The 57,029-nt window shown below is 62.4% G+C and carries 53 protein-coding genes and 4 pseudogenes (2 of these 57 only partly in view); 9 read left to right on the top strand and 48 right to left on the bottom strand.

Features of this window, described 5'->3' with window-relative positions; translation table 11 throughout:
* The 6 genes from J2X76_RS15200 to J2X76_RS15175 form a co-directional block, all read right to left on the bottom strand.
* A protein-coding gene (locus tag J2X76_RS15200) for an oligopeptide/dipeptide ABC transporter ATP-binding protein (protein ID WP_310217593.1) crosses the window boundary here: on the bottom strand, positions 1-114 show its 5' end (the start). Its footprint begins 903 nt before the window's first position; only the first 114 of its 1,017 coding nucleotides appear in the window; the start codon lies at positions 112-114; its stop codon lies beyond the left edge, outside the window.
* Between the two features lie 8 nt (positions 115-122).
* Positions 123-1,124 (bottom strand): ABC transporter ATP-binding protein, encoded by a 1,002-nt coding sequence (locus J2X76_RS15195; protein WP_310217590.1) that lies wholly within the window; start codon positions 1,122-1,124, stop codon positions 123-125.
* Entirely contained in the window at positions 1,124-2,038 is a 915-nt protein-coding gene (locus tag J2X76_RS15190) for an ABC transporter permease (protein ID WP_310217588.1), read from the bottom strand. The genes J2X76_RS15195 and J2X76_RS15190 overlap by 1 nt, the downstream gene beginning before the upstream one ends.
* Positions 2,038-3,012 (bottom strand): ABC transporter permease, encoded by a 975-nt coding sequence (locus J2X76_RS15185; RefSeq protein WP_310217586.1) that lies wholly within the window; start codon positions 3,010-3,012, stop codon positions 2,038-2,040. The genes J2X76_RS15190 and J2X76_RS15185 overlap by 1 nt, the downstream gene beginning before the upstream one ends.
* Before the next feature lie 61 nt (positions 3,013-3,073).
* On the bottom strand, positions 3,074-4,654 hold the full coding sequence (locus J2X76_RS15180; protein WP_310217584.1) for an ABC transporter substrate-binding protein: 1,581 nt from the start codon (positions 4,652-4,654) through the stop codon (positions 3,074-3,076).
* Between the two features lie 78 nt (positions 4,655-4,732).
* Complete coding sequence (locus tag J2X76_RS15175; RefSeq protein ID WP_310217582.1) at positions 4,733-6,142, bottom strand: MmgE/PrpD family protein; 1,410 nt, start codon at positions 6,140-6,142, stop codon at positions 4,733-4,735.
* Positions 6,143-6,385: 243 nt separating this feature from the next.
* On the opposite strand from J2X76_RS15175, the gene J2X76_RS15170 reads away from it, so the two are divergent.
* Entirely contained in the window at positions 6,386-7,285 is a 900-nt protein-coding gene (locus tag J2X76_RS15170) for a LysR family transcriptional regulator (RefSeq protein WP_310217579.1), read from the top strand.
* A gap of 59 nt (positions 7,286-7,344) precedes the next feature.
* Here the strand turns inward: J2X76_RS15170 and J2X76_RS15165 are convergent, their stop codons facing one another.
* From J2X76_RS15165 to J2X76_RS15130, 8 genes are read right to left on the bottom strand one after another with little or no spacing between them, the layout of a single operon-like run.
* The gene (locus tag J2X76_RS15165) at positions 7,345-9,711 is read right to left on the bottom strand and encodes a penicillin acylase family protein (protein ID WP_310217576.1); all 2,367 of its coding nucleotides are present in this window, start codon (positions 9,709-9,711) and stop codon (positions 7,345-7,347) included.
* 22 nt (positions 9,712-9,733) lie between these two features.
* Entirely contained in the window at positions 9,734-10,711 is a 978-nt protein-coding gene (locus J2X76_RS15160; protein ID WP_310217573.1) for an oligopeptide/dipeptide ABC transporter ATP-binding protein, read from the bottom strand.
* Positions 10,708-11,700 carry an ABC transporter ATP-binding protein gene (locus tag J2X76_RS15155; protein WP_310217571.1) on the bottom strand — a complete coding sequence of 331 codons (993 nt, stop codon included), beginning with the start codon at positions 11,698-11,700 and terminating at the stop codon, positions 10,708-10,710. The genes J2X76_RS15160 and J2X76_RS15155 overlap by 4 nt, the downstream gene beginning before the upstream one ends.
* Before the next feature lie 9 nt (positions 11,701-11,709).
* Positions 11,710-12,492 carry an SDR family NAD(P)-dependent oxidoreductase gene (locus tag J2X76_RS15150; RefSeq protein ID WP_310217569.1) on the bottom strand — a complete coding sequence of 261 codons (783 nt, stop codon included), beginning with the start codon at positions 12,490-12,492 and terminating at the stop codon, positions 11,710-11,712.
* 11 nt (positions 12,493-12,503) lie between these two features.
* A complete protein-coding gene (locus tag J2X76_RS15145) occupies positions 12,504-13,367 on the bottom strand; it encodes an ABC transporter permease (protein ID WP_113127646.1) in 864 nt (287 codons plus the stop codon).
* A 9-nt stretch (positions 13,368-13,376) separates the two neighbouring features.
* Entirely contained in the window at positions 13,377-14,297 is a 921-nt protein-coding gene (locus tag J2X76_RS15140) for an ABC transporter permease (protein ID WP_113283091.1), read from the bottom strand.
* Between the two features lie 18 nt (positions 14,298-14,315).
* Positions 14,316-15,809 (bottom strand): ABC transporter substrate-binding protein, encoded by a 1,494-nt coding sequence (locus J2X76_RS15135; RefSeq protein WP_310217565.1) that lies wholly within the window; start codon positions 15,807-15,809, stop codon positions 14,316-14,318.
* Between the two features lie 44 nt (positions 15,810-15,853).
* The gene (locus J2X76_RS15130; protein ID WP_310217563.1) at positions 15,854-16,789 is read right to left on the bottom strand and encodes a polysaccharide deacetylase; all 936 of its coding nucleotides are present in this window, start codon (positions 16,787-16,789) and stop codon (positions 15,854-15,856) included.
* A gap of 111 nt (positions 16,790-16,900) precedes the next feature.
* Here J2X76_RS15130 and J2X76_RS15125 point away from each other — a divergent pair, with 111 nt between their 5' ends.
* The gene (locus J2X76_RS15125) at positions 16,901-17,659 is read left to right on the top strand and encodes an IclR family transcriptional regulator (RefSeq protein ID WP_310217561.1); all 759 of its coding nucleotides are present in this window, start codon (positions 16,901-16,903) and stop codon (positions 17,657-17,659) included.
* A gap of 319 nt (positions 17,660-17,978) precedes the next feature.
* Positions 17,979-18,638 carry a peroxiredoxin gene (locus J2X76_RS15120; RefSeq protein WP_310217560.1) on the top strand — a complete coding sequence of 220 codons (660 nt, stop codon included), beginning with the start codon at positions 17,979-17,981 and terminating at the stop codon, positions 18,636-18,638.
* Between the two features lie 99 nt (positions 18,639-18,737).
* Here the strand turns inward: J2X76_RS15120 and J2X76_RS15115 are convergent, their stop codons facing one another.
* Complete coding sequence (locus tag J2X76_RS15115; protein ID WP_310217558.1) at positions 18,738-18,929, bottom strand: hypothetical protein; 192 nt, start codon at positions 18,927-18,929, stop codon at positions 18,738-18,740.
* 176 nt (positions 18,930-19,105) lie between these two features.
* Positions 19,106-20,425 (bottom strand): LLM class flavin-dependent oxidoreductase, encoded by a 1,320-nt coding sequence (locus tag J2X76_RS15110; RefSeq protein ID WP_310217555.1) that lies wholly within the window; start codon positions 20,423-20,425, stop codon positions 19,106-19,108.
* Between the two features lie 269 nt (positions 20,426-20,694).
* On the opposite strand from J2X76_RS15110, the gene J2X76_RS15105 reads away from it, so the two are divergent.
* Entirely contained in the window at positions 20,695-21,912 is a 1,218-nt protein-coding gene (locus J2X76_RS15105; RefSeq protein WP_310217553.1) for an SfnB family sulfur acquisition oxidoreductase, read from the top strand.
* Positions 21,913-22,179: 267 nt separating this feature from the next.
* Here J2X76_RS15105 and J2X76_RS15100 read toward each other — a convergent pair whose 3' ends face one another.
* The 9 genes from J2X76_RS15100 to J2X76_RS15060 all read right to left on the bottom strand — a co-directional run bounded on the left by J2X76_RS15100 (position 22,180) and on the right by J2X76_RS15060 (position 33,181).
* On the bottom strand, positions 22,180-22,641 hold the full coding sequence (locus tag J2X76_RS15100) for an Rrf2 family transcriptional regulator (protein WP_310217551.1): 462 nt from the start codon (positions 22,639-22,641) through the stop codon (positions 22,180-22,182).
* Positions 22,642-22,786: 145 nt separating this feature from the next.
* Positions 22,787-23,857: an ABC transporter ATP-binding protein gene (locus tag J2X76_RS15095; protein WP_310217549.1), complete on the bottom strand. Its 1,071-nt coding sequence runs from the start codon at positions 23,855-23,857 to the stop codon at positions 22,787-22,789.
* Complete coding sequence (locus tag J2X76_RS15090) at positions 23,857-25,605, bottom strand: iron ABC transporter permease (RefSeq protein WP_310217547.1); 1,749 nt, start codon at positions 25,603-25,605, stop codon at positions 23,857-23,859. Before J2X76_RS15090 ends, J2X76_RS15095 begins: the two co-directional genes overlap by 1 nt.
* Before the next feature lie 98 nt (positions 25,606-25,703).
* Entirely contained in the window at positions 25,704-26,753 is a 1,050-nt protein-coding gene (locus J2X76_RS15085; protein WP_310217545.1) for an extracellular solute-binding protein, read from the bottom strand.
* A 112-nt stretch (positions 26,754-26,865) separates the two neighbouring features.
* Positions 26,866-27,555, bottom strand: a complete 690-nt coding sequence (locus tag J2X76_RS15080; RefSeq protein ID WP_113283249.1) for a GntR family transcriptional regulator — start codon at positions 27,553-27,555, stop codon at positions 26,866-26,868.
* Between the two features lie 5 nt (positions 27,556-27,560).
* A complete protein-coding gene (locus tag J2X76_RS15075; protein WP_310217542.1) occupies positions 27,561-28,520 on the bottom strand; it encodes an FAD-dependent oxidoreductase in 960 nt (319 codons plus the stop codon).
* A gap of 2 nt (positions 28,521-28,522) precedes the next feature.
* Positions 28,523-30,190, bottom strand: a complete 1,668-nt coding sequence (locus J2X76_RS15070) for a UGSC family (seleno)protein (RefSeq protein ID WP_310217540.1) — start codon at positions 30,188-30,190, stop codon at positions 28,523-28,525.
* An 88-nt stretch (positions 30,191-30,278) separates the two neighbouring features.
* On the bottom strand, positions 30,279-31,808 hold the full coding sequence (locus tag J2X76_RS15065) for a malonyl-CoA synthase (RefSeq protein WP_310217537.1): 1,530 nt from the start codon (positions 31,806-31,808) through the stop codon (positions 30,279-30,281).
* A complete protein-coding gene (locus J2X76_RS15060; RefSeq protein ID WP_310217533.1) occupies positions 31,808-33,181 on the bottom strand; it encodes a malonyl-CoA decarboxylase in 1,374 nt (457 codons plus the stop codon). The genes J2X76_RS15065 and J2X76_RS15060 overlap by 1 nt, the downstream gene beginning before the upstream one ends.
* Before the next feature lie 167 nt (positions 33,182-33,348).
* Between J2X76_RS15060 and kynA the strand changes: the two genes are divergently transcribed.
* The 3 genes from kynA to J2X76_RS15045 all read left to right on the top strand — a co-directional run bounded on the left by kynA (position 33,349) and on the right by J2X76_RS15045 (position 35,682).
* On the top strand, positions 33,349-34,188 hold the full coding sequence (gene kynA / locus J2X76_RS15055) for a tryptophan 2,3-dioxygenase (protein ID WP_310217531.1): 840 nt from the start codon (positions 33,349-33,351) through the stop codon (positions 34,186-34,188).
* Positions 34,189-34,372: 184 nt separating this feature from the next.
* Positions 34,373-35,137 (top strand): AraC family transcriptional regulator, encoded by a 765-nt coding sequence (locus tag J2X76_RS15050; protein ID WP_405030039.1) that lies wholly within the window; start codon positions 34,373-34,375, stop codon positions 35,135-35,137.
* Positions 35,138-35,259: 122 nt separating this feature from the next.
* Positions 35,260-35,682, top strand: a complete 423-nt coding sequence (locus J2X76_RS15045; protein WP_113127627.1) for a VOC family protein — start codon at positions 35,260-35,262, stop codon at positions 35,680-35,682.
* Between the two features lie 20 nt (positions 35,683-35,702).
* Here the strand turns inward: J2X76_RS15045 and J2X76_RS15040 are convergent, their stop codons facing one another.
* The 19 genes and pseudogenes from J2X76_RS15040 to ggt all read right to left on the bottom strand — a co-directional run bounded on the left by J2X76_RS15040 (position 35,703) and on the right by ggt (position 51,983).
* A complete protein-coding gene (locus J2X76_RS15040; RefSeq protein ID WP_310217526.1) occupies positions 35,703-36,026 on the bottom strand; it encodes a hypothetical protein in 324 nt (107 codons plus the stop codon).
* Positions 36,027-36,040: 14 nt separating this feature from the next.
* Positions 36,041-37,000 (bottom strand): 2-hydroxyacid dehydrogenase, encoded by a 960-nt coding sequence (locus J2X76_RS15035; protein WP_310217524.1) that lies wholly within the window; start codon positions 36,998-37,000, stop codon positions 36,041-36,043.
* A gap of 11 nt (positions 37,001-37,011) precedes the next feature.
* A pseudogene (locus J2X76_RS15030) lies at positions 37,012-37,327 on the bottom strand (ATP-binding cassette domain-containing protein); the annotation flags it as partial.
* 123 nt (positions 37,328-37,450) lie between these two features.
* Positions 37,451-38,485: a LacI family DNA-binding transcriptional regulator gene (locus tag J2X76_RS15025; protein WP_310217521.1), complete on the bottom strand. Its 1,035-nt coding sequence runs from the start codon at positions 38,483-38,485 to the stop codon at positions 37,451-37,453.
* 107 nt (positions 38,486-38,592) lie between these two features.
* Complete coding sequence (locus J2X76_RS15020) at positions 38,593-39,417, bottom strand: inositol monophosphatase family protein (protein ID WP_310217519.1); 825 nt, start codon at positions 39,415-39,417, stop codon at positions 38,593-38,595.
* Positions 39,418-40,416 (bottom strand): LacI family DNA-binding transcriptional regulator, encoded by a 999-nt coding sequence (locus J2X76_RS15015; RefSeq protein ID WP_310218055.1) that lies wholly within the window; start codon positions 40,414-40,416, stop codon positions 39,418-39,420. It lies immediately after the preceding gene.
* A 6-nt stretch (positions 40,417-40,422) separates the two neighbouring features.
* A pseudogene (locus J2X76_RS15010) lies at positions 40,423-41,157 on the bottom strand (glycerophosphodiester phosphodiesterase); the annotation flags it as partial.
* An 11-nt stretch (positions 41,158-41,168) separates the two neighbouring features.
* Positions 41,169-42,223, bottom strand: a pseudogene (locus tag J2X76_RS15005) (ABC transporter ATP-binding protein).
* Entirely contained in the window at positions 42,223-43,065 is an 843-nt protein-coding gene (locus tag J2X76_RS15000) for a carbohydrate ABC transporter permease (RefSeq protein ID WP_113127622.1), read from the bottom strand. The pseudogene J2X76_RS15005 and the gene J2X76_RS15000 overlap by 1 nt, the downstream one beginning before the upstream one ends.
* 2 nt (positions 43,066-43,067) lie before the next feature.
* On the bottom strand, positions 43,068-44,369 hold the full coding sequence (locus tag J2X76_RS14995; protein WP_310217517.1) for a sugar ABC transporter permease: 1,302 nt from the start codon (positions 44,367-44,369) through the stop codon (positions 43,068-43,070).
* 125 nt (positions 44,370-44,494) lie between these two features.
* Positions 44,495-45,840: pseudogene (locus J2X76_RS14990) on the bottom strand (extracellular solute-binding protein).
* A 188-nt stretch (positions 45,841-46,028) separates the two neighbouring features.
* Positions 46,029-46,325, bottom strand: a complete 297-nt coding sequence (locus J2X76_RS14985) for an addiction module antidote protein (protein WP_310217514.1) — start codon at positions 46,323-46,325, stop codon at positions 46,029-46,031.
* A 2-nt stretch (positions 46,326-46,327) separates the two neighbouring features.
* Complete coding sequence (locus J2X76_RS14980) at positions 46,328-46,618, bottom strand: type II toxin-antitoxin system RelE/ParE family toxin (protein WP_113127619.1); 291 nt, start codon at positions 46,616-46,618, stop codon at positions 46,328-46,330.
* 41 nt (positions 46,619-46,659) lie between these two features.
* Complete coding sequence (gene modC, locus J2X76_RS14975; RefSeq protein WP_310217511.1) at positions 46,660-47,721, bottom strand: molybdenum ABC transporter ATP-binding protein; 1,062 nt, start codon at positions 47,719-47,721, stop codon at positions 46,660-46,662.
* Entirely contained in the window at positions 47,718-48,419 is a 702-nt protein-coding gene (modB, locus tag J2X76_RS14970; RefSeq protein WP_113127617.1) for a molybdate ABC transporter permease subunit, read from the bottom strand. The genes modC and modB overlap by 4 nt, the downstream gene beginning before the upstream one ends.
* 209 nt (positions 48,420-48,628) lie before the next feature.
* Positions 48,629-48,856, bottom strand: a complete 228-nt coding sequence (locus J2X76_RS14965) for a hypothetical protein (protein ID WP_310217508.1) — start codon at positions 48,854-48,856, stop codon at positions 48,629-48,631.
* 89 nt (positions 48,857-48,945) lie between these two features.
* Positions 48,946-49,188: a hypothetical protein gene (locus J2X76_RS14960; protein WP_310217506.1), complete on the bottom strand. Its 243-nt coding sequence runs from the start codon at positions 49,186-49,188 to the stop codon at positions 48,946-48,948.
* A gap of 295 nt (positions 49,189-49,483) precedes the next feature.
* The gene (gene modA / locus J2X76_RS14955; protein WP_310217504.1) at positions 49,484-50,278 is read right to left on the bottom strand and encodes a molybdate ABC transporter substrate-binding protein; all 795 of its coding nucleotides are present in this window, start codon (positions 50,276-50,278) and stop codon (positions 49,484-49,486) included.
* Between the two features lie 112 nt (positions 50,279-50,390).
* Positions 50,391-51,983, bottom strand: coding sequence for a gamma-glutamyltransferase (ggt, locus tag J2X76_RS14950; protein ID WP_310217502.1), 1,593 nt, complete (start codon positions 51,981-51,983; stop codon positions 50,391-50,393).
* 589 nt (positions 51,984-52,572) lie between these two features.
* Between ggt and J2X76_RS14945 the strand changes: the two genes are divergently transcribed.
* Positions 52,573-53,073 (top strand): MarR family transcriptional regulator, encoded by a 501-nt coding sequence (locus J2X76_RS14945; protein WP_113283063.1) that lies wholly within the window; start codon positions 52,573-52,575, stop codon positions 53,071-53,073.
* Between the two features lie 154 nt (positions 53,074-53,227).
* Here J2X76_RS14945 and J2X76_RS14940 read toward each other — a convergent pair whose 3' ends face one another.
* On the bottom strand, positions 53,228-54,043 hold the full coding sequence (locus J2X76_RS14940) for a xanthine dehydrogenase family protein subunit M (RefSeq protein ID WP_310217498.1): 816 nt from the start codon (positions 54,041-54,043) through the stop codon (positions 53,228-53,230).
* A gap of 17 nt (positions 54,044-54,060) precedes the next feature.
* Positions 54,061-54,552 (bottom strand): 2Fe-2S iron-sulfur cluster-binding protein, encoded by a 492-nt coding sequence (locus J2X76_RS14935; protein ID WP_310217496.1) that lies wholly within the window; start codon positions 54,550-54,552, stop codon positions 54,061-54,063.
* A gap of 285 nt (positions 54,553-54,837) precedes the next feature.
* On the opposite strand from J2X76_RS14935, the gene J2X76_RS14930 reads away from it, so the two are divergent.
* Positions 54,838-55,422, top strand: a complete 585-nt coding sequence (locus tag J2X76_RS14930) for a UbiX family flavin prenyltransferase (protein ID WP_310217494.1) — start codon at positions 54,838-54,840, stop codon at positions 55,420-55,422.
* Between the two features lie 26 nt (positions 55,423-55,448).
* Here J2X76_RS14930 and J2X76_RS14925 read toward each other — a convergent pair whose 3' ends face one another.
* A complete protein-coding gene (locus J2X76_RS14925; protein WP_310217491.1) occupies positions 55,449-55,955 on the bottom strand; it encodes a TIGR02444 family protein in 507 nt (168 codons plus the stop codon).
* 28 nt (positions 55,956-55,983) lie between these two features.
* Positions 55,984-57,029 carry the 3' portion of a 3-carboxy-cis,cis-muconate cycloisomerase gene (locus J2X76_RS14920; protein WP_310217489.1) on the bottom strand. Its footprint extends 37 nt past the window's final position, so the window shows 1,046 of its 1,083 coding nt (coding positions 38-1,083); the start codon falls outside the window, past its right edge; the stop codon is at positions 55,984-55,986.

The following is a 57,029-nucleotide window of genomic DNA, read 5'->3' as shown; positions in this document are numbered from 1 at the left end:
CCCGGCACCAAAGAGGTTGGCGATGTGCCCGGCAACGCCGACCGGCTTGGTGAACGTCTTGGCGAGGGATCGCAGTTCCAGCATCGGCTCCTGCCGGACTTCTTCTGTCGTCATATCCTGTCTCATAGGGCTGGGTTCCAGCAGCGCACCGATCTCCCGCCCGGCAACAAGGTCGGTTCGGGCGCGACCAGGCATTCGGGCGTCGCCTTTTCGCATCGTTCACGAAAGGCGCAGCCCTTGGGCAGGTTGAGCAGCGACGGCGTCATGCCCTTGATCTGGTGAAGTCTGTGGCCCCGCGTGGCATGCGAGGGAACGGAGTCGATCAGGCCTTTTGTGTAGGGATGCAGAGGCCTCTCGATCACGTCTGCCGTTGTACCTGTCTCGACGATGCGGCCGGCATACATGACCGAGATCCGATCAGCGAGACCCGCAACGACCGCGAGATCGTGGGTGATCCAGATGAGCGCGGTGCCTGTCCTGCGGCAAAGCTGCTTCACCTCATAGATGATCTGGCCCTGGATCGACACGTCGAGCGCGGTCGTCGGCTCGTCCGCGATAATGAGCTTCGGTTTGTTGATGAGAGCGATGGCGATGGCGATACGCTGCCGCATGCCGCCGGAAAGTTCGTAAGGATAGGCTTTCAGGCGCTCGTCGGGAGATGGAATCCCGACCTGCACCAGCGCATCCCTCGCCCGCTGACGGGCTTCGGCCGTGCTGACTTCCGCATGAGCCTGGACCGTTTCGATCAGCTGCGTGTCGATGCGCAGGACAGGATTGAGGGTCATCGACGGATCCTGGAAGATCATCGCGATGTCGTTGCCGCGCAGTCGCCGGCGTGCCTCCTCACCCATCGAAACCAGGTCGAGGCCGTCATAATCGATGCTGCCGTCTACGATACGGCCGGGCGGATCGATCAGACCCAGAATGGAGAAGCCGGTGATCGACTTGCCGGAACCGGACTCGCCGACAAGCCCCAGGATCTCGCCGCGACCGAGTTCGATATCGACGCCGTCGACCGCTTTCACAACGCCTGCTCTCGTGGCGAAATGGGTTTTCAAGCCCTTGATCGAGAGCAGTGGCTCCTGTCGCGTCATCGCGGTTGTTTGCATGCTGCTCACGTCCATCACTGGGCGTTCCTCGGGTTGAGAATGTCGCGAAGATGATCGCCCACGAGATTGATGCCGACGATGGCGAGGGCCAGCGCGATCCCCGGGAAGAACGAAATCCAGTACTGACCGGACAGCATGAATTCGAAGCCGTTGGCGATCAGCATGCCGAGCGACGGCTGCGTGACCGGAACGCCGACGCCGAGGAAGGAAAGCGTCGCCTCCAGTGCGATGGCGTTCGCAAGATCGATCGTCGCGATGACGATCAGCGGCGGAAGACAGTTCGGCAGGAGGTGGCGGGCGATGATGCGCCGCCAGCCGAGCGAAAGGCAGCGGGCTGCGAGAACGTATTCGCGATTGCGCTCGACAAGAGCGGTGCCGCGGACGGTCCGGGCAAAATAGGCCCATTGCACGACGATGAGCGCGATGATCACCTTGTCCAGCCCCTGGCCGAGGACCGAAAGCATGACCAGCGCCACCAGGATCGCCGGGAAGGAAAGCTGGATATCGACGATACGCATCAACAGGGCATCCAGCCAGCCGCCGAAATAGGCGGCGCAAAGGCCGACCGTCGCACCGATCAGGAGCGATACGGTTACGGACAGGAAGGCGACCAGCAGGCTCGTTCGCATGCCGTAGAGAACGGCAGAAAGAACGTCGCGGGCTTGGCTGTCGGTGCCGAGCCAGTAGGTGATGCCGCTGACCTCGGCGACGCTGCCGGGCGGCATCTGCGAATCCAGAATGTCGAGCGCGCCGATATCGTAAGGGTTCTGGGGCGCGATCCACGGCGCCGCGACGGCAGGGATCGCAAGCAGGATCATCAGGATCAGTCCGGCCATGGCCAGCCTGTTTTCCCTGAACTGAACCAGGAAGCGGCGGAAGGGCGATTCCTCGACATCCGCAGTGGGTGAAACGGTCACTGGCGTGCTCATCAGTCGCGCACCTTTTCGCGGGCACTCGGGTCGATCGCCATGTAGAGGATGTCGATGACGAGGTTCAGGATCACCAGGAAAAACACCATCATGACGAGGTAGGCGACGACCACGGGACGATCGAGGGTGATGATGGAATCAATCAGCAGCTTTCCCATCCCGGGCCAGGAGAAGACGCTCTCGGTGACCACCGCAAACGCGATGGCCTGGCCGAATTCCAGACCCGCGACGGTAACGATCGGGATCAGGATGTTCTTCAGCAGATGGACGTTGAGAATGCGGGAGGGGCGCAGTCCCTTGGCGCGGGCGAACTTGATGTAATCCATCGGCAGGACCTCGCGGGTGGCCGCCCGCGTGACGCGGATGATCAGCGCGGCCTTGGCAAGGCCGAGCGTCAGCGCCGGCAGCGCCAGATGCTGCCAGCCGTCAAGCGTCAATATGCTGAGCGCGACCGGGCCGACATTGACGGTTTCCCCGCGCGCCGAGGCCGGCAGGACGCCGAGATAGACCGCAAACAGCATGATCAGCATCAGACCGATCCAGAAATTCGGCAGGCTGAAACCGAGGATCGAGCCCGTCATGATCGCCTTGCTGGACGGCGCCTTCGGTCGCAGCCCCGCGAAAATGCCGAGCGGAACGCCGACGACGACCGAAAACGTCATGGCGACGACCACGAGTTCGACGGTTGCGGGCATGCGTTCGACGATCAATTGCAGTGCCGGCTGGCCGGTGAGAAAGCTGCGGCCGAAATCGCCGTGCGCGGCATTGCCGAGAAACGTCAGGTATTGAACCCATATCGATTGATCGAGGCCAAGCGCCTTGCGCAGAGCCTGCCGTTCGATCTCCGTCGCCTCGGGGCTGACCAGCATCGAGGTCGGATCGCCGATCAGGTAAAGGCCGACAAAGACCAGTACCGACATGACGAGGATCACGCCGATCGCCTGAAACAGCCGGTTGATGATGAAAACGGGCACCTGCCTGTCCTTCTTTCGCATGTTCCGGCCTGCTCGTCGCCAAGCAGGCCGGAATTCTGATTTACTTCGCGGACGTGACGTCCTGAGGCAGGGTATACTGATCGGCGCGGGCAGCGTAGCTCAGGCCCTTGCGCAGCGCCCAGACCGGCACTTCGAAATGAACCGGGATGATGCCGTAGTCGGACAGGACCATCTCGTCTGCCTTCTGCAGCAGTTCTTTCCGGGCTTTGTCGTCCATCGTGGCGGATGCCTTGTCGAGAAGCGCGTCGAGCTCCGGATTGGAATAACGCCCGCCGTTCGACGTGCCCGACCCCTTGGACGGCTCGCGGGTTCCGACCAGCGACCGCAGCGTGGTGGACATCTCCCCGGTGGAATTGCCCCATGCCGCGAGATAGGCGCTGTATTCGAAATTGTCGCGGCTCTTGAAGAAGACCGGCGGAGCCGCAGCGGCGACCTCGGCCTTGACGCCGGCTCGCGTCCACATGGCAGCGATCGTCTGCGCCACGCGGGCGTCGTTGACGTAGCGGCCGTTCGGCGTGCCGAGCGTTATCTGGAAGCCGTTGGGATAGCCCGCTTCCGCAAGCAGGGCCTTGGCCTTGGCGGTATCGACCGCCGGTGCGGCCTGTCGTGCCTTGACCGCGCCGAACATCGGCTCGGGCAGCAGGTCTCCGGTGGCGACGGCGACGCCGCCCATCACCCGTTCGGCGATCGCCTTGCGATCGATGGCCAGCGAAAGCGCTTCGCGGACCCGCTTGTCCATCAGCGGGTTCTTGTTGCCCTGGGCGGGAATGCCGGGGCTCGGTTCACCCTTCTGGTCCAGGGCAATATAGACGATGCGCGTGCCGGGGGCTTCCGCCACCGACAGCTTGGGGTTGGTCTTGAACTGCTCCAGGTCCGTCGTCGGCGGGTCTTCCATCATGTCGATGTCGCCGGAGAGGAGCGCGGCAGCGCGGGCCGCCGGATTGGTCATCGGGCGATAGATCACCTTGTCCCATGCCGCCGGCTTGCCCCAGTAATTCGGATTACGCTCCAGAACCAGGTCCGCACCCTTCTGCCAGGACACGAACTTGAACGGACCGGTGCCGACAAGTCCTTCGCCGCGGTTGAACTCGACGGTCGTCTTGCCTTCCGGAGCCGGACCGGATGCTGCCGCCTTCGAGAGGATCGGCAGGTTGGCGATGTCGGTAACCAGCAGGGGATAGGGCTGCTTCGTGGCGATGCGCACCGTGTGCGCATCGACCGCCTCCACCTTGGCGATCTGGCGGGTGAACAGCGTGAAAGCCGTCGGACTGTTCGGAACCTTCGGAATGCGGTCGAACGTGAAAACCACGTCGTCGGCGGTCAGCGGCGAGCCGTCGGAGAATTTTGCGTCCTTCCGCAGCGAAAATTCCCAGACAGTATCGCTGGTCGCCTTCCAGCTCGCGGCCAGCGCCGGCTGCGGCACCAGCTTGGGGTCCATCATCACAAGCGGATCGAACATGGCGAAGGTCACCTGCATGTTCGGCACCAGAACGTGGAACTGCGGATCGAGCGAGGACGGTTCGGATTTGACGCCGATCTTCAGATCCGCCGCGGAAAGAGACAATGCACCCATAAGCAGGAAGGCTGCCGAAGCGGCCAGCCTGGTTTTCACGAAATTCATGGTTCACTCCATTTTCTGTCTTCGTTTTTGTGTTTCTTCGAAGACGTTCCCATTTACCGATTGGCCCTGATGGGCCGGTTATTGGATGCGCAGGGTCCTCTCGATCCCCGCCATGACTTCACCGACGTCGATTGCCGTTCCAAGCGACTCCGCGAGTTCGAAGAGCGGTTCGGCCGCTGCCGCATGGCCGCTCCAGGCGCAGCAGGTCTGGAACTTTGCCAACAGATCGGCGCCGTTCAGCGGGTTCTCCGGCGAACCCTTCGGATGGCTGACCGTCGCCTCCATGATCCCGCCGTCTTTCCGATAGATCCGCGTGGTCGCCTTGAAATTCGCGCCGTCGACCATCAGGGCATTGTCGTAAGCGACCAGACGGATACGAGGCAGCCAGGCGGCAATCCGTTCATCCCGCACACCTTCCGGCGTGAAATGCCCGAGTTCCAGCGCTCCGTCGACCAGCATTCGGGCCAGGCAATAGGTGCCGCTGAACCGCGCCTCCATTTCATCGTCTGGACGGTCGAAGCGCAGGTTCCGTTTTGCCATTTCCGGCAGAAACGTCTCGATCCGTTCGATCGCCTCCGGCAAGAAGCCCGGTTCGTTCCGCAGGATCTCCAGGGCATCGATGCTGCGATGGATCGCCCCACAGCAGGGAAAACGCTTTGCGAGCAATCCGCTCGTCTCGATTTCCAGCGCCTCGCCGAGACGGTCCATCATGACTTCGGCATCGATATTGCCGGCGCCGGTCAGCGCCGCAAAACCCCAGTCGCCGGCAAGCGGGTCGTCGTTGGCTCCGATACCGGCCATAGCGAAGCGGGCCGCAAGAACGGCGTTCTTAGCTGCAAGCCCCGCATGGATCGGCTTCATCATCGAACCGAACTGCAGCTTCGAACCGGCTGCCATGCTGGTTGCCGCGCTCATTGCGGCGAGCACCTGGTCCGGAGTGGCGCCAAGCAGCCGCGCGCAGGCCCCGGCGGTGCCGATAGTGCCGATCGTCGAGGTCGAGTGCCAGCCGCGCTCATAATGAGCGGGCTGCATGAGGCGACCAATGCGCCCCTGAAGCTCCAGCCCGACGATGAATGCGTCAATAAGCGCGGCCCCACCGATCCCGCGGCCGGCCACCAGCGACAAAAGCGCAGGGGCCAGAACAGCCGTCGCATGGGTAAAGGCGGGCGCGAAATTGTCGTCGAAATCAAGCGCGTGGGCCGCGGTTCCGTTGATCAGGGCGGCATAGGGTGCGCTCATCCTGCCAGACGCTCCGAACGCGAAACATTGCCCCGATCCGTCTTCCGCGACGGCGTTGATGACGGAACCGGTCGAAACGTCGTTCATCCCGGCGATCATGCACGCGGTGATATCGGAGAACGCATCTTCACCGCGGCGATAGGCAAGCGGACTGAAATTGCCGGCGCCGGCCGCCCACTCGGACAGTATCCGGAATGGTTTTCGGTGCTTGCCCATTTGACGGGCTCTCTGCGCCGTGACCGTGTTCATCGTCGTTCCCATCCAGCATTGTCGCCGGTTATTGGGGTCGATCTTGGCCAAAGCGACTGGTATCGGCAAGAAACTAAATGGTCGCCTATGATGAATTTTAGTTATAATGATATCGCAGCGCGCACGTCGAAATTTTTACAATCCTGCCCAATCCAACGACGGAGCTGCCTTGCTTCGGGACGAAGTCGACATGAGAAGATCTTTGGATAACCGGAAGTTATTGGATATGCGGCTGGAAAAACGATGGATCTGAGGCAGCTGAGGAATCTGGTCCTGGTGGCGCGTTATGCCAGTTTCGGGGTCGCAGCCGAGAGGCTGAATGTGACGCAGCCGGCACTCAGCAAGAGCATTCGTGCGCTGGAAGAGTCACTGGGCGTTCGCCTTCTGGATCGCGGCCCCTGGGGCGTCAAGCCCACCGACTATGGTCAGCGACTGATCGAATATGGGGAACTCGTGCTCTCCTTGACGGACGAGGCGCGGAACGAGCTGGACGCCATGCGCGGTGCCCGTCGAGGCCGGCTGCGCATCGGTGCGGTCACGACGGCAATGCGGGAAATCGTACCGACCGCCATCAAGCGATTTCTCAAAGCCCAACCGGAAGTCGATGTTTCCCTTAACGAGGAACTGAGCTCGGCGCTTTATGCGTCCCTCCTCAACGGCGCGATCGACATTGCCGTGATGACACGGCCCAAAGAGATTTCCGAAGAGATCGAATTTCTCAATCTGCTTGAAATTCCGGTCGACATCGTCGCCGACAGGAGCAATGAGCTGGTGAGGATGCCGAAGGTCACCCTTGCGGATCTGACGGAATATCGATGGGTGATCCCGGCCCGGCCCGAACCGGACCGCCTCGCGCTCGAGGCCCTGTTCGCCACCGCGCAACTTCCCCGCCCTCTTGCGATCTGCGAAACGACCTCTTCAACCTTCCAGATGTCGATGATCGCAGGCTCGCAATGGCTGAGTTATCTTACCCGCACGAGCGTGTTCATGCAGGGACGCGGCGCGCAATTTGTGGCTCTGAAGCTCGACAGCCGGACGTGGACCCGCAATATAGGCATTGCCTATCGACGCCGGAGCGTCCTGCGGCCCGTGGTGATGGCCTTCGTCAGGGAGCTGGAGGCACTCTGCGCGAAACTGCCGTAACCGGCATGGCAATGGATTCAAGCAGGAAATGCGGCATAGGTCACGTGGCTGGCGGCCGTTCAGGCTGGCAGGAGCGTGATGCGGTGGATGGTTTCCTGGGTGACGCGGACATCGCTGTAGAGGAGCGGCACGTATTCGCCTTTCGACCATGGATCGGCGAGGTCGCCGTAATGGGTTGAGCGCGGATCGCCGGATTGGCCGGGCGCATTGATGCAGACGCTGTTGTCCCAGTCGCCGACATCCATCACGAGGCGCACGGAGGCGCCGGCGTTGACGCCGAAATCACCCATCCGGTAGCCGGCATGCATCGGTGTCGAGCGGCTGCCGCCGAGCGGGAGCGGGCCGACGTTCCAGTCATCGGGGTCGTCCGTCGCCTCTTTCGTCTTGATGTGGCTGGTCGCGTGTTCGAAGAGCGCGCGGTGCATGTCGCCCCAACGCCACGCTGCCGGGTCGGCGCCCAGTCGGTTTTCACAATCGGCAAAGCCGGCGGAAAGCGTCGACAGCAGCATGGCGTCGCGTTCAGAGACATCCCAAAGCGTGCCGGGATCGCCGAGCAGAGCCAGCATGCGATCGACATCGCCGGGCAGCAGCAATTGGCGGACGGTCGGGTTCGGTGCGAACCTTGCCAGCAGCGCCGGCCGCAGATGCTTCATCCACCACACTTCGAAGAGCGCAGCTGCGGCACTTGCCGCTTCCAGCCGATAATCCCAGCCAGCAAACAGCCTCGCCGCACGTTCCCCACGGTCATCCAGTGGTTGACGGCCGGCGACCTCCTGCAGCACGGCGCAAATGGTCGCGGCCGGGCGGGAATGAACATCGGTCTGCAGCGCCATTGACGCCGCCAGCGTGTGTTCGGGATCGGCACGCAGAACCGATTTGATCCGCTGGGCGCGGCTGACCTCCGCCCATTCATGCCCGATCGACGGAGCCTTCGGGTCACGGTCGGCAGGCAGGTTCATCTCGTTGGCGGAAGCCACGAAACCGTCGGCGGGATTGTAGGCACGCGGCAGCTGCTCGGCAGGCAGGAAGCCGTCCCATTCATGACTGCCATGGCCCGGCACCGGCAGCAGCCCTTCCCAGTTGCGGCGCACCGGCGTGAAACCTGCCGTGAACCAGCCGATATTGCCGTCAATATCAGCACTGACATGATTGACCGAAGGCGTCCCCCAGCATCCGAGCGTCTGCGAAAACGCCTGCACCGAACGGCTGCGCATATAGGAGAGGCTGCCGAGATAGGCAGCGGAGCCGGGCGACAGCCAGACGGAACGCATGGCGATGACCTGGCGGATCTTCGGGTTCTCGTGGAGGATCGGCCCATGGCGGGTGAAGGAAAGCGTCAGCGTCTGCTCGGGATGGCCCTTGACCGCGAAACTCTCCTTAATGCGGATGATCTTCTCCCACCCGTCGCCATAACGATAGCATTCCGGATCGCCGTCCTTCGTCTCGTAGACATAAACGTCCTCCTGGTCCGCACCGAAGATGGTGAGGCCGAAGGCGGTGCGATCGTTATGGCCGAGCGAAATCCCGGGCGCCGTCGGTTCGCCGGTTCCGATAGCGTTGAGGCCGGGGGCTTCGAGGTGGACGAGGTACCGTAGTGACGGCACGGCATGCGCCCTGTGCGGGTCGCTGGCGAGGATCGGCCGGCCGGTCTTGGTGCGCGAGCCGTGCACCGCCCAATTGTTGGACCCCTCCTCCGCAATCGCCTGCACGATATCGCCAAGGTCGGTGACTTCGGTCCACGTCCAGACGTCATCGAGACTGGCGGCAAGCCGGGCCTTGTCGAAGGTAACCGCGGCTGTGGCAAGCTTGAACAGGCGCGTCGCCGCGAGCGGAATATCGGCAAGCGAGATCCCCTCCTCCGGTTTCGGCGAGACGGGAGGATCGAGTTCGAACCGCAGCAGATCGGTCTCGGCATCCGCCAGCGCCATGATGTTGGCGCGCAGGATTTCGGAAATGCCGTTGCGGGTCAGTGCGTGGCTGCGGATGCGCACCACATCCGAAGGCTGCCAGCGCGACGGCCTGGTGCCGAAGAGGGCGAATTCGGGGGGAAGACGTTCGGGGTCGGCCTCGCAGAGTGCGACGTAAGCGTTGATGCCCGCAGCAAAGGCGGTGCAGATTGCCTGGGTATCGGGCGCATAGGATACCCATTCCTTCGCCATGTCGCCGCGATAGAGGAAATGCCGGGCGGCATGGTCCTGCGCAAGATAGCCGGGGCCGAAATCGGCGGCAAGCAGACCGAGGCCGCGTTTGCGCCAGAGGTCGAGCTGCCAGAGCCGGTCACGCGCGGCGTTAAACCCCTGGACGAAGAACAGGTCCTTTTCGTTTGCCGTCCTGATATGCGGAATGCCCCAGCGGTCGATGCGGATTTCCGCCTCGGCATCGAGGCCGGCAAGCCGGAGGGTTTCGTGTACCTGGACGTCGGTCATTTCCATCTCTCAGTAACGGCTTTTAGGCATGGTGACAGGCGACGCGGGCGCCATCGGCGCGCGGCGTCAGTTCCGGCCGCTCTTTAGAGCATATTTCGGTCGCCAGCGGACAGCGCGTATGGAAGGCACAGCCGGACGGGATGTTGGCCGGGCTCGGCAGTTCCCCGCCCAGGATCAGCCGCTCCTTCGAGCGCTGCACGACGGGATCGGCTTCCGGCACCGCCGACATCAGCGCCTTCGTATAGGGATGTTTCGGATTGGCGAAGAACGTGTCGCGGTCGGCCATTTCGACGAAACGGCCAAGATACATGACGACGACCCGGTCGCAGATATGCCGGACCACGCCGAGATCGTGGCTGACGAACAGGTAGGAGACGCCGGTGCGCTTCTGCAGCGCCACCAGCAGGTTGAGGATCTGGGCGCGCACCGAAACGTCGAGCGCCGAGACCGGTTCGTCGCAGATGAGCAGATCCGGCTCAAGGGCGAGCGCTCTTGCAATCACCACACGCTGCCGCTGGCCGCCGGAAAACTGGTGCGGATAACGGTCCGCATGCTCCGGCCTCAGGCCGACCTGCTGGAGGAGCGTCGCGACACGTTCTTTGAGCGCCCTGCCCTTTGCGATGCCGCGCACGATCAGCGGTTCGCCGATCGTGGCGCCAACGGTCGAGCGCGGATCGAGCGACAATGCAGGATCCTGGAAAATCATCTGCACGTTGCGGCGGATATCGTTGAGCTTCTTTCGGTCGGCGCCGACCACCTCGTCGCCGCTGATGCGCACGCTTCCCGAAACGGGAGCCTGGAGACCGACGATGGTGTTGGAAAGCGTCGACTTGCCGCAACCGGATTCGCCGACCAGCGCCACCGTCTCGCCGCGGGCGATATCGAGATCGACGCCGTTGACGGCCTTGACCACCGGGCCGGCCTTGCCGAGCAGCCCGCCGCGGCCGCCGAAATGCACCGCGACGTCGCGGATTTCGAGGACATTCTGCTGCTCGCTCATGCCGCTACCCCGCGGATTTCTGCCATGCGGTCGATATGCCAGCAGGCCGAGCGATGCCCTGCGCCGCAATCGAAGAGCGGCGGCTGTTCGGTGCGACACTTGTCGGTCGCAAGCGGACAGCGGTCGACAAAACGGCAGCCGACGCCGAATTCGTTCGGCGTCGGCACCGTCCCCTCGATGGTCGCGAGGTCCGCCTTCGGGGCATCATCGAGCTTGGGAACGCTGGCCAGCAGCAGCGCCGTATAGGGATGTTTCGGCTGCCGGAAGAGATCGTGCACCGGAGCGATTTCGGCGATGCGGCCGGCATACATGACCGCCACCTCGTCGGCGATGTCGGCGACCACGCCCATGTCGTGGGTGATCAGCACGATCGCGGTGCCGCGCTCGGCGACCAGCTTTTTCATCAGGTCGAGGATCTGCGCCTGGATCGTCACGTCGAGCGCCGTGGTCGGCTCGTCGGCGACCAGCACGCGCGGGCCGCAGATCAGCGCGATCGAGATCATGATGCGCTGGCACATGCCGCCGGAGAGTTCGAACGGATACTGGTCCAGCCGCCGTGTCGGGTCGGGGATGCCGACATCGACCAGCATCTGCCGCGCCTTTTCATAGGCCTCCGTCCTGGAGACGCCGTGGTGGACCCGGTAAGCCTCGGCAATCTGCGAACCGACTGTCGTCAGCGGGTCGAGCGATGCGCTCGGTTCCTGGAAGATGATCGAGATGTCTTTTCCGCGCGCCTTGCGGAACTGCCGCTCGGAAAGCGCCGCAAGGTCGGTGTTTTCGAGCATGATCCGGCCGGCGGTGCGCCGGGCCGCCGGCGGCAGTAGGCCGAGCATGGCATAGGAGGTCAACGACTTGCCGCAGCCCGACTCGCCCACCAGCGCCATGACCTTGCCGGGCGCGACCGTGAAGGAGACGTCGTCGACGACATTGGCGCCACCGATATCGATGGTCAGCCTGTCGACGGAAAGCAGCAGCGTGGCGGCGTCCATCATCTCTCCTCAGCCTGCCGTCTTCGCCCGTTCGGGGCGTTTGTAATTGCCGATCGAATTGCCGCCGTCGACGCTGATCACGGCGCCGGTGATGAAGGCTGCCTTTTCCGAGCAGAGATAGGCGATCGCGCCCGGCGCATCCTCCGGCCCGCTGGCGCGGCCGAGCGGAATGTTCTTCAGCATGTTGGTGACGTAGTCGTCGGAAAGCTCGCTCACCTCGCTGCCCGGCGCGAACCCCGGCTCGACGACGTTGACGCGGATGCCGTATTCGGCGAGCTCCATGGCGAATCCCTTGGACAGACGTTCGATAGCCGTCTTCGACGTGCAGTAGGGAACGCCGTTCTGGGTCATCTTGCGGGCAGCACCCGAAGAAATGTTGACGATCGAACCGGCCTTGTCTTCCGCGATCATCAGCTTGGCGAACTCGCGCGACAGCACGAAGGGCGCACGCAGGTTGACGCCGAAGACGCGGTCCCAGTCGGAGAATTCCATGTCGAGCAGGCTGAAGCGGGTGTAGATGCCGGCATTGTTGACGAGGATGTCCGGCGCCTTCCATTCTCGCTTCACGAGATCGACGAGTTCGAGCATCGAGGCGTCGCTGGTCAGCTCGGTCGCATGCAGAAGAACCTTGGAACGGTCGAGGTCGAGTTCGGAAACCGCCTTTTCCAGGCCGTCCATGCGGACGTCGCTGAGGCAGAGGCGCGCGCCTTCCCGAGCGAAATAGGCGGCGATCCAGCGGCCGAAAATGCCGGCTGCGCCGGTGATGACGATGGTCTTGTTTTCGAATTCCATGACTTGAAACCTCAACGGCTACGGGAACGTGGGTCGAGCTGGTCTCGTAACCAGTCGCCAAGCACGTTGACGGAAAAGACGAGCAGGAAGAGACAGGCGCCGGGAAAAGCGACGATCCACCAGGCCCGTTCGATATATTGACGGCCGACGCTCATGATCGAACCCCAGCTCGAAGCCGGCGGCTGGATGCCGAGGCCGAGGAAGGAAAGGCCGGCTTCCATCAGGATCATCAGGCCGAATTCGGCGGTGGCGACGATCAGCACCGGGCCTGCGATATTCGGCAGGATGTGATGGAAGAGAATGCGCGCGGCCCCTGCCCCGGCGAGCTCGGACGCCTTGATGAACGGCAGGTTCGCCACCTGCAGCGTCTGGGCATAGGCGACGCGCGTATAGCGCGGCCAGCGGGTGAGGCCGAGAACCAGCACCAGCTTCAGGAAGCCGGGACCGAGCACCGCGACGGTGAGCACCGCGAGCAGGATCGCCGGGATCGACATCATGATGTCGACGAGCCGCATGATGAGGATCTCGATCTTGCCGCGGAACCAGCCGGCGATCATGCCGAGCGTCACGCCGACCAGCGACGAGACGACCACAGAAAGCACCGCGACCGACAGCGAGACCCCTGCCCCATACAGCGTGCGCGACAAGAGATCGCGGCCGAGATCGTCGGTACCGAGCCAGTAGGTGATACCTCGCATCTCGAAGCCCGGCGGCTTCAGGCGTCCCAGCAGGTTCTGCCGATTGGGGTCGGCTGGCGCCACCCAGGGCGCGAAGATCGCCAGAAGCACGATCACCAGGAAAACGATCGACACGAGGATGACCGAAATGGGGATGCGGCGAAGGCGTTGGCGAAGAGCGATGACGGCGGTACTCAAAGCCTTCTCCTATCGGGCCAGACGGATGCGCGGATCGACAAGCGCGTAGACGAAATCCGCAATCACGCTGGTCAGCACATAAACGAAGGAAATCAGGAGCACGATCACCTGGACGACCAGGAAATCGCGCGACTGGATGGATTGGATGGCAAGCTGGCCGATGCCCGGCCAGGCAAAGACGGTCTCGACGATGACCGCGCCCGCAAGCAGGTTGCCGATTTCGAGCGCGGCGATGGTGATCACCGGGATCGCCGCATTGCGCAGCACATGACGGGACACGACGGAGCCGAGAGACAGGCCGCGGGCGCGCCCTGCCCTGACATAGTCCTTGCCGAGTTCGTCGATGATCGAAATCCGTGTCATGCGGGCGAAGGTCGACATGGAGATCGCCCCAAGGGCGATGGAAGGCATGATCAGCGATGCGAAATCGCCCGAGCCGGAGGTCGGCAGCCAGCGCAGCGTCACCCCGAAAAGGAAAATCAGCACGATCCCGGACAGGAAGGTCGGCACGCTCTGGCCGGTGACGACGATCGCGGTCAGCAGCCGTTCGAGCCAGCCGCCGCGGCGTGTCGCCATGACGATGCCGGCCGGAATGCCCATGCCGATCGCCACCACCAGTGCCCCGGCGGCGAGCATCGCCGTATACGGCACGCGTGAAACGACTATATCGAATGCCGGCACCCGCTGGACGACGGAAATGCCGAAGTCGAAATGCGCAAGGCCACCCAAATATTCCAGATACTGCACCCAAATCGGCCGGTCGAAACCGAGCTGGCTGCGCAACTGGGCGATCATCTCGGCCGATGCGTCCTGCGGCACCAGCAGCAGGGTCGGATCGCCCGAGAGGTGCATGACGACGAAGACGATGGTGAGAACGCCGAAGATCGCAATGATCGCCTGTATCAATCGTTCGACGGCGTATCTCAACATGGTCGCGTTATCCGTCTGTTACTGCTGCCAGCTCATGTCGGTGACGAACATGGCTTCGTTGGCGGTCGGCTGCCACTTCAGCTTCTTGTTCGCACCATAGAGCGCATAGGCCTGATAGAGGCCCATGCCCGGCACGTCGTCCTTCAAGATCTGGTAGGCCTGTTCGTAGAGCTTCAGGCGCTCCTTCTGATCGAGGATGACGCGCGCCTTGTCGACCGCCTCATCGAACTTGGGGTTCGAATACTTGGCCCAGATGCTGCCGGTACGGAACAGCGGGAAAATCACCCCGTCGACGTCCTGGCAGGCGCAGGACCAGGCGCCGAAGGCAAGACCGCCGGCATTGGCCGGATCGCCCTGGCGGCGCTTCAGGAAGGTTGCCTGGTCGCTCGAGGAGATTTCAACCTTGAGGCCGGTCTCGTTGACCATCTGCTGGATCGCCTCGACGGTCGCCCGGCTATAGGCCGGGGAGGTCAGGAATTCGACCGTGGCGCCTTCCGCGCCCGCTGCCTTCACCAGTTCCTTCGCCTTGTCGAGATTGTATTCGTAACCCTTGACCTTGTCGGTATAACCGAAGACCGGTTCGGCGCCGAGGACTTCCACCGGCTTGCCGTAACCTTCGAGCAGCGCTTCGACAAGCGCCTGGCGGTCGATCGCATAGGCGATCGCCTGGCGGACGCGGACGTCCTTGGTAACGCCACCCTGCGCATTGATGAACAGGTAGCCGATGCGCTCGGTCGGAACCGAGAGGACCTGAGAATTGCTGTCGCTCTTGATGCTTTCGGCCTGGTCCGGCGGCACGTCGCGGACGAGATCGGCCTTGCCGGTCTTCAGGTCGGCGATACGGGTCGAGACGTCGGGCACGGTCCGGAAGACCACCTTCTGGAACGGCGGCTTGGTGCGCCAGTAGCTGGCATAGGCTTCGAGCTCGGTCTGAACACCCTTCTGCCAGTTGGCCATCTTGTAGGGGCCGGAACCCATCGGCTTGACGTTGAATTCCTGGTCGCCGACCTTTTCGACATAGGCCTTCGGCACGATCGAAAGCTTGACAAGCTGGGCAAGCAGCGCCGGATAGGCCGACTTGGTGGTCATCTTGACGACGGTCGGGCTCACCGCCTCCGCCTTGGCGATCTGGTCGAACTGCGAGAGCTGCGGGCTCTTCAGCTTCGGATCGATGATGCGGTTGATCGAGAAGGCGACGTCCTCTGCGGTCAGCTTCGTGCCGTCCTGGAACGTCACGTCGTCGCGGATCTGGAATTCGATCGTCTTGTCGTCCAGATATTTCCAGGACTTGGCGATCTGCGGAACGATCTCGCCCTTCGCATCGCGGGTCAGCAGGTTGTCGAAGATATTGCGGTAGATGGAGTAGCTGTCGGTATTCCACTGCAGATGCGGATCGAGTGTCGCCGCATCGTTCGGCAGATCGATGGTCAGCGTATCCTTGGTTTGCGCAAGCGCGGTCGACGCGGTGAGCGCCAACACTATGGCGCCTATGGATGCGAATTTGGCAGACATGTTCCTTACCCTCATTGTTGTTGCTGCTGTATTGAAAGAGCTGTTTATGCCGCCCTCTCGGCGGTCTTGAGCCCGGCCTCGTCGGCACAGTAGCGGGCCAGTTCCGCGTGGGTGCAGAACCAAATGTCGCCCTTCGACCTGGCGAGCCGAATGATCTCTTCCAGAATGAAAATGCGCGAACGGTGCCCGACGTGATGCGGGTGCATGGTGAGCTGGAACAGCCCGCTTTCTTCCCAGGCGACTTCGAGTTCGCGGGCGAAAATGTCCAACACCATGGCCGGACCGCCATAGGGGCGCGCACCGGTCATCCGGTCCATCGCCACGTAAGGCGCGTCGTCGCGGATCCATTCGACCGGGATTTCCACCACGCCGGTCGGCTCGCCGTCCTCCAGGAGTTCGTAAGGCTCCTCGTCGGCCATCAGCGAGCTGTCGTAGAGCAAGCCCATCTCGCGGGCGATCTTCAGCGTATGGGGGCTGAAATCCCAGGATGCGGTGCGCATGCCGACCGGGCGGATACCGGACAGGCGTTCGAGCGTGTCGGCGGCACGCAGCGCCAGATCCCGTTCCGTCATCTCGTCGAGACGGGAATTGAACTCGTGGATCCAGCTATGGATTCCAAGCTCGTGGCCCGACGAAACCACGGTCTTGACTTCTTCCGCATTGATCATCGCCGAGACGGCAGGCATGAAGAAGGAGGCAGGCACGGCATATTTTTCGAGCAGGCGCAGGATGCGCGGCATGCCGGCACGGGCGCCGTACTGGCCGCGGCTCATCGTGCCGAAGGACATGCCCCCGTTTTTCAGCTCCATGGTCTCGTGATCGGAATCGAAGGACAATGCCACTGCCATGCGCGCGCCGTTTTTCCATTTCGCCGGTCTCAGGGAGCGCCCGGCGCGCACCTTCTGAATCTTTTGCTGCCAGACACTATCCGGCCAGGTCCAAGGTTCGGAGGCATCGTTTTGCTTATTCGGCGCATTCATGAGATCGTTCATCCTCTCAGCGCGGCACCCTGAAATGAGGGATGGCTGCTTTCTAGGCAGAATTGTTATGAGCCGATCCGATGACCATCAATGGGGGTTTCGTTCACATACATGAACTCCGAAATCAAAAGCGCCGGGCGGATTCTCGACCTTCTGGAGTATATGGCGTCCCGGCGGGAAGCAGTGCCATTAGCCCAGATCGTGCGCGATCTCTCCTTTCCGAAAAGCAGCGCGCACGGTCTCGTACAGACGCTCGCTGCCCGTGGCCATGTGGTCCAGGACGATGCCGGCCGTTACATGCTGGTGGAAGCCAGCCGCCACGGCTTTCCTTTCCGGCGTCACGAAGAGCCGCTGGTCGTGGTGGCAAAACCTTTCATGGAAAAGCTGCGTGACGAATCTGGCGAGACCATCCTGCTCGCAACGATGAATGCCCATTGCGACATCAGGCGGCTGGCGAAATGCGTCAGCCGGCACCGGGTGCGCTACGACGTTAATCTCGACGCGGCGATCGCCGCCTATTGCACGGCAACCGGCCGCGTGCTGCTTGCCTTCACGCCGAAGGAAGAGCTGGAACACTATCTCTCCCGCGTTCAACTCCTTTCCTATACCCGCTACACGGTAACCGATATCGAACGCATCCGAGAGATGCTCGTAAAGGTCCGCCGGGATGGCTATGCGCTGAACGATCAGGAATTCGTCACCGGCTCCACCGGCATTGCCGCGCCGATCTTCGACGGCAGCGGTGGGGTCGTCGCCGCCCTCAATCTCGGCGTTCCGACGGTACGCTACAACGAGCGGCGCGAAGGCTTCCTGCTGATGGTCCGAAGCGCTGCGGACGATATCAGCCGGGCGCTCGGCTATCGCCGCTGAGGTTCATCCCGGGCACGGATGATGGAACGCGCCGAAATCGGCCTCGTTTGGAAAGCTACACTCTTTCACAGCGGCATTTTGGAACAAACGAGGTCGCGTCAAATTCGGAAGAGGATAGTATCCTGCCATCGATCGCAAATGTCCGGGGCTTCATGCCATTGGCACGGACATGGCGGTCGACAATTGCAAACGCAGCCGGAGAGCAGGAGTGTCTTCGTTAGAATCTTGACGATCAGTCGACGAATCCGGTCGCCGATCGGGCGGCAGGCTGCGGATCTGCAAACACGCCAATCACGAAACAATTCAAGGGAGCCGAGATATGAGCCTTCGCATCAACGATATCGCACCGGATTTCACAGCCGAGACCACGCAGGGGACGATCCATTTCCACGACTGGATCGGCAACGGCTGGGCCGTGCTGTTTTCCCATCCGAAGAACTTCACCCCGGTCTGCACGACCGAACTCGGCGCCATGGCAGGGCTTGAAGGCGAATTTCGCAAGCGTGGCGTCAAGATCGTCGGAATCTCCGTCGATCCGGTCGAAAGCCACGGCAAGTGGAAGGACGACATCAAGACCGCCACCGGCTTCGAAGTGGAATACCCCCTGATCGGCGACCGCGACCTCAACGTCGCCAAGCTCTACGACATGCTGCCCGCGGCCGCAGGCGAAAGCTCGGAAGGCCGCACGCCCGCCGACAATGCGACGGTGCGCTCGGTCTACGTCATCGGGCCGGACAAGAAGATCAAGCTGATCCTCACCTACCCGATGACCACCGGCCGTAACTTCGACGAGATCCTGCGGGCGATCGATTCGATCCAGCTCACCGCCAAGCATCAGGTGGCGACACCGGCCAACTGGAAGCAGGGCGAGGACGTGATCATCACCGCCGCCGTCTCCAACGAAGACGCGATCACCCGCTTCGGTTCGTTCGACACCGTCCTGCCCTATCTGCGCAAGACCAGGCAGCCGGCCGCCTGATATCGGTTTGGCGGAAACATCAAGGCCGGCGAAGCGGATGGCTTCGCCGGCCTTTTCTTTATCTGTCAGGCGGCCGCCTCGTAGAGGAACGGCCCGGCCTCAATAGACGGGATACATGCCCCAGAAGAAGCTTTCCGAATGTTCCCGATCGGGATCGCGGTTCTCGTCGCGGTCCCCGCGCACCTTTTCGAACGTCTTGCGTTCCGCGCTGTCCGTGTCCGTCTTGCCGGGCGAACGGCGGGTCGGTCCGAACAGATCAAATCCAAACAGGGATAAGCCACCAGCAATCATCGTCAGCCTCCAGTCGGTTGAACATCACGCACCCCAACTTTCCGGCTAAACACCGTTCCGGTCAACGTAGTCTATCAAAACCCTATACTAATTCGTTGACGCATTTGAAATAATTATGTCCGGAATGTGGCGGTTGGCGAAATGACGATCTTTGCAACGTCCCCGCCCGGAATCCGTCAGGGAAAGAAGCGATTGGCCGGTCGCGGCAGGCCGAGGTGTTCACGAAGCGTCGTTCCCTCATACTCGCGGCGGAAGATACCGCGGCGCTGGAGCTCGGGGATGACACGCTGTGTCACGTCATCCAGGCCCTGCGGCAGGTAGGGAAAGACGACCGTGAAACCGTCGCTTGCCTCTTCCGAAAGCCAGGCCTGCATCTCGTCGGCAATGGTTTGCGGCGTGCCCACGAAGGCAAGGCCCGAATAACCGCCGTAACGCTGTGCGAGTTGGCGCACCGTCAGCTTCTCCTGCTCGGCGAGTTTGAGGACCTGGGCGCGGCCGGACTTGCTGGCATTGGTTTCCGGGATCTCCGGCAGCGGGCCGTCCGGATCGAAACCGGAGGCGTCATGGCCGAGCGCGATCGACAGCGAGGCGATGGCACTGTCGTAATGCACGAGGCTGTCGAGTTTCGCCCGCTTCGCCTTCGCCTCTTCGACCGTATCGCCGACGACGATGAATGCGGCCGGCAGGATCTTCATATGGTCGGGATTGCGCCCGGCGGCGCCCATCCGGCCCTTGATATCCCTATAGAGCGCCTTGGCGGCGGCGAGATCGCGGGGCGAACAGAAGACCAGTTCGGCAGTCTCGGCGGCGAGCTGGCGTCCCGGTTCCGACTGCCCCGCCTGCACGATCACCGGCCAGCCCTGCACCGGCCGGGCGATGTTGAGCGGCCCGCGCACGCTGAGCTCTTCGCCCTTGTGATCGAGTACGTGCATCTTCTCCGGATCGAAGAAGATGCCGCTTTGCTGGTCGCGGATGAATGCGTCGTCGGCAAAGCTGTCCCACAGGCCGGTGACGACGTCATAGAACTCGCGCGCCCGCTTGTAGCGCTCGCCGTGCTCGACATGGTCGTCGAGGCCGAAATTGCGGGCGGAATCCGGGTTGGAAGTGGTGACGATGTTCCAGGCCGCACGGCCGTTGCTGATATGGTCGAGCGAGGCGAACCGGCGGGCGACGTGATAGGGTTCGTCGAACGTGGTCGATGCTGTCGCCGCAAGCCCGATCTTCTCGGTCACGGCGGCCAGCGCCGACAGCAGCGTGAACGGCTCGAACGACGTCACCGTATGGCTGCGCTTCAGAGCCTCCACCGGCATGTTCAGCACCGCCAGATGATCTGCCATGAAGAAGGCGTCGAACTTGGCGGACTCCAGCTTCTGGATGAAGGACTTGATGTGCCCGAAATTGAAGTTGGCATCCGGATAGGCGCCGGGATAGCGCCATGCGCCGGTATGCAGGCTGACGGGGCGCATGAAGGCGGTGAGGTGCAGGGATTTTGTCATGGGAGGCGCTCTGTTGGGAAAGAGAAACGGCTGGTCCCCTAACGTAGGCATTCCCCGCGCGCGTGCTAAGCAACGTTGTTGCGCCAATCGCATTACGCCGGAGAAATTCTCTCTCCTTGTGCTCAACTTGGCGTGACAATCCGGAAATCTCTCTTTCAGGCCGCAAAAAAGAGAAAATTCGCTTCGTTCGGCGCCTGCAATTGAAGCTTTATTCCTTCTCTGGACCTTTGCAGCATGGCTCAATGGCAGGCTTAACCGGGGAAGCGCACATGAGCAGGGTTTTCCATTTGGCAGGAAAGATCAAAGCAGTCGCTCCATACCTCGCGACCGAGGACCAGGCGATTGAGGTGGCGAAGGGGCTCTCCGCGCGGATCGCCGAAGGTTCGAGCCTCCGCGACCGGCAAAGGCTGCTGCCGCATGAGGAGATGGAACTGGTTGCCCAATCGGGGCTGCTCGGCATCACCGTGCCCGCCGAATACGGCGGCGCCGACATTTCCAACGCCTTCCTGGCGGAAGTGATCGCCATCCTGTCCGAGGCCGATGCGTCGGTCGGGCAGATCCCCCAGAACCACTTCTCCATTCTCGAAGCCCTGCGTCTTGCCGGTTCCGAGGAGCAGAAGAAGTATTTCTTCGCCCGGGCGCTTGCCGGCGAGCATTTCGGCAATGCCCTTGCCGAATCCGGCACCAAGGCTGCCGGCGATATCGAAACCCGGCTGGTGGCGGACGGAGCCGGTTATCGGATCACCGGGCGCAAATATTATTCGACCGGTGCCCTGTTTGCCGACTGGGTGGCCATCTTCGGTCTCGATCCCCAGGGGCGGGTGGTCATGGCGATCGTGCCGCACGATGCGGAAGGCCTGACCATCGTCGACGACTGGGACGGGTTCGGCCAGCGCACCACCGCGAGCGGCACGGTGCTGATCGACAACGTCTATGTTTCTGCGGATTCGGTGATCAGCTACTACCGGAGTTTCGAGCGGCATGCACCGCTTGGCTCGCTCGGCCAGCTTCTGCATGCCGCCGTCGATCTCGGGATCGCCCGTGCCGCCTTCGCCGACATGATCGGCTTCGTGCGAGGCAAATCCCGCGGCATTCGCAATGTCGGCGTGGAAACGGCAACTGCCGATCCGCTGACCATTGCGCGGACCGGTTCGATTGCCGTCAAGCTGGAAGCGGCAGGCGCGGTTCTCGAACGGGCCGGTCGCAAGGTCGATGTCGCGCAGATCAACCCGTCATCCGAGACAGCGATCGAGGCATCGCTCAGCGTCGCCGCTGCAAAGATCCTGACGACGGAGGCAGCACTTGACGCCACCAACGGCCTGTTCGAACTTGCCGGAACCTCGGCGACCAAGGAAGACCTGAACCTCGACCGGCACTGGCGCAACGCCCGCACCCACACGGTCCACGATCCTGTGCGCTGGAAACATCATGCGATCGGCGATTTCCACCTGAACGGCAATGTGCCACGGCCGAACGGGCAGTTCTAGAGCGTTTCCTTGTTAGATTGAAGCATTCTGTTGGCTCAAGCGGAGTCGAATGGTTGACCGGCTGGCGCAGGTCGTAGCCCAGCCCTACGGCCGAGCCAGCCGGTCGATCAGGCGGCCCGGTTCAGCCAACCCGAAGGGCCGGGCATCTTTCCGCCGGGATCAAAGGCGATCGGCTTGGACGTACCAACAGGTATGCCCTGCGCCAATCGCCTTTACCCCAACGAAAACCTGCTCCGGCAGAATGCTTCAATCTAACAAGGAAACGCTCTAACCCTGTTTGCTGTTGGTCTCGGGTTCGTCCAGCAGCCCGCTGGAGCGCTTGGCAACCATCTGCTCCAGCGTCATGTTGTCGAGCACGGCGGCGATCGCATCCCGCACTTCCGTCATCGAATGGCGGATCTGACAGTCTTCCGGGTGGTCGCAATCGTCGCAGGCCTCGAAAGCCGTCTTGCTGGCACAGCGGATCGGTGCCAGCGGACCGTCGAGGATACGGACCGCCTGGCCGACATAAATCTGGGAAGCGGGCTTCGACAGCGCATAACCGCCGCCGGGGCCTTTCTTCGAGCGCAGCATGCCCCCCTTGCGCAGTTCGAGCAGGATCGCGTCGAGGAATTTCTTGGAGATGTTGTTTTGCTGGGCAATATCGCTGACAAAGGCGGTCTTGCCGGGTTCAAGCTGCGCAAGGTGGACAAGCGCCTTGAGTCCGTATTTTCCTTTTTTCGTCAGCATCGAAGATCGAAATTCCGTCCTGCGTTGTTCCTGCCCGACGTCTCCGTCGCGGATGTGACCACCGATACAGGACCGGCGCCAAAGGTTCAACGCCGCTTTCCTCGTCTTGACCTATTCAGGCGAAAGACCGCGGATCGAGCCGGGCTCAATCCGCGATCGGCACGATCTGCGCCGGGTCGATCTGCAGCCAGGCCGCCGCGCCGACCTGGAAGACATCGGCCGGCGGTGCCGCGACCCGGAACTGCAGCCCGCTGTCCTTCGGCTGGAAGACGTAGTCCCAGGTCTCGCCAAGGAACGACGATTGCTGCACCGAACCCTGCAGGTTGATGGCCTTGTCCCGCGGAGCCTCGGTCGCGGAAAGCTTCATCGCCTGCGGGCGGATCGAGACCGTGATCGGCCCGCCCCCGGTCACCTCCTCGCCGATCATCGCCAGCGGCACGCTGAAGCCGGCAAAATCGATCATGTGGTTGCCGCAATTGCCGGAGAGGAAATTCGTGCGGCCGATGAAACTCGCCACGAACCGCGTCTTCGGACGGCTGTAGAGCGCGTAAGGCGTGTCGATCTGTTCGAGGCGGCCGTTGTTCATCACCGCGATGCGATCGGAGGTCACCATCGCCTCGCCCTGGTCGTGGGTGACATAGACCGAGGTGATCTTGAACTCGTCATGCATGCGCTTGATCTCGAAACGCATCTCTTCGCGCAGATTGGCGTCGAGATTGGAAAGCGGTTCGTCGAGCAGCAGCACGGCCGGGCGGATGACGACGGCCCGCGCCAGCGCCACGCGCTGCTGCTGGCCACCGGAAAGCTCGGCCGGGTAGCGATCGGCGAGATGGCTCATCCGCACCGTTTCGAGCACCGCACCAACCCGTTTCTTGACCTCGTCGGAGGGCAGCTTGCGCAGGTTGAGGCCGAAAGCGACGTTCTCAGCCACAGTCATGTTCGGCCAGATCGCATAGGACTGGAAGATCATCGACATGCCGCGCTTTTCCGGCGGCACGGAACCGGAAGGCGCTGACAATATCTTGCCGTCGAGCTCGATCGAACCGGAGGTCGGGTCGATGAAGCCGGCGATCATGCGGAGCGTCGTCGTCTTGCCGCAGCCCGAAGGCCCGAGCAGCGAAACGAATTCGCCGGGCTTGATATGCAGGTCGAAATCCAGAACCGCATCGACGGCACCGAAACGACGGCCCAATTTCCTGAGGACAAGTCCGTCCATTAGCTTCTCCTCAACATGAAGTCGCGTCCGAGATAACGCATCCCGAGGGCGACGACTGCGACAATGATGATCAACAACAGGGAGCCCAGCGCCGCGAGCTTTTCGAGCTCGCCCTCCTCGCTGAGATCGAGCAGCACGACGGAAACGACGCGCGTGGTGGGACCGACCAGGAAGATGGCGGTCGAGAGTTCCTGTGCCGCCGGCACGAAGATCAGCAGCCAGCCGCCGGCAAGCGTCCGCTTGAGAAGCGGGCCGACCACATGCCGCAGCGCCGTCACTCGTCCGCCGCCGAGGATCCGCACCGCCTCCTCCATTTCGGGATGGATGCTGCGCACGCCGGCCGAACTGGTGGTGAAGGCGATCGGCAGGAAACGGGTGACGAAGGCGAGCGCCATGATCGTATAGGTGCCGTAAAGCGCGATCGGCGGCAGGGCATAGGCCGCATAAAAGCCGATGGCGAGCACGATGCCGGGCACGACATAGGGCGAGACCGCCAGGAACGCGAGCAGGCCCGAGAACGGGATCAGCCTGCGCTGGACAATATAGGCGATGAACAAAGCCAGCGTGATCGCCACTGTCGCGGCCACGATGCCGAGCCCGATACTGCCGACCAGAGCCTTCTGCGAGCTGGAATGCTCGAAGAGCACGTAATGGAAGTTGGAAAGCGTCAGGTTGCTGAGCGAGAAGCCGGTCGTCCAGGAGTCCGAGAAGGCGGCGAGCAGCAACACGAACATCGGCATCAGCACCGACAGCGCCACCACGCAGAAGCAATAGGCGAACAATACCCAGCGCCATCTGCCGAGCTTGACGATGCGGCGTTCACCACCCTTGCCGCTGACAGAAACATAGCCCTTGCGGCGCAGGATCAGTTTCTGCAGCCCGAGCATTGCGGCCGTGATCAGCAAAAGCGGGATCGAGTATGCCGCCGCCACCTGGATTCTGAGCGGGAACGAAAAGAACTCGGTGAGCTGGATGACCACGACCGGATATCGCGCCGGGATAGAGATCAGCGCCGGCACGCCGTAGAGCGCGATCGCGCCGAGGAAGGACAGAAGTGCTGCGCCGATGATCGCCGGCATGACGAGCGGGAAGGTCACTTTCATTGCCGTCTTGAACGGTCCGGCGCCGAGAATATTGGCGGCATCCTCCATCTCCGAATTGATCATCTCGAAGGCCGAGCTCACCAGCACGAAGACGAGAAAGAAGCCGCCAATCGCGGTAACCAGCACCAAGCCGCCGAAAGAGAAGATGTTGACCAGCGGCTCGGTCGAGCCGGAAAGGCTGTGCCAGACGCGGTTGATCCAGCCGGTATTGGGGCCGGCGAGCAGGATCCAGCCGACACCGGCGAGATAGGGGGGCATGATGAAGGCGCCGAATACGCTGTAACGCACGAAGTTGCGGCCCGGCATATCGGTTCGTGTGCAGGCCCAGGCGAGCGGCACGCCGAAGGCCAGTTTCAGCACCACGACGACGGCGCCCATTTTCAGCGTGTTGGTTAGCGCCGTGATATGGCGTTCCTTGCCATAGGCCTCGACATAGTTGTGAAGCGTCCAGCCGCCGGTTTTGGCATCGGTGAAGCTGGAGACGACGAGCGTCCACATCGGCGCAACGATCAGTACGACCAGGATACCGGCCAGGAACAGCCAGAGCAGATTGGCCGGTTGCAGCCGCTGGTGCCAGGGCACGCGCACCTTCGCCGGCTGGTCTTGCGACCAGGTGGTCGACACGGGATGGGAAACACTCGTCATGATCGGCGCTCGCTTTGTCGCTGGAGGCGTCGGAAACAGGTCACGCCATCGGGCGCGGTGGTGGCGGAGGCCAGCTGGAGCCAGCCTCCGGACGCGGTTCAGATCCCGAACGTGTCGCGGAACTTTTCCTGGACTTCCGGCAGCTTCTTGATGCCGTCAGCCGTCGCAATCGACTTCGTCTTGTAGCTGTCGAGCGGACGCATGCCTTCGGCGAGCGGCACACCGGCCCGCAGCGGGTAACGGTAGTCCTTGGCGAAGTATTCGGCGATTTCCGGCCCGAGCAGGAAGTTCTCGAACAGCCGAGCGGCATTCGGATGCGGCGCATCCTTCATGATCGCGGTTGCCGAAGGCGGCAGCAGGGCGCCGTCTGTCGGGTAGATGACGCCGATCGGCACCTTCTTGAGTATCGAGTCCGACAGGATCAGCGGCAGCGGCGCCAGCGCCACCTTGCGTTCGCCCGATGCGACGAGATTGTGGCCGTCGGCTACCGAACGGCCGATCTGCGGCTTGTTCTTCTCGATCTTGGTGAAGAAGTCCCAGCCGTAGAGATCGTTCATCAGGATCGTCCAGAGCCCGACGCTGCCGGAGAAGCTCGGGTGGCCGATGGCGACCTGGCCTTTCCACTTGGGATCGGCAAGATCGGTCCAGTTCTTCGGCGCCTCCGCCTCGGTCACCAGCTTGGTGTTGTAGGCAATGACGAGAGGCGAGACACCTGAGGTGATCCAGTAGTTTTCCTTGTCGGCCAGTGCGCGAAGCTCCGGCACCATGTCTTTCAGGTTTTCCGGCGCGTACTGGGCGAGCGCGCCCTGTTCCTTGAGCTGCAGCATCTGGCCGTCGTCGTTGGTCGACATCAGGTCGCCCTGCACCGCCTTGGCCTGCAGTTCCTGCACGAGACGCTGGAAGATGACCTGGCCGGAGGCGCGCACCACGTTGCACTCGACGCCGGCATATTTCTTCTTGAACAGGCCGCACATTCCGTCGGCGAACTCGGTGGTCGTCTGCGAGACGTACCAGGTGACCGAACCTTCCTTCTTGGCGGCGTCGTAGAGTTGCTTTTCGCCGGCCGTCATTTCAGCCGCGCCGGCAAGACCGGCCGCCAGCAAGAATGCCGGAACCAGGCCGGCCACATAAGTCATGGCATGCTTCATGATCTCTCCTCCCGTTGATCCGGCCCATGGCCGGCGACAAGCTCGACCCTCCCGAGCTTAAAAATTCATGCGTTCGTTCGGCGCCGCTCGACCCCGATGGCGATGCTCCTCATCATTCGCCGGGGATCAGCTGGCGTTCCACCGGGCGCATCAGCGCCAGGAAGTCGCTGAAATATTCGCCCTGGATGACCACGTGATTGCGCATCGCATCGCGGGCGCGGACATCATCGCGGGCACGGATCGCTGCAAGCACCTCCTCGTGCTCCGACAACGAACTGTTGACGCGACCCGGAACCCGCAATTGCAGGCGCCGGTAGGGCTTCAGCCGCCGCTGCAGCGCATGGGCGTTCTCCGCGAGAAAGCCGTTACCGCTTGCCTCGTAGATCAGCCGGTGGAATTCCGCATTGGCGTAATAATAGTCGTCCGAATTTCCCGCCTGCTGGGCCGTGGCGCAGGCGGCCTGCGCCTCTTCGAGCCGCTTGAGCTGTTCCGGTCGGATGCGGCGGGCCGCAAGCCGGGCGCACATGGCCTCAAGTTCGCCCATCACCTCGAACATCTCGACGAGTTCGGTGATCGTCAGCTGGGTGACGAAGGCACCACGATTGGGCACCATCTTGACGAGGCCCATGGTACTGAGCTGGATCAGCGCCTCGCGCACCGGTGTGCGGGACACCTGGTGCCGGGCCGCAAGCCCCGCCTCGTCGAGCCTGTCGCCCGGTGAATAGAAGCCCGTGACGATATCCTGCTCGATCGCGTCGCGAACGCTCGGCTTGCCCTGCTTGCCCTTGAGCTGCACGTTCATCTCGGTCACCCCGCCGGTGCATGATGTTTAACCGGCTCTCCGCTGCGGGCCGCCGCAAGATGGCGCACCGCAGAGATCGCCGCCGTTACCCCGTCACCGGCTGAGGCCGCCAGATGCGCGACCGAACGGCTCCGGATATCGCCGGCTGCGAAAATGCCGGGCACCGAGGTCTGCATGTCGAGATCGACGACGATCCGGCCATCGGATGCAAGCGTCACCGCACTGCCGAGAAAAGCCGTATTGGGGGCCAGCCCGATATAGACGAAGACGCCATGGCACGGAATGTCGCTCTCCGTGCCGGCAGAAAGGTCGCGCACGGTGACCGCGCTGACGCCGTCCTCGCCGCGGATCGCGGTCGCGACCGTGTTCAGCCTAACCTCGATATTGCCCGCTTCCTGCGCTTTCGCCTGAAGGGCGGCGCTGGCAGTGAGGCGTGAACCGTGATGGATGACCGTGATGCGGGCGGCGTGCGGGACGAGCGCCAAAGCCTCATCCAATGCCGAATCCCCGCCGCCGATGATGCAGACTTGCCTGCCGCGCATCAGCGGGCCGTCGCAGGACGCGCAATGGGAAACGCCGCGTCCCTCGAACTCCGCCTCGCCCGGAATGCCGAGCGTTCGTTTGACCGAGCCGGCTGCGATGATCACCGCGCCTGCCGAAAGATCGAGGTCTGCGCCGGCGATGCGAAAGCCGATCTCCGTCCTGGAGATGGTCTCGATCGTGTCGAGGGCGAATTCGACACCCGCCTCGTCCGCCTGCATCTGCAGCATCGGGCCGAGCTCGAAACCGGACATGCCTTCGGCAGGGCCCGGAAAATTGTCGATGCGGTCGACATTGATCACCTGGCCGCCGGCGCCGAGCATGTCGATGATCATCGTGCGCACGCCATGCCGGGCGGCAGCGATCGCGGCGTTGAGCCCCGCCACGCCGGCGCCGATGACCACGATGTCGTAATCGTTCGCCATCGTCAGCGCCAATCGTCGATGGAAACGGTGGTGCGGTAATGCGCACCGTAGATCTGCCAATAGCCGTTGGACTCGCCGCCGACGACCACGACGTTGATATCCTGCGGCCGGAAGATATGGATGAGCTCGTCCTTGCCCGGCTTCAGCTTGCCGGCCATCGGCTCCTCGCCGAAGGTGGCGCGGGGATAGATATAGTTCTGCACGAGCTGCAGATCCCAATAGCGGCCGGCCGGCATCTGCGCCGCCTCGTAGATGAAGTCGAGCAGGTCCTGCTTGTTGACGAAACCGCCGCGATCGATGAACTGCCTTGCGCAGATCGGATCGAGCACGAGGGTCGGCGCGGTGATCGCATCGGTACCGAGCAGCATGTCGCGCACATGTTCGCGCCAATATTCCTTGCGCAGGCCGAGGCTGAACGTGGTGGAACGGCAGCCGTGGAAGAGGCTGACGGTGCTCGTCCGGGCGTCGAAGCCCTTCTGCACATGCAGCGGCTCCCACGGACTGCGCTCCTCGTTTTCAGCAAATGTCAGGTTGTTGTAGGTGTAGTTGTTGCCGAGCGATCCCATGAAGGTCTCGCCCGGAACCGAGCCGCCCTGGAGGTTCTGCGACAGCAACCCGAAGGCGCGGCCGATCGTGGCGTTGGCATGGCTATAAGGGCCGAGCGCGCCGACGCCGCAGTTCATGCCGATCTCGTTGCGGACAGGCCCGTTGACGACCGCCATCGCCGCAGCCGACGAGGACGTCGAGCCGCGTGCGGAAACCTGGGCCGCCGCCAGCGCCAGGATGACCGGGAAATATTCGGGCGACGCTCCGGCCATGACCGCATTCACGGCGACCTTTTCGACCGTATATTCCCACAGGCCGCGATTGGTGGTCGGCTGCATGCGCCCGACGACCTCATCCGGCTTGCGGGAGGTGCCCGCCAGCATGTCGGCGACGCGGGCGTCGGTCGGCAGGATGATCGGCAGTTTGTCGGTCCAGTTGTTGCGCAGGAAGGCGGCGTGGAGATTGTCCTCGGTGTCCGGCTCGATGAGGCGCGGCGTGCTGCGCTCGAACTGCGCGTCCTCGGCGCCGGCTGCCAGCCCCAAGGTCAGCGCCTCGATGATCTCCTTCATCACCGACTTGCCGCTGACCGGATCGATGCCTTCCACATAGGCGCGCAGCTCTTCCGCCGTCTTTCCCATGACAGGCTGCGGCACGAAGACCAGCGGCTGCTGCGAAAGGCCGCCCATCTTGGCGACGGAACGGACGACCTTGTCGAATTTTTCGGTGTGGATCGCAGCCGTCGGCACACCGTATTTGGTTTCAAGGGTGATCGCGTGGGTGGTGACGGCCGGCGCGCAGGTGCTGCAATGACCGACGCCGATGATCGCCGCGTGGCCGTTCGCCTTGATCTCCTCCCACAGCCGGGGATCGTCCTTCGAGTATGTGTTCGCCATCTGGCGAATCCGTACATCGACGGAGGGCATGTTGCGTAGAAACCAGGCCTCGACCTCCTTGAGGAGTTCGACGGAATCGTCAAAGCGGCTGTCGACGAGATAGAGGACCTTGCCGTCCAGGCTGGCCGGCCGGCTCGCCGGCTGCTTGCGGCTGACTTTCGGCGGGTAACCCATCGGGTTGTGGACGGCGACAAGCGGCTGGGCGCCGTCCGGCTTTCCCTGTTGCAACATCCCACTTCCTCCCGAAATGATCCGTGCTCGTATGCAATTCATAGTCCACGCGTATACATGAACCGTCAAGTCCTAAAATCAAGATCCTCTATTTTGCAGCGACTGAGGGCTCGAAAGTTCCGGAAAACTGCTGGCGAAGTATATTCTTCTGGACCTTGCCCATCGTGTTACGCGGCAGCTCGGCGACGAAAGCCACCTTTTTCGGGCGTTTATAACCTGCCAGACGGCCGTCGAGCGCCTTGATAATGTCCTGTTCGGTCAGTTGGGCGCCCGATTTCAGGACGATCGCGGCAATAATGCCCTCGCCGAAATCCGGATGCTTTACGCCGAAGACGGCGCTCTCGGTGACGCCCGCCATGGCGTCGATCTCCATCTCCACCTCTTTCGGGTATACATTGTAGCCGCCGGTGATGATCAGGTCCTTGCCGCGGCCGACGATATGGACATAGCCGTCCGCATCGATCTTCCCGAGATCGCCGGTGATGAAAAACCCGTCCGCGCGGAATTCCGAGGCCGTCTTTTCCGGCATGCGCCAATAGCCCGAAAAGACATTGGGGCCCCGGACCTCGATCATGCCGATTTCTTCGGTACCGAAGGACGCGCCGGTCTCCGGGTCGGTGATCCTCACCTCGACACCCGCCAGCGGAAAGCCGACCGTGCCGGCGACGCGCCGCCCGTCATAGGGGTTCGAGGTGTTCATGTTGGTCTCGGTCATGCCGTAGCGTTCGAGGATGGCGTGGCCGGTCCGCGCCTGCCATTCCTCGTGCGTCTCAGCCAGAAGCGGCGCCGAGCCGGAGACGAACAGGCGCATATGGGCGGTGCTCTCCTTGCTCAGTCCGGGGTGCTGCAGCAGCCGGGTGTAGAAGGTCGGCACGCCCATCAGAACGGTGGCCCTGGGCATCGCCTCCATGATCTTGTTGGGATCGAATTTCGGCTGGAAGATCATCGAGGCGCGCGAGGCGAGCACCACGTTGGTGGCGACGAAAAGCCCGTGCGTGTGGAAGATCGGCAGCGCGTGGATCAGCACGTCCTTGTCCGTGAAGCGCCAGCTTTCGACCAGCGACATCGCGTTCGACAGAAGATTGTCGTGGCTGAGCATCGCGCCCTTGGAACGCCCGGTCGTGCCGGACGTGTAGAGGATCGCAGCGATATCCGCGCCGCCCCTCGCAGAGGTTTCGGCAATCGGTGCGGCGGTGGCGGCCGCCTCGGTGAGCGTCCCGTTGCCTGCAGGATCGAGCGTCAGGGTTTTCGCACCGGCGGTCGTGGCGATCGGCTCCAGCGACGCGAGTTTCGATGGATCGCAGACGAAGATCGCCGGCTCGGCGTCGGTGAGGAAATATTCGATTTCCGCCGGCGTATAGGCGATGTTGAGCGGCAGGTAGATGCCGCCTGCGCGGACCGTCGCGAGATAAAGCGCCAGCGCCGGCACCGACTTTTCCGCCTGGACGGCCACCCGGTCGCCCGGCTGCAAGCCGGCTTCGAGAAGCGCTCCGGCCAGCCGCGCGCATTGATCGGCGAAGGCGCGGTAGCTCATCGTGCCGGCCGTTTCGTCCGTCAGGAGCAGCCGATCCTCCCGGTCGAGGCCGCGAAGCAGCGCGTCGTAGAGATTACCAGCCATCAAAACACCTCCTGGGAAACCGGTTGGGCCAGCTTGCGCAGCGCCGGCATCGCCGCGATATGCCCGTTTTCGGCATAAGCTTCATGATTTTTCTCTATTTCGCCGAGCCGGTAGCGATAGTTGACCATCAGGCCGTAGGACTGGCGCATGCCCTTCGCGGACCGGTCGCCGAGGAAATTGAGCCGTTCGACCTGCGCCCCGTTGCCGAGGTGGAAACGCGCGACCGGATCGACCGGCCGGCCGTTGCCGCGCCGCACGTTCAAGAGGTAATGCGCCCCGAGCGGCAGCATGGCGCGTTGGATCTGGTCCAGTTCACGCTCCCCGGCAGACGCCCAATCGCCTTCAAGCCTGGCGATAAGCCGCTGCTTTTCCTCCAGGATTTCCGCGCTGTCGGTGACACGGCCTTCGCCGCGCAGCCAGGCGCCGAAACCGGGGATGGGAGACAGCGTCACAAAATTTTCAAGCCGCGGCAGGTCGCGTTTCAGGTCGTTCACCACCTGCTTGATAAGGAAATTCCCGAGCGAAATGCCGGCAAGGCCGCGCTGGCAGTTGGAGATCGAATAAAAGACGGCCGTCGTCGCCTGCTGCACGTCGAGCGGCTGGCGGTCGCGAGCAAGGAGCGCGTCGACCGACGCGGGTAGATGGTCGGTCAGCGCCACCTCGACGAAGATCAGCGGCTCGTCTTCCAATTGCGGATGGAAGAAGCCGAAACAGCGGCGGTCGGCCGGCGCCAGCCGCCGACGCAAGTCGTCCCAGCCGTCGATATCGTGCACGGCCTCGTAGCGGATCAGCGCCTCCAGGATATTGGCGGGCGTGGTCCAGTCGATCGATCGCAACATCAGGAAACCCCGGTTGAACCATGAGGAGAAGAGGTGGCAGAAATCGGCGTCGACCGGCTGCAGCGCCGGTTCCCCCGGCAGCATATCCATCAGGTGTTCGCGCATCTCGACCAGCGCCGCCGTGCCGCGCTTGGCGAAGTTGATGCGGCGGAAAAGTTCCTGCCGGCTCGGCTCCGCCGCTTCGTGCAGCTTGGCGATGTTCTCCGCACTCGGCTCAGCCCCATAAGCGGCGGCGGCGGCATCCAAAGCGGCACGGTCGGGGCCGAAACGGTTGAGCAGCGCACGCATGAAAGCCTCCCGCTGCGGGGTGCTCGCCTGCCGGTAGGCTTCAAGAAAGGCTTCGGCGAGGATGGCGCCGGAGACTTCGCCGCGGCGTGACAGGATCATCCCGGCAAGGCCCGCAAGATCGCGATTCTGCACCGGCGGCGCCGAAAGGCCGAACAATGCCCGGCCGCGGCCCGACAATGACTGGATCAGCTCGCCGATAAACGGAGGAGCATCCCACCAGCCGAAAACAGGGTCCTTGTTGCCCATCGCTCTTTTTCTCCTGCCCATTCATTGCATACAGCAGATGGAGGATCGTATGCAAGCCGACGCTGACGAGCAGCCCCTCCGTACAGGAATCGACGAGGGAGCCGCTTGCGGAACCGAACGAAATCGTCAAGTTGAAGGTAGGAATTCCAACCGGCGGAAAACAGATCATGAGCTCGACACCCTACGATCCCAGCACGGAAGGCGCGGAGATGTCGTTTCGGGAGAAGATGTCCTATTCGGACTATCTGCATCTCGAAAAGGTGCTCGACGCCCAGGCACCGATTTCGGCGGCCCATGACGAACTGCTGTTCATCATCCAGCACCAGACGTCCGAACTGTGGATGAAGCTCGCCATTCATGAGATTTCGTCGGCCATCCACGCGATCCGCGACGACAATCCGCAGCCGGCCTTCAAGATGCTCACCCGCGTGGCCCGTATCTTCGAGCAGCTCAACAATGCCTGGGACGTGCTGCGGACCATGACGCCCAGCGAGTATACGGAATTCCGCGCGTCGCTCGGCCAGTCCTCCGGCTTTCAGTCCTATCAATACCGCGCGATTGAATTCCTCGCGGGAAACCGCAATCTCGCAATGCTGGGGCCGCATGCGCATCGGCCCGATCTCATCGAGATGCTGGAAGGCATTCTCGCCCGTCCGAGCCTCTACGACGAGGCGCTGATGCTGCTTGCCCGCCGCGGCTTCGATATCGGCACGGATGCGGCAAAAACCGACTGGCGCTCGACCCGCAGCGAGAACGAGACGGTGCTGGAGGCCTGGAAACAGGTCTACAGCGCACCCGGGAAATATTGGGAGCTTTACGAACTGGCGGAAAAGCTGGTCGATTTCGAGGATTATTTCCGCCGCTGGCGTTTCAACCATGTGACGACGGTGGAACGGGTGATCGGCTTCAAGCGCGGCACCGGCGGCACCTCGGGCACGTCCTACCTGAAGAAGATGCTGGAGGTCGAGCTGTTTCCCGAACTCTGGCGGGTGCGCACCGTTCTTTAGATAGGGTTCGCAGGGGTCGAAAGGCTTTATGCCGCTACGGCGACCATCCACCTGGTCCGCCCTTGACCGGCAAACCGGCTATACGCTCCCTTGGGGATCTCCCCTGGCCGGGTTATGGTGGTTCGAACGCGAGGGTCAGATGCCGGCGAAAGGGTCAAACGGGTTTCGGGTGTTTCGATGCGGCATGGCCGGCGTGCAGGCGGTCGTCGCCCGCTCCGACCACCATTTCGCCCGTCACACCCACGACCAGTTCGGCATTGGCGTGATCGTGAGCGGTGCCCAGAAATCCGCGAGCGGACGCGGTCCGGTCGAAGCCGGGCCGGGCGACGTCATCACCGTCAATCCCGGCGAAGTCCATGACGGCGCGCCGATCGGCGACGAAGGCCGTGTCTGGCAAATGCTCTATTTCGATCCCGATGTGATTGCCGGTGCGGTCGCCGATATCCGTCCGGGCAGGCCCGGCGATTTCGAGTTTGCCGACCCCGTACTGCGGCAATCGCCGCATGCCTCGGTGATGCGGCAGCTTTTCGCGGCAATGACCACGGAGCAGACCGGCGCTGCGCTCCATCGCCAGGAATTGCTGCTGAAGCTGCTGGCTGAGGTAATGCGGGAGACACGGGCGCCAGCATCCGTTCCTTTGGGAATACGAGCCGCGCGTCAGCGGATCGATGACGATCCGGCCACGGAGATTACGCTTGCCGATCTCGCCAACCTCGCCGGCCTTAGCCAGTTTCGGCTTTTGCGGGCTTTCGACAGGGCCATGGGGCTTACTCCCCATGCCTACCTGCTTCAACGGCGCATCCATCTGACACGGCGCCTGATCGCCAACGGCATGGGGCTTGCAGAAGCGGCGTCAGCCAGCGGTTTTTCCGACCAGAGCCACATGACGCGAATATTCAGGCGGAGTTTCGGCCTTTCCCCTGGCCTCTATGCGCGGGCGCTGCGTTAGTCGCGGATTCCCCGCAAGAACCGCAGGCCTCTGCAGCCCACGACACAGATCGGACTTGCCGTCTGTCGCAACAGGATTACGCTCCGCTTCAGATATCCACCCGAACTTCAGGAGGGCAGACCATGGCCGCATGTTTCCGATACATCGTCAACGACGTGAAGGCAGCCATCGATTTCTATACCGCCCATCTCGGCTTCAAGCTCGAGATGCACCCCGCCCCGCCATTTGCAGAAATCTCGCGCGGCGACATGCATCTTTATCTCTCCCAGCCGAACCCGCGGGGTGGCGGCGGTGCGCCCATGCCATCCGGGGAACAGCAAACGCCCGGAGGCTGGAACCGCATCCACCTGACCGTGGAGGATCTGGATGGAATGGTCGAACGGCTGAAGACGGCCGGCTGCGGCTTCCGCAACGAGATCATCCAGGGGACGGGCGGCAAGCAGATCCTGCTCGAAGACCCATCCGGAAACCTGATCGAACTGTTCGAGCCGAATACGCCCGCTTATCGCGCACCGGGGTCGGGCACGAAGGCCGCTGGCGGTTGAGCGACGACCGGAGACGAACGTCAGCTCAGCGCGAGATCGAAAACGTGATGATGGATGTGACCATCGAACATCGCGAGCAGGCCCTTCGTCATGTCACGGCTTTCGTAGCGCACGGGGGATTCGAGAGCCGCGGCGAGCACCTCGCGGCTTTCGTACATGGTCGATAGCACCATCGGGTAGGACGGGGCGCCCTCGTCGCGCTCGATATCGTAAAGCACCCGGACTTCCCTGACGCCCGGAAAAGCCAGCCACATGGGCATCAGCTTTTCGGCGACATAGGCCTTGAACGCATCTTCCTGGCCGGCACGGATCGCGCCTTCGAAAAAGGCCTGACGGATGATCATCCTGCTTCTCCGGCTCAGTTGACGGTGGTCGGCGGCTTTTCGCTCGCAAAATGGGCGGCGATATTGGCCAGCACCAGTTCGCCCATGGCGACGCGTGTCTCGACCGTCGCGCTGCCCTGATGCGGCATTAGCACCGTGTTGGGCGCAGTGAAGAAGTCTTCGCGGATGCGGGGCTCGTTGAGATAGACGTCGAGGCCCGCTGCGCCGATCGTGCCGTCGTTCAGGGCGGCAAGCAGAGCGTCCTCGTCGACGACGCTGCCGCGTGCGATATTGATCAGGATGCCCTTGGGCCCCAGCGCCTTCAGAACCTCGGCGTTGACGATGTTCTGGGTCTGCGCATTTGCCGCAACGATGACGCAGAGCACGTCGCTATCTTCGGCCAGCGCCACCGGCGAGGCGCAGGACTTCCAGGTCGTATCCGCGACCGGCGAGCGGTTCCAGAAGCGCACGTCCATGCCGAAGGCTTCTGCGCGTCGGCCAAATGCCTTGCCGATCTGGCCGAGGCCGAGAACGCCGAGGCGCTTGCCCTTCGGGCTATGTCCGAGCGGGAAGGCTTCCTTACCCCATTTGCCGGCGCGCACGAATGCATCGCCCTTGGCGACATGGCGCAGCACGGCGAGCATCAGCGCGATGCCCATGTCGGCGACGTCGTCGGTCAGTACGCCGGGCGTGGTGGTCACGTCGATATTGCGCGAGCGGGCGAATTTCAGGTCGACCTTATCGGTGCCGACACCGTTGATGGCGATGACGCCGAGCGCGGGAAGCTTGTCGATCCACTCATTGGAAAGGCCGCTACCGCCGCCGGTCGCCACGGCGCGGATGTTCGGCAAGGCCGCTTCCAGTGTTTCCTTCTGCGCCGGGTCGTACAGCCGGTGCACGGTATAGGCGGCATCGAGCTGGTCCTCGATGAATTTCATCAACGGTTCCACAAGCAGAATATCTGGTTTCACGTCCGAACTCCGTTTTAACTGCATCGCAGCGACTTTTAAGAAATCTGTCCGAGGAAGATCTTCAGGCGCTCGTTCCTGAGATTGCCGAAAAACTCTCCCGGCGCCGCCGTTTCGAGGATCTCACCACGGTCCATGAAGATCACCCGGCCGGCGACCTGGCGGGCAAATCCCATTTCACGGGTGACGCAAAGCATCGCCATACCCTGTTTAGCGAGATCGATCATGGTGTCGAGTACTTCCTTGACCATTTCCGGATCGAGCGCCGAGGCGGCTCGTCGAACAGCATGATCTTCGATTCATGCACAGCGCCCTTGCGATCGCGACACGCTGCTGCTGGCCGCGGCCGATGCGTTTGCGTTCACCTCAGTCATTGCAGGGAACTCCCTTTCGAAGAGGTCCGCCCCTCTGCGCGCCCTTCAATTTAGATCGATCTAAAAGCTTTTCTTCCGGTCGTCAACCGGAATTAACGGGTTGTTATGGCGCGGAACCGGGGACCGCTCCGCAAGACTGGCGGACATGCAATATCGTTTCATTCACAACCCTGCGCGGTGGCCCTGTGGGATCGGCCAGCCGGTCGAGGAGAAGCCGGGCGGCATTTTCGCCGATCGTCACCGGCGCGGTGGAAACCGAGGTCAGCCTCGGCCGCATCGCCTCCGCGTCGGTGACATCGTCGAAGCCGATCAGCGAAAAATTCTCACCGACTTTCAGGCCCCGGTCGTAGAAGCCGGCGGAAAGGCCGAGTGCGATCACGTCGTTGAAGCAGATCACCGCCGTCGGCTGTTCGGCTTCGTCGAACAGCAGATGTGCCGCAGCGGCGATCTCGCCGATCTGGTTCGGCACGCGAACGATCCTGCCGGAGTCAATGCCGTGTGACTGCGTGGCCTCGCGAAAGCCCTCGACACGCTCGTGGTAGGCGGAATGGATTGGGCCATGGACGGCAAAAGCAATCGTTCGGTGGCCGAGCGAGGCCAGGTAATCGACGGCCTGGCGCATGCCGTCCGCGTAATCGGCACCGGCATAGTCCACTTCGCCGGAGATCTGGCGAAGCACCTGCACCAGCGGCAGGTCCCATTCGGCGAGCTGATGGAGGAACGCCGGTTCGGTGCCGGCCGCCGGGCAGACGATGACGCCATCGACGCCGTGCTCGCGCATGCGCCGCACCACCATGTTCTGCCGTTCGACGAGATCACCGCTATTGGCGAGAATCACCACCATGCCCGCCGCATCGATCACCGCCTCGATACCGGAAAGCAGTTCGGCGAAGAAAGGGTTCGTCAGATTGGGCACGATGACGCCGACGGTGTGGCTGCGTTCGGCCCTCAGCCGCGCGGCACCCATATTGTAGACATAACCGAGCTCGCGCATCGCCTCTTCGACCCGCGCCCGCGTTTCAGCGCCGACCAGCGGGCTCTTGCGGATGACGAGCGAGGCCGTGGCGCGGGAGACGTTGGCACGCCGCGCTACGTCGAGAAGCGTCACACGGCTTTTCTTTTTGTCTTCGAATGGCATGGATGTCATTTAGCAGAGGTGACAGGATGCCGGATAGGCTCTTTCTGTCCAGCCTCTTCGGGAAAAGAGGGTCACCGCGCGCGGCCAGACCCAGCCCCCCGTTCCGATCACCCCGCCACAGCGCGCAGGCCTTCCATCTCCATCAGGAACGCGAATTCGCCCGTCAGGCCGGGCGAACAGGCGACCACCGGGCCGCCCCGCGACAGCAGTTCCTCCAGCGCCGGCACGGCGACCGTCGCACCGGCCTCCGAGGCGATCAGCACTCCGGCAAGCATGTCCCAGGAGGAGAGATGCCGCTCGTAATAGAGATCGGACACACCCTCGGCGACACGAATGAGGCCGATCGCAGCCGCACCCATGCGGCGGTAGTCGATGCCGCGCTCGTAGAGTTTTCGCGAGATAGCGAGGTAATCCTCGAAATCGGTGCGGCGGGAATGGCCGAGAATGGCGATGGCGTGATTGGGATCGCTGGTCCTTGCCGCTGCGATCGGCTTGCCTTCCTTGAAGGCCCCCTCGCCCCGGATGGCATGGAAAACCCGGTCCTGCGCCGCATCGTAGATCACGCCCACCAGGATCTCGCCGCCGGAGACGAAGGCGATCGAAACGCCCCAATGGCGGAAGCCGCGGATGAAATTGGTCGTGCCGTCGATCGGATCGACCACCCAGGTGCCGCGTTCGCCCGAGTGCCCCCCACCCTCCTCGCCCATGAAGGCATCATTGGGGAATTCTCCGAGCAATGCGGCGCGGATCGCTTCTTCGGCCCGCTTGTCGGCGACGGTCACGAAATCCTGCAGGCCCTTGTTCTCGACGCCGAGCGTTTCGGGAAGAGCCTCGGCGCGGAATGCGGCGGCTTCCTTGCCGACCCGGCGGGCGACCTCGATGGCGGTCCTAGCGCGTGATTGCAGGGAAGAGAGATCGAATGCAGATGCCATTTATGCACTTCTTCTTTTGATCAGCGTCACCGGCGTGAATTCCACACGCGCGACGGCGTCCGGTTCGGACATGCGGCTGGTCAGGAGATCGATCACCTGTTCCGCCTGCACGTCGCAGGGTTGTACGAAAGTGGTGAGGTCATAGGCCGACCAGCTTGCCTGAGGGATGTCGTCGTGGCCGATCACCTTCACCGAACCATAGGTTCGGCCGGCCTTGGCGAGCCCGTCGAGAACGCCGCAGGCCATGTAGTCGTTCACGCAAAACACTCCGTCGATGCCCATATCGATGAGCGCCTGCGCCGCCTCGTGGCCGTGGGCGTAATCGTTGATCGCGACCGGAATCAGCGGCGCATCGATCCCGAGCATCTGGCAGCGGCTTTGAAAAGCCTCCGCGCGGCGGCGCGACGAATAGGAAACCGCCGTGCCGGCGATGACGGCAAGCCTTTTGGCGCCGGCTTCGACGAGATGGTCGACGGCGGTGTAACCCGACATCCGGTCATCGGAGACCACCCGGTCGACGAAGGGGAAATCTTCCCCCTTGTTGACCAGCACGATCGGCACGCCTTCGACAGCGCATTCCTCGAAAATATGCGAGGGCGGCGCATCCGAGGTGATGATGACCCCGGAAACGGCATAATGCAGCAGCTGGCCGATCACGGTGGCGCTATCGGCCTCCTTGGATGTCGGCAGCAGGATCGGTCGATAATTGCGGGCGATCAGCGCCCGGGCCAGATTTTCGAGCTGCTGGGTGCGGAACGGGTTGTCGAGACCGGCGGCCACCAGGCCGACGAAATCGGAGCGCTTGTTGGTGAGGCTGCGGGCGAGATAATTGACCCGGTAGCCGAGTTCCTTGGCCGCCTGGTAGACTTTCTGTCTGGTTTTTTCCGAGACGCTCGCATCCGGCGTGAAGGCGCGCGACACGGCGGCACGTGAGACGCCGGCGGCACGGGCCACATCGAAGGACGTGACACGGCGCGGCTCGCGGGAAACGCCGCTCATCTCCCTCGGTCGCATCAGGTCGGGCAGGTCGGTACAGATGCCGAGCACCGGCAGGGCCATGATATCCTTCAGCACGTCCGGCCGCTCCTCGTGCCAGAGCACGATCTCCTTGCCGTCGGCGAAAGCCCTGTCGATCAGCTCTTCGGTGACGAGTTCCTGCGGCGTGTCGCTCGCCTTTTCCCAGCAGAGATGCAGGACGTCGGCGCCCGCCGCCTCGCCTGCCGCATGCGGATCTTGACCGACGCGGATCAGCACCGAGAGCGGATAGTCGCAGCCCATGTCGCGCAGCTCGCGCACCTGGGCGGTATCGAAGGAGCCGAGGCAGGCAAAGCGCTGGTTCATGTCCTGCAGGTGCTGCCAGCAGAGCAGGCCCGTGCCCGGCCGTTTCAACTCGACGTAAAGTCCGCAGCCCGTCTCGCGGCCGAGTGCCGCGACTTCCGCGAAGCTCGGCACATCCGGCACCGCCTCGCGCAGCTCGGCAAAGGTCATTTTAGAGATATAGACATCCTGCTGGAAGACCCGCTCCAGATGATCGTCGTGGGAGACGACGACCACGCCGTCCGACGTCATCTGGGTGTCGAGTTCCCACATCTCGGCGCCAAGTTCCGCGGCGCGACGAAAGGCGGTGAGCGTATTTTCCCGCTCATGGCCGCTCGCGCCGCGATGGCCGATGCAGAAGGGCAGCCGGCCCTTGTTTTCCGGCCAGCCGAATTTGCCGAAGAAGGCGGAAAAGTCTCGCATCGCAGCCTCCATTACAATCTCTGGCCGTCTTCTGCAAAAACGAAGGCCGAGGCGCTGTCGAGGTTCCAGCGGACGCTGTCGCCCATCTTCACGTCGTCGCGCACGGGCTGGATCGAGCGCAGCACCGAGCCATCCGGCAGAACGACATCGTAGAGGTTCTCGCGGCCTTGGGTTTCCGCAAATACAACCTTGCCGTCGATGGGTATACCGCCCGTCGTCCCGAAATGCTCAGGCCGAACGCCAAGGCTGAGAGAGGTACCGTCGGGAATGCCCGACAGTGCGGAGAGCTGCAGGCGCAGGCCATTTTCGCCGAGCACGAAAGCCCCCTGCTCCGCCCTGCCCTTGAGGAAGGAGATCGGCGGATTGCCGAGAAAGCTCGCGACGAAAGAGGTGCGCGGATCGTTATACATCTGCGACGGCGTGGCGATCTGAACGATCTCGCCCGACTTCATGATGGCGATGCGGTCGCACATCGACATCGCCTCGACCTGGTCATGGGTGACGAGGATGGCGGTGATGCCCGTCTCCTTCTGCAGCCGGCGGATCTCCGAGCGCATTTCGAGGCGCAGTTTTGCATCGAGATTGGCAAGCGGCTCATCGAGGAGGAGCACGTCGGGTCGGCGGATCAAGGCTCGAGCCAGCGCGACGCGCTGCTGCTGCCCCCCGAAAGCTGCGCCGGACGACGGCCGAGGAGATCGGCGATATGGACGAGAGCCGCGATATCCGCGACCTGCTTCTTGATATCGGCGGCGGCGACCCGCTTCACCATCAGCGGGAAGCCGATATTCTCCTCGACCGTCATATGCGGATAAAGCGCATAGGACTGGAAGACGACGCCGACATTGCGCTCCTGGCTGGGCAGGTTCGTGACATCCCTGTCCCCGAACAGGATGCGGCCCGAGGTCGGCCGATGGATGCCGCAGACGGCAAACAGCGTCGTCGACTTGCCGCAGCCGGATGGCCCGAGCAGCGCCAGCATTTCGCCGGAGCCCACTTCGAGGTCCATGTCCTCGATGACCTTGGTCGAGCCGAAACTCTTGGAAAACTTGTCGAGCAGGATACGCATCAGCCCTTGGTGCCTCCGCCATAGATGTTCATGAGATGTTTTTGAAAGAAGACGTAGAGGATCAGCACCGGCACGACATAAAAGACACCGACGGCCTTGAAGGTGCCGAAGTCGAAATTGTTGTCGTCGATGATCAGGCTCGCCAGATAGACCGATAGAACCTGCACTTTCGCGCCGGGTGCCAGCACCTGCGGCAGGATGAATTCGCTCCAGCCGGTGAGGAAGGAAAAGAGGCCGAGCGCCATCATCGCCGGCTTGATCTGCGGCAGCACGAGCCGGCGCCAGACCGTGAAGCGCGAGGCCCCGTCGACGGTGCCTGCCATTTCGATTTCCCAGGGCACGGTGTCGTAAAAACCCTTCATCAGCCAGATGCCGAGCGGCAGGTCGATCGCCGCCTTCACCAGGATCACCCCGATCAGCGAATTGTAGAGGCCGATCCACTGCAGCACGATGAAGATCGCGATGATCAGCGTCACCGACGGAAAGGCGTGCAGCACCATGACGCCGGCGAGAAAAAATCCGCGCGCCGGCACGTTGAGGCGAGACAGTACGTAACCCGCCATCGACGCCACCGTCAGGATGACGCCGGTGATGCAGCTCGCGAAGATGAACGTGTTGAGCGTGACGAGCCAGATGTTCGGCTTGCCGGTCTTGGTCTCCCAGAGGAAACTCCAGTGGCGCAGCGTGAACTCGCTCGGGATCAGCGAGCCGACTTCCGTATCGCTGATCGTGTCGATGAAGAGATAGGCATACATCACCAGCAGCGGCAGGCTGAAAAGGCTGAGCAGCAGGATCACCGGGACGCTTGAGAAATTCGCCGAGGTTTGCGGTTTTTCGGCCATGGTCAATCCTCGATCAACGGCTTGGAGATCAGCGTGTCGTAACGGAAGATACGCAGGTAGATGAGCGACAGCACGATGCCGACCACCACCAGGACCAGCGCCATTGCCGCCCCCAGCCCGTATTCCAGGTTGCCGGTATAGTTGTTGAGCGCGGTGTGGAAGGCGGCGAGAGACCAGACCTCCGTCGCCTTCCCCGGCCCGCCGCGGGTCGAGAGCAGGATTTCGTTGAACGATGCGAGCAGCGAGAGCGTCTGGTAGCAGGTCACGAACAGGATCGGCCAGCGCAGCTGCGGCAGGATGATGTGGCGGACCTGCTGCCAGCGGCTGGCGCCGTCCACCTCGCTTGCGTGAAACTGTGTCTGCGGGATCGCCTTGATGGCTGACGAGAAGACCAGCATGCCCATCGAGGCGCCGATGAAACCGTTGATCAGGATCACAAAGAACCAGGCGTTATAGGCGCTGTCGAGCAGGTAATTCTTCGGCGGATAACCGAACTGGCCCATGAACATCGAGATGAAGCCGCTGTCCCAGGTCAGCCACTTCCACAGCAACACATAGATGACGACCGGCGTGATGCGCGGCAGCAGCCATATGGCGCGGAAGACGGATGCGGTCGAAGCCGGCATGTAGTGGGTCGTGATGGCGAGGAAAAGAGCATAGGTGACGTTGAAGAGAAGCAGCGTCACCGAGACGTAGAAGGCGGTATTGAGAAAGATCTGCGCCATGTCAGGCGAATTGGCGAGGATCCGGAAGTTTTCCACCGTCCACACCCAGCCGGTATAGGTCGCCCTGGAAACCGTTTCCTGCTCGGCCGGCGTCAGGGCGAAACCAAGTTTCCTGAGGCTCGCCATCAACTCGTCGCGGGTCTCGAAACGGGTGTTGAGAACCGAGCGGTTGAAGAGGTCGGAAATCTGCTTGACCTCGCGGGTCGAGGGCCGGTCCTTCAGCGCCTTGATGACGCGCTCCGCCTCGCGCCGCGAGGGAAAGACCTCGCCCATGTGGCTGGCGCGCAGTTCGGTGGCGAACCCCGCCTTGAGCTTCAAGCCGTCGAGGGCTGCAAGCCCCTCTTCGTCGATGACGAAACGTGGTTCGGAAATGCCGTTCGCAAGCTCCGGCATGTCGGTCTTCAGCCGGTTGACGGCACCTTGCGTGACCTGCCAGGCCCCGCCGGAAATGCCGGTCGCGGTGCTCATATTGGTCATGGCGAAGATGGCGGTCAGCATGACCGGCATCAGGAAGAACAGGAAGATCATGATCGCCGCGGGCGCGATCATCACCAGTCCGAGCGTTCGCGACGTTCGCATGGGGAAGCCTTGGGATACGGGTTGGGTACGGGCGGCGGAGCGAGCGCCGCCCGCAGTTCAGGGCGAGGAGTTTCGCCCGGACAGGCAGCGCCTTATCCCCGCGTGAGGGGATAAGGCGTTTGGTATCAGCGGATGATGATCGCGGCGCCGAGCGTCGACTTCAACTCGGTTTCGGCATCGTTGATCGCGGCGTCGACCGTCTTGGCACCCGTCCAGGATGCTTCGAGGTTCTTCCACATGATCGTCCAGTACTTGCCGAAATCGGCATTGTTCGGCATGGCGTTGGCATGCGGCAGCAGACGCTCGGTGGCTTCCGAAGCCCAGCGGTCGCCCGCATAGAGATCGACCTTGGTTTCCGACGGCGAAATGCCGAGATGGGCCGACTTGATCGCATGCAGCGCATTGATGCGCGGCTCGGAAGCGATCTTGATCAGGTCGGCGGCGATCCGGGTTTCTTCGTCGGTATGGCCGGCCATCAGCAGGTAGGCGAGCGGATGCGTCAGCGTGTTGGCCTTGCCGCCTTCGCCGGCCGGGATCAGCGTGAACTGGACGTTGTCGAAGAAGTTCTTGAGGCCTTCCTGGTTGACCAGGCGCGCGTAATGCCAGGTGCCGCCGTGCCAGATGCCGGCCTTGCCGGTTGCGACTTCCTTCCACCACTGGTCGCCCGGCATGCCGATATGGTTCTTCTTGGTGACGCCGGCCTTCACGAGATCGGCGAAATACTGGTAGGTGCGCTTCATCGCGACCTTGTCGAAGACGAGCTTGCCTTCTTCTTCCATCACGCCGCCGAAGGACGTGTAGAACTGCCAGTAGTCCGGGCCGTTGCTGTTACGCGGATAGAAGCCGTAACCGGCCTGGACGAGGCCCTTGTCCTGCATCTTCTTGGCGTCTTCGAGAACGTTCTTGAGCGTGTATTCGCCCTTCTCCACTTGGCCGGCAGCGCCTCGATATCGGCATCGGTATAACCGATCGCCTTCATGTAGGGCTTCCAGAAGAACATCGGACGGGATTCGGCGTCCTGCGGGATGCCGTAGACGGAGCCGTTGAAGGAGGTGATCTCCATCAGGTTCGGATAAATGTCGCTGATCGGCCACGAATCGAGGTCTACGAAGTTCTCGACCGGAACGATGAGGCCGGCCTGCGCCCAGGGGCCGATGTCTTCATGGCCGGTGGCGACGATGTTCGGAGCCTTCTTGGCTTCGGCGGCGAGCGTCAGGGCCTGCTTGAAGTCTTCCCAGCCCGAATAGGGCGTCTTCTGGACGATGATGTTGAGCTGTTCGCCGCGGATGGCGGCTTCACGCTCGAGAATATCGGCAGCGATGTCGAACGCATCGGTGCGGTAGTTGTCGTTCGGACCGGAACCGCCGGACCACACGGAGATGGTGACATCCTTGGCTGAGGCGAAGACCGCGGTGGAGGCGAAGAGAACCGCCGCGAGCGTGGCGGATTTCAGTATCGGAAGAACAGTCATGGTTTTACTCCCCGAAGAGCGAAATGGCTTCTTCCAGAACACCGGGCGAACAATCAGCCAGAGGTTCCGAAAGCGCTGAAGATCATCAACAGGGAGCGGTTTAGAGGCGCTTCATAACACCCGCGTGACAAAATGTACGCGTGTGCAAAATTTCTGCGGAAGGTTCGAATTCAGTCGAAATAAAAGCTTTATGCCGCCTCGTCGGCCGAAATGACCCTGACGCGCAAGCCCAGCGCCTTTAGGACGCCCAGGAGAGTGGACAGCTTCGGATCGCCTTTGTCACTCAGAGCCTTGTAAAGAGCCTCGCGGGTGATGCCCGCTTCCTTGGCGACATTGGTCATCCCCATGGAGCGGGCGACATCGCCCAGAGCAATAGAGATAAGCTTTGGATCGCCATCTTCGAAAGCCGCTTCGAGATAGGCAAGGCGCTCTTCGGGCGTCTTCAGATAATCCTGCACATCCCATTTGGTCGTTTCGATAGGCACGTTCATATCTCCTTCGCCATCTGTTTTGCCAAAGCGATGTCCTTGCTCTGGGTGCTCTTGTCGCCACCGCAAAGCAGGATGACGATTTCACGGCCCTGTTGTACGAAATAGAGCCGATAGCCAGGCCCGTAAGCGATGCGCGCCTCGCTGACGCCCTCGCCCACCGGTTTCACATCTCCCAGATTGCCAATTTCCATTCGGCGGATGCGCGCAACTATACGCATTCGGGCAGTATGGTCGCGAAGCTCATCGAACCACTTTGAGAAAGCTGCCGCCTTGCGAACTTCGATCATGTGTAATCTATAGTTCACAACCTGCTCAAGATCAACTCAAGCTACCGCTCCATCGCCACCGTCTTGACCACCGCAAAAACCGGTTTTTCGAGCGTGAGTTCCAGGCGTTCGACGGAGAGCGCGGTGATACGGGCCAGCACCATGTCTTCGCCGCAGCGGATGCGGATGCGGACCATGCCGTCGCCGTCCGGTTCGATCGCGGCGATCGTGCCCTCAAGGATGTTGAGGGCGCTCAGGCCCTCCGGCCGCCGGGTGGCGACCATGACGTCGCGTTCGGGGATATGCACCCGCACGCTTCCGCCCTCTTCGACCCAAGCATTCGGCACGACGATCCGCGCCTGCGAAAGCCTGATCGTTGCCAGCCGGTGCGGGATGTCTATCGTCTCGACCATGCCGGTCAGCACCGCTCCGGAATCCCTCCGGTCGGCCGAGGGCAGCGACAGGACCTCGGAGGGCGTCCCGACCGCCTCGACCCGGCCGTCCTTCATCATCACCACCTTGTCGGCAAGCCGGGCGACTTCAGGGACAGAGTGGCTGACATAGACGATCGGCGTCGAGGTCTCGTCGCGCAGGCGTTCGAGATAGGGCAGGATTTCCGCCTTGCGCTGGTCGTCGAGCGCAGCAAGCGGCTCGTCCATCAGAAGGAGGCGCGGGGCAGACAGCAGCGCCCGACCGATCGCGACACGCTGTTTTTCGCCGCCCGAGAGTTTTCCGGGCCGACGGTCCAGCAGCGCAGCTATTCCGAGAAGCTCGACAATATGATCGAAATTCTCCAGCCGGGTGGTCTTCGGCGCGAACCAGCGGCCATAATTCAGGTTCTGGCGGACGGAGAGATGGGGGAAAAGCCGGCCCTCCTGAAAAACGTAGCCGAAACGGCGCTTGTGTTTTGGCACGAAGATGCGGTTTTCCGTGTCGAGCAGCACGTCCCCATCGACCATCAGCCGCCCATGATCCGGCTTGGAAAGCCCTGCGATCACCCGCACAAGCGAGGTCTTGCCGGAGCCGGAGGCCCCAAACAGCGCCGTCACGCCGCCATCGGACGTAAAGCCCGCGTCGAGGACAAACTCCCCCAGCGTCTGTTGCGCCTCGACGATCAGGGTCATTCGATATGAACCCTTTTCCCGACCAGGTAGGCCATCAATTCGGAGGCAAGCAGCGCCGCAAACGAGATGACGATCGCGACCAGCGTCAGCCGCATCGCGCCGGCATCACCGCCCGGCACCTGCGTGAATGTGTAGATCGCCGCCGAGAGCGTCTGGGTTTCGCCGGGAATGTTGGAGACGAAGGTAATCGTCGCGCCGAATTCGCCCATCGCCTTCGCAAAAGCGAGGATCATGCCGGCGATGACGCCCGGCAGGATAAGCGGCAGTGTCACTGTGAGAAAAACCCAGGCAGGCCCGGCACCGAGCGTGCCGGCCGCTTCCTCCAGCCTGCGGTCGACAGCTTCGATCGACAGCCGGATTGAGCGAACCATCAGCGGGAAGCCCATGACGCCGCAGGCGAGCGCTGCGCCCGTCCACCGGAAGGAAAGGACGATCCCGAGATATTCGTTGAGAAAGGCGCCGATCACGCCGCGCCGCCCGAACAGGACCAGCAGCAGAAAACCGACCACGACCGGCGGCAGGATGAGCGGCAGATGGACGATACCGTTGAGGATCGACCTGCCCCAGAACTTTCCGCGGGCAAGCAAATAGGCGACGGCAATTCCGAACGGCAGGCTGACGATCATGGCGACGGCGGAGACCTTCAGGCTGAGCCTGATCGCGGTCCATTCCCCATCACTCAACACAAGCCAGTCCAAACGCCGATCCCACCCGCGGTCACAAGCAATATATCACCCTGGATATATCGAGACAGGTCGGATGGCTAGGTCCTGGCGGGAAAGTTATGGAGGGTACTGGAGAAAAGCGGCGGGAGAGCGCCGGATTGACCGCTGCTCTCCCTGCACCATCACATTCACAAGACGGTTCGCGAACTAAGGCCGCAGAGCCCTGGTCCCGATATGCTGAATTAACGGTTGTCGCGTGTCGTATTGCCGAAGATCGAGCGGCTCTCCTGGCGATCGTTGTCGCGAACCTGGATGCTGCCAGTGCGGACGCCGTCGACATTGCCTTTGTCGATCTGCGCCGAAATCTGGCTTTTCGATGCGCCTTCATAATAATCGCCTTCGGCAAGAGCCGTACCCGCAAAGGAAGCGGCGGCGATCATGGCGGCAATAGCGGAGATGGAAGTCTTCATTGTCTTCGTCCTTTCAGAGTTCGTCCGCGGGCTGAAGTTTGCGACCTGCCTGCGGGACGACGTTCGGTGTCTTGAATGAGCTGCGCCGGTTAACGGTTGTCGCGGCTTTGATGCTGGAAGATCGGGCCCTGGAAGATCGGGCCATTGCGGCTGTCGTTGTCGCGTGCCTGTTCGATACTGTCGGTCCTGATGCTGTCTACCTTGCCGCTCGTCTGGACGGTTGCCTGTGCCTTGGAGGCACCCTGATAATAATCGCCTTCTGCAAGCGCTGCGCCGGCGAAGGAAGCCGAAGCGATCATGGCTGCGGCAAACGTGGAAAGAAGGATTTTCATTTCGTATTCCTCAACTGATAAACGGAGCCGTTGGGAGCCGGCGTCCTATGGTAGTCTGGCGAAGCAGGTGGCCTTGCTTCTGGTTATTGAAATAGGGATCCGCGTTTGCCGCCGGTAGGTCGCGAATTCCAAACGGAATGTTCGGAAATCGAGAACAAAAAACTACGTGATGTCCGTTGAAATAGGGATTCGGGCCGAGCGCGAACGGCGGCCCGCTTGAGAAACGGCTACTCCCGAAACCAAAAACGGCCCCTTTCCGGGGCCGTTTCGATGCGCATCATTGAAGCGAGGGCGCTTACTTCAGGATCGTGAAACCTTCCTTCTCGAAGAACGGCGCTGCCTTGGCGGACTTCAGATAGTCGAGATAGGCGGCAGCATCCTTGGACTTCGATTCCGACAGGATGGCGATGGGATAGACGATCGGCGGATGGGTATCGGCCGGGAAGGTGCCGACGATGGCTACACCCGGGTCGGCCGCCGCGTCCGTCTGATAGACGATACCGTAGGGCGCTTCGCCGCGGGAAACCAGGGCCAGCGCCGCACGCACGCTTTCGGCGCTGGCGACGCTTTTCTCGACGGCCGACCAGGCGCCCAGTTTTTCAAGCGCCGCCTTGCCGTATTTGCCTGCCGGAACCGAATTGGGCTCGCCCATCGCGAGCCTGCCGCCCTTGAGCAGCCCGGCAAGATCGAAGCCCGGCTTTATATCCACCGGTTTGGCGGCGTCCTTGGCCGCGACCAGGACGATGCGGTTGCCGAGCCAGTTGAACTTGGTGTCTTCCTTCACGAGTTTCTTGTCGGAGACGTATTTCATCCAGTCGAGATCGGCCGAAATGAAGATATCGGCCGGAGCGCCGCTTTCGATCTGTTTGGCAAGCGCCGAGCTCGCGGCATAGGAAACGGTGACGTCCTTGCCCCCTTGAACAGCCCACGCCTTGTTGGCGTTGTCGAGCGCGTTTTTCATGCTGGCTGCCGCAAAGACCGTGACTTTTTCCTGCGCCGCCGCGGGAGCGGCGAAAGAGGCAAGCGCAACGAAAGCGGCAGCCGCCGACGCCGCCGCGAGCTTGACCCAGGAACGACGATGAATGTTCATGATTTTCCTCTCCAATCCATAAACGAGATATTCATCTGGATATCTCGATGGAGAGGTTTTGACTAGCGTTATATTCCGCAAAATATCTTGATCGAATTGGGAGGGGGCAGGCTCAGATGCCGAGAGCCATGCCGTCCTTGCGGGGGTCGGAACCGCCCTTGAGCACACCGGCCTCCCAGTCGATCCAGATCGCCTGGGCGCCGCCCATCGCCGATTCCGGCTTTTTCACCTCAAAACCGCGTTTGGTGAATTCCGGGCCGATCGTGTTGCGCAGCCGAGCTTCCATCTCGACCTGGTTGGTGCCAGGCAGCGGGAACAGGCGCGGCAGGTCGATGGCGCTCTGCAGATCCATCCCGTAGTCGAAGACCTTGGACAGGAAATGGGCGTGCCCCATGGCCTGATACTGGCCGCCCATGACGCCGAACGGCATGACCGCGCGACCATCCTTCGTCACCATGCCGGGAATGATCGTGTGCATCGGCCGCTTGCCCGGCGCGATCGCGTTCGGATGATCCGGATCGAGCGAAAAGCTGAAGCCCCGGTTGTGGAACATCACGCCGCTTTTCGGGTCCATATGGCCGCTGCCGTAAACGAAGAAGATCGAGTTGATGAAGCTGATCGCGTTGCGATCCTGATCGACGACCGAGAGATAGATGGTGTCCTTATGCGGCACTTCGTCGAAGGCCGGCAGGTTCTCGATCGCCTTGTCGGGATCGATCATGCCCGCGAGTTCCCTGGCGAGCTTATCGGACAGAAGGTAATCGACCGGCACGTCGACCTTGGCCGGATCGGCAAGGAAACGGTTGCGCGCCGCATAAGCCAGCCGCGTCGCCTCGACCTCGACATGCAGCCGCTCCGGCGCCAGCGGATCGCCCTTGCCGGGAAAATGCGACAGGATGTTGAGGATCATCAGCGCGATGATGCCCTGGCCGTTCGGCGGGCATTCGTGGATTTCGTGGCCGCGAAAGACCGTCTTGATCGGCTTCACGTATTCGCCCTCCGCATTGGCGAAATCTTCGAGCGTGTGAAGCGCCCCGATGCTGTTGAGGTGGCTCACCATGCCTGCAGCGATCGGGCCGCGATAGAAAGCGTCCCGACCCTCCCGGCCAATGGCCTCCAGCGTGTCGGCGAGCTGCTTCTGATACTGGATCGTGCCGGCCGGCGGCGCTTCGCCATCGACGAGGAAGACCCGGCGCGCGGCCGGATCACCCTTCAGGATCTCCGCCTGGGCGGCAAGATCGTGGGCCGTGCGTGGCGGCAGAACATAGCCATCGCGCGCAAGCTTGATCGCGGGAGCGAGGATATCGGCCATCTTCATACGACCATGATCGGCGACCAGACGCGTCCAGGCATCCACCGCGCCCGGCACGGTGATCGTGTGCGGCGAGGTACGGGTTAGACTGGTGACGCCAAGCGAACGGAGATGCTCGACGGTTACGGCAGCCGGTGCCCGGCCTGACCCATTATAGGCCAGAATCTCATCCGTGCCGCCGAGCGAAAGGAGAGCGAAACAATCGCCGCCGATCCCGGTCGAACCGGCTTCGACGACACACTGCACGGCGCATGCCGCAACCGCCGCATCCACGGCATTGCCGCCGTTTCGCAGGATATCGATGGCGGTGAGCGTCGCCAGCGGCTGGGAGGTGGCAGCCATCGCAGTGCGGCCGACGGCGAGCGAACGGCCCGGTAATTCGAAGTCTCTCATGGCATCCTCGTCACTGAAAAATACTGCTCAAGCCCCTGTCGCGGCTCAGGATTTCGGCTTCAAGAGATCATGCCCCGCGCCCGGCATCAAGCCGTCACGTCTTGATTTCATCAGTCCTAATATACAGCAGGAAATCGTTAACCTTTGCGGACCGTAAACCGGTTCAAAGGGATATTCCGGGCTTGCGGCGCGTTAAGAGGGGCTGGCATGGAAAGGACGTCATGAACAGTATTCCAGCCCTCCTGCTGGCCGCCGCTTGCCTGATCATCATAGGTTTTTATGCGGTCGCCTTCGTGACGGCCCTGATAGGCTGATCACGCGTCAAACTCAACGCTCGCCTCCAACGTGCCATTGCGAATGGTGGGAGGCGGGCATGAAATACAAGGCCGGAAAGTTGATTGCTCTTGAGCACTCCGGAACCGGTAAGTTCCGACATTCTGCCGTCCAAGCCCCAACCCACGAAACCTTCGTCTTGCAATCGAGGCCGCGAATGCCATTCAAACGCGAGACGACAGGAAATAATTTGATATCAAACTATCTTGCCGCCTCCCCCCACTTCTATTAGCTTTTAGCATAGGAGGAAGGGGAGATGGTAGCAGAGTCATCGATGGATCGGAACATGCTGGTGACGCCTGCAGACGGCGGAATGTCCGTTCCAGCCCTGTTCCAGAATCTTATCGGCTATCATCTGCGCGTGGCGCAGGAAACGTCGTTCCAGGGGTTTGCCAAGGCCGCGGGAAAGGAGGATCTCAAGCCCGGCTGGTATGCGCTTCTGACGGTGCTTGCGGAGCGTGAAAGCATGACGCCCTCCGAACTCAGCCGCACCTGCGGCCGCGACCGCTCGACGCTGACCTCCAGTCTCAAGGCGCTTTCCAATCGCGGGCTGATCGAGCGCCGCTGGAACCCGGATGACCAGCGCAGCTACAGCGTCAGGCTCACCGAAGAGGGTCGCCAGATGCAGGAGCGGCTGCACGCGATCGCTGTCGTCCACGAACTCCGCCTCGACGAGATCGCCGGCGAAGACAAGGCCGTGCTCATTGCCGTGCTTGGCCGCATAGCAGCAACATTCGGCACCTCCGAGGATTTCTGAAGGCTCCCTGTCGTGGATGCCCGCCAACCGCGCAAGGCTTCCCCCTGCGAGCGCGGGACAGGATGTTCGGCTTGCTGTGGTATGCTGACGGACCTTGCAAGCAAAAGCCGGCGAGCCATCCCCGCCGGCCATTCGATCCCGAGGAGACAACACCCTAGAGGATATGTGTCCCGCCGAGGTTCTGCACCGCGCGGCGGGTCATGACCGCCACCAGATGAGCCCGGTAATCGGCCGGGGCGTGCATGTCGCCCATCATCCGCGAGGGATCGATGGTGAGGCCTTTCAACGCCTCGGCGGAAAAGTTTTCGGTCAGCAGCTCTTCGGCCTCGGTCCAGCGGAACACGCCCTCGTTGCCGGCGCCGGTGATCGCGACGCGAACATGGCCGTCGCGATGCCTGGAGACAAAAGCGGCGGCCATCGAATAACGCGAGGCCGGATTGCGGAATTTCGCGTAGCCGGCAATGTCCGGGATCTTGAATTCGACGCGAACCAGGATTTCGCCGGGCTCCAGCGCGGTCGTATAAAGGCCCTGGAAATATTCGTCGGCGGGGATTTCGCGACGGTCGGTATGGACGATCGCATCGAGCGAAAGCACGGCGGCGGGATAATCGGCGGCCGGGTCGTTGTTGGCGGTCGAGCCACCGATCGTGCCCATGTGGCGCACCTGAACGTCGCCGATCGAACCGGCAAGCCCTGAAAGGGCCGGGATGGCGGCCCTGATCTCCTTGGAAGCGGCGACCGCGGCATGCTTGGTAGCCGAGCCGATGATCACCTTGTCGGCAGTCACCTCGATGCCCGAAAGCTCCGGGATGTTGCGCACGTCGATCAGGTGCGCAGGCGCGGCAAGCCGGCTCTTGAGCGTCGGGATCAGCGTATGGCCGCCGGAGAGGTAGGTGGGCTCGTCGGAACTCTCGAAGAGTTCGACGGCATCGGCCAGCGTCTTCGGTTTATGGTAGGTCGTTGCGTACATGACGTGATCCTTCCCGCTTATTCGGCCGCGACGGCATGGGCCGCGCGATGCTTCCCGGCTGCGTCCAGTACCGCCTTGACGATGTTGTGGTAGCCGGTGCAGCGGCAGAGATTGCCTTCGAGCTCGTGGCGCACCGTGCGCTCGTCGAGCACGCCGTCATGGCGGCGGATCATGTCGACCGAGGCCATGATCATGCCCGGCGTGCAATAGCCGCACTGCAGGCCGTGATGTTCGTGAAAAGCCTGCTGAACGTCGTGCAGCCTGCCGCCTTCGGCGAGGCCTTCGATCGTCGTCACACGGGAGCCGTCGGCGGCGACGGCCAGGATCGTACAGCTCTTCACGGCCTCGCCGTCGAGATGGATCGTGCAGGCGCCGCACTGGGTGGTGTCGCAACCGACATGGGTGCCGGTGAGGCCGAGATGTTCGCGGATGAACTGCACGAGCAGCGTCCGGTCTTCGATGTCGCGCGTCTGCTGCGTACCGTTGACGGTGATGGTGACACGGGACATGGGTCCCTCCTCTTCAAATCCAGAATTCAAGGCCGACCCGGGGACATGCCGCAGGCCGTCTCATATCATCTTATGATACCGGCATCTCGCCGCGTGTCATCCGTTCCGGAGGGCACGTCCTCATTTCCGAACAGCGCCCCACCAGAAACTGCCGGCCCGAAAGACCGAAAAGCTCCGGAGATCGACGCCTCACCGATCTCAATATGTGAGAAATTCGGCGGCCCAAGCGTTGCGTCCTTGCCAAAGCGACGGTAAGTCGTCGCTATAATCGGTGAGGGAAGTCCAATGCGCCGCATCATCATCGCCATCACCGGAGCTTCCGGCGTCATTTATGGCGTTCGCGCCCTGCAGCTTTTGAAAAAAGTCGAGGACGTCGAGACCCATGCGGTGATCTCCCCCTCCGCCTTCCGCACGGCGACCGACGAGATCGAAATGAGCGCCGAGGAGATCAAGGGCCTCGCGGACGTACTTTATAATTACAAGGATATCGGCGCGGCGATCTCATCCGGATCCTTCAGAACCGCCGGCATGCTGGTGGCGCCCTGCTCGGTGAAGACGCTGAGCGGCATCGCCAATTGCTACAATGACGAACTGATCGTGCGCGCCGCCGACGTCTGCCTGAAGGAGCGTCGTCGCGTGGTGCTGTTGTTCCGGGAAACGCCGCTGCATGGCGGGCATATCGCGCTGATGGATCAGGCGACGCGCAACGGCGCGATCGTCATGCCACCGGTGCCAGCCTTCTATTCGAAGCCGAAAACGCTGGACGAAATGGTGACCCAGACGGTTGGCCGCGCGCTCGACCTTTTCGACATTCATCTCCCGATGGTCAAACGCTGGAAAGATGGTCCCGGCTCGCCGGGCCAGCCCTGACTTTACGCCTCGAAATAGAGCCCGGACTAAAGGGCTGAGAGCGCGTTTTCGATCGCGGCAAGCGCCGTCGCAGCCTTCCTGTCCGGCTCGGCTCCGCGGAAAAACTCAACCACGGCTCTGAGATTGCCGGTCGCGTCGCCGGTTAATGTGCCGGCGTCCATCAATGCCTGCCCTTCGGCTTCCAATATCGCCAGCTCGATCTTTTCCGAATTGAGCTCGACACCCTTAACGCCATTGCGCAGCGTCTCCGTCTCGTCGGTCGGCGCCGGATACGGTCCGTTCTTCAGCCGTCGACGTATGGCGCGCAGCGGTATCACCACCTCGTTGCGCCAATCCTGAACGAGGCCGTCGATGCGGGCGATATCGGATGGCGAAAGCGCGACGGAATTCCTGGCGAGCCAGGCGGAAAACAGCAGAACCGGCACATCGACGCCGCTTTCATCCTGAAGGACCAGACAGGCATCGCTAATGCCCGGAGCGCCATAAAGACGCAATGCGAAGTCCCAAAGTCCCTGCCGAACATCCGCGGCCATTCAGCCTCTTCCTTGCCTTTGCGCGGGTTTAAGGTCGCTGTTCGTCCTTGCCAAGCGATCTCACATTGCCGATCAGTTCCGCGGCAAGCCGCATTGCGGCGCCGGTTGCCACCACCATGGAGGGCAGGATCAGCCATTCGAGCGTCCAGGCAGCCCCGGAGCGCTCCTGTTCATGCACCATGGATTGCTGCATGCCGGAAAGCTGCACCGCGTTGAAACGCGCGAGCGACACCAGCACTTCGGCCGCCACCGGGTTCTGCTTGTGGGCCATGGCGGAGGAACCACCGCCGCCGGCAAGTTCCATCTCGCCGCCCATCAACGCGAGCAGCGCCACATCCTGGCCGAGCTTGCCGAGCGAGCCGCAGATCAGTGCGAGGATACCGGCGAACTCGGCCAGCCGGTCGCGTTGGCTCTGCCATTGCGGCGCGTCGGCCAGGAACAGTTCCCAGGCGAGCGCCTTGCGCACCTCGCCGGCCTTGTCGCCGAATTTCTCGAGGCTGCCGGCAGCCCCGCCGAACTGCACGGCAAAGCCGGTCTCCGAGAACGTGTCCAGCCGCTGGCGATGCCGGGTCAAAGGCTCCTTCCAGGCGCGGACACGATCGGAAACGGTAATCGGAATCGCCGCCTGCATGCGGGTGCGGCCCATCAGCGCTCGCGTGCCGAATGCCTGATCGATGTCATCGAACGCCTTTTCCAAGGCGGCAAGCCGCTCGATGAAAAGAATGGAGGCCTGTTTCAGACGGATGACCAGCGCCGTATCGATGACGTCCTGGCTGGTCGCGCCGAAATGCACGTGTCTTGCCGCCTCGCCGCCGCCTGCCTGCTGATTGACGGCATCGCGAAGCTGCCTGACGAGTTCAGCCACCACCACGCCGTCGCGCCCGGTGCCCTTTCTCAGTCCATCCATGTCGGGTTCAAAGGCACGCAACGCGGCTGCAATGCGCTCCGCCGCCTCGGCCGGGATAATGCCGCAGGCCGCTTCAGCCTTGGCAAGTCCGGTTTCGAAAGCCAGCATGGCATCGATCTCGGCTTTCACCGAAAACAGCTGTCCGGTCTCGTCGTCACCGACGAGAC

The organism is Neorhizobium sp. 2083, assembly GCF_031455615.1.
GTDB lineage: Bacteria > Pseudomonadota > Alphaproteobacteria > Rhizobiales > Rhizobiaceae > Neorhizobium.
This window is presented reverse-complemented; position numbering and strand designations above follow the sequence as displayed.

Coding starts and splice junctions, on each gene's coding strand:
- J2X76_RS15195 (WP_310217590.1), bottom strand. CDS start 1,124: ATGGACGTGAGCAGCATGCAAACAACCGCGATGACGCGACAGGAGCCA.
- J2X76_RS15190 (WP_310217588.1), bottom strand. CDS start 2,038: ATGAGCACGCCAGTGACCGTTTCACCCACTGCGGATGTCGAGGAATCG.
- J2X76_RS15180 (WP_310217584.1), bottom strand. CDS start 4,654: ATGAATTTCGTGAAAACCAGGCTGGCCGCTTCGGCAGCCTTCCTGCTT.
- J2X76_RS15175 (WP_310217582.1), bottom strand. CDS start 6,142: ATGAACACGGTCACGGCGCAGAGAGCCCGTCAAATGGGCAAGCACCGA.
- J2X76_RS15170 (WP_310217579.1), top strand. CDS start 6,386: ATGGATCTGAGGCAGCTGAGGAATCTGGTCCTGGTGGCGCGTTATGCC.
- J2X76_RS15165 (WP_310217576.1), bottom strand. CDS start 9,711: ATGACCGACGTCCAGGTACACGAAACCCTCCGGCTTGCCGGCCTCGAT.
- J2X76_RS15160 (WP_310217573.1), bottom strand. CDS start 10,711: ATGAGCGAGCAGCAGAATGTCCTCGAAATCCGCGACGTCGCGGTGCAT.
- J2X76_RS15155 (WP_310217571.1), bottom strand. CDS start 11,700: ATGGACGCCGCCACGCTGCTGCTTTCCGTCGACAGGCTGACCATCGAT.
- J2X76_RS15150 (WP_310217569.1), bottom strand. CDS start 12,492: ATGGAATTCGAAAACAAGACCATCGTCATCACCGGCGCAGCCGGCATT.
- J2X76_RS15140 (WP_113283091.1), bottom strand. CDS start 14,297: ATGTTGAGATACGCCGTCGAACGATTGATACAGGCGATCATTGCGATC.
- J2X76_RS15135 (WP_310217565.1), bottom strand. CDS start 15,809: ATGTCTGCCAAATTCGCATCCATAGGCGCCATAGTGTTGGCGCTCACC.
- J2X76_RS15130 (WP_310217563.1), bottom strand. CDS start 16,789: ATGAATGCGCCGAATAAGCAAAACGATGCCTCCGAACCTTGGACCTGG.
- J2X76_RS15125 (WP_310217561.1), top strand. CDS start 16,901: ATGAACTCCGAAATCAAAAGCGCCGGGCGGATTCTCGACCTTCTGGAG.
- J2X76_RS15120 (WP_310217560.1), top strand. CDS start 17,979: ATGAGCCTTCGCATCAACGATATCGCACCGGATTTCACAGCCGAGACC.
- J2X76_RS15115 (WP_310217558.1), bottom strand. CDS start 18,929: ATGATTGCTGGTGGCTTATCCCTGTTTGGATTTGATCTGTTCGGACCG.
- J2X76_RS15110 (WP_310217555.1), bottom strand. CDS start 20,425: ATGACAAAATCCCTGCACCTCACCGCCTTCATGCGCCCCGTCAGCCTG.
- J2X76_RS15105 (WP_310217553.1), top strand. CDS start 20,695: ATGAGCAGGGTTTTCCATTTGGCAGGAAAGATCAAAGCAGTCGCTCCA.
- J2X76_RS15100 (WP_310217551.1), bottom strand. CDS start 22,641: ATGCTGACGAAAAAAGGAAAATACGGACTCAAGGCGCTTGTCCACCTT.
- J2X76_RS15095 (WP_310217549.1), bottom strand. CDS start 23,857: ATGGACGGACTTGTCCTCAGGAAATTGGGCCGTCGTTTCGGTGCCGTC.
- J2X76_RS15090 (WP_310217547.1), bottom strand. CDS start 25,605: ATGACGAGTGTTTCCCATCCCGTGTCGACCACCTGGTCGCAAGACCAG.
- J2X76_RS15085 (WP_310217545.1), bottom strand. CDS start 26,753: ATGAAGCATGCCATGACTTATGTGGCCGGCCTGGTTCCGGCATTCTTG.
- J2X76_RS15080 (WP_113283249.1), bottom strand. CDS start 27,555: ATGAACGTGCAGCTCAAGGGCAAGCAGGGCAAGCCGAGCGTTCGCGAC.
- J2X76_RS15075 (WP_310217542.1), bottom strand. CDS start 28,520: ATGGCGAACGATTACGACATCGTGGTCATCGGCGCCGGCGTGGCGGGG.
- J2X76_RS15070 (WP_310217540.1), bottom strand. CDS start 30,190: ATGTTGCAACAGGGAAAGCCGGACGGCGCCCAGCCGCTTGTCGCCGTC.
- J2X76_RS15065 (WP_310217537.1), bottom strand. CDS start 31,808: ATGGCTGGTAATCTCTACGACGCGCTGCTTCGCGGCCTCGACCGGGAG.
- J2X76_RS15060 (WP_310217533.1), bottom strand. CDS start 33,181: ATGGGCAACAAGGACCCTGTTTTCGGCTGGTGGGATGCTCCTCCGTTT.
- kynA (WP_310217531.1), top strand. CDS start 33,349: ATGAGCTCGACACCCTACGATCCCAGCACGGAAGGCGCGGAGATGTCG.
- J2X76_RS15050 (WP_405030039.1), top strand. CDS start 34,373: ATGGCCGGCGTGCAGGCGGTCGTCGCCCGCTCCGACCACCATTTCGCC.
- J2X76_RS15045 (WP_113127627.1), top strand. CDS start 35,260: ATGGCCGCATGTTTCCGATACATCGTCAACGACGTGAAGGCAGCCATC.
- J2X76_RS15040 (WP_310217526.1), bottom strand. CDS start 36,026: ATGATCATCCGTCAGGCCTTTTTCGAAGGCGCGATCCGTGCCGGCCAG.
- J2X76_RS15035 (WP_310217524.1), bottom strand. CDS start 37,000: ATGCAGTTAAAACGGAGTTCGGACGTGAAACCAGATATTCTGCTTGTG.
- J2X76_RS15025 (WP_310217521.1), bottom strand. CDS start 38,485: ATGCCATTCGAAGACAAAAAGAAAAGCCGTGTGACGCTTCTCGACGTA.
- J2X76_RS15020 (WP_310217519.1), bottom strand. CDS start 39,417: ATGGCATCTGCATTCGATCTCTCTTCCCTGCAATCACGCGCTAGGACC.
- J2X76_RS15015 (WP_310218055.1), bottom strand. CDS start 40,416: ATGAGCGGCGTTTCCCGCGAGCCGCGCCGTGTCACGTCCTTCGATGTG.
- J2X76_RS15000 (WP_113127622.1), bottom strand. CDS start 43,065: ATGGCCGAAAAACCGCAAACCTCGGCGAATTTCTCAAGCGTCCCGGTG.
- J2X76_RS14995 (WP_310217517.1), bottom strand. CDS start 44,369: ATGCGAACGTCGCGAACGCTCGGACTGGTGATGATCGCGCCCGCGGCG.
- J2X76_RS14980 (WP_113127619.1), bottom strand. CDS start 46,618: ATGATCGAAGTTCGCAAGGCGGCAGCTTTCTCAAAGTGGTTCGATGAG.
- modC (WP_310217511.1), bottom strand. CDS start 47,721: ATGACCCTGATCGTCGAGGCGCAACAGACGCTGGGGGAGTTTGTCCTC.
- J2X76_RS14965 (WP_310217508.1), bottom strand. CDS start 48,856: ATGAAGACTTCCATCTCCGCTATTGCCGCCATGATCGCCGCCGCTTCC.
- J2X76_RS14960 (WP_310217506.1), bottom strand. CDS start 49,188: ATGAAAATCCTTCTTTCCACGTTTGCCGCAGCCATGATCGCTTCGGCT.
- modA (WP_310217504.1), bottom strand. CDS start 50,278: ATGAACATTCATCGTCGTTCCTGGGTCAAGCTCGCGGCGGCGTCGGCG.
- ggt (WP_310217502.1), bottom strand. CDS start 51,983: ATGAGAGACTTCGAATTACCGGGCCGTTCGCTCGCCGTCGGCCGCACT.
- J2X76_RS14945 (WP_113283063.1), top strand. CDS start 52,573: ATGGTAGCAGAGTCATCGATGGATCGGAACATGCTGGTGACGCCTGCA.
- J2X76_RS14940 (WP_310217498.1), bottom strand. CDS start 54,043: ATGTACGCAACGACCTACCATAAACCGAAGACGCTGGCCGATGCCGTC.
- J2X76_RS14935 (WP_310217496.1), bottom strand. CDS start 54,552: ATGTCCCGTGTCACCATCACCGTCAACGGTACGCAGCAGACGCGCGAC.
- J2X76_RS14930 (WP_310217494.1), top strand. CDS start 54,838: ATGCGCCGCATCATCATCGCCATCACCGGAGCTTCCGGCGTCATTTAT.
- J2X76_RS14925 (WP_310217491.1), bottom strand. CDS start 55,955: ATGGCCGCGGATGTTCGGCAGGGACTTTGGGACTTCGCATTGCGTCTT.